Origin of the sequence: Faecalimicrobium dakarense (assembly GCF_000499525.1) — a bacterium.
GTDB lineage: Bacteria > Bacillota > Clostridia > Peptostreptococcales > Peptostreptococcaceae > Faecalimicrobium > Faecalimicrobium dakarense.
On record NZ_HG529262.1, the window covers coordinates 1 to 43,794 of the forward strand.

The 43,794-nt window shown below is 28.5% G+C and carries 37 protein-coding genes; 33 read left to right on the forward strand and 4 right to left on the reverse strand.

The window, feature by feature from the left end; all coding sequences use genetic code 11:
• The first annotated feature begins 67 nt into the window (after positions 1–67).
• From BN899_RS03875 to BN899_RS03890, 4 genes are all read left to right on the forward strand, one after another.
• Positions 68–1,072 (forward strand): BMP family lipoprotein, encoded by a 1,005-nt coding sequence (locus BN899_RS03875; RefSeq protein WP_042273121.1) that lies wholly within the window; start codon positions 68–70, stop codon positions 1,070–1,072.
• A 236-nt stretch (positions 1,073–1,308) separates the two neighbouring features.
• A complete protein-coding gene (gene codB, locus BN899_RS03880; protein ID WP_042273123.1) occupies positions 1,309–2,565 on the forward strand; it encodes a cytosine permease in 1,257 nt (418 codons plus the stop codon).
• A 28-nt stretch (positions 2,566–2,593) separates the two neighbouring features.
• Positions 2,594–3,856, forward strand: coding sequence for a cytosine deaminase (gene codA / locus BN899_RS03885; RefSeq protein WP_042273125.1), 1,263 nt, complete (start codon positions 2,594–2,596; stop codon positions 3,854–3,856).
• A 166-nt stretch (positions 3,857–4,022) separates the two neighbouring features.
• Positions 4,023–4,901 carry an alpha/beta hydrolase gene (locus tag BN899_RS03890; RefSeq protein ID WP_052356572.1) on the forward strand — a complete coding sequence of 293 codons (879 nt, stop codon included), beginning with the start codon at positions 4,023–4,025 and terminating at the stop codon, positions 4,899–4,901.
• 33 nt (positions 4,902–4,934) lie between these two features.
• Here the strand turns inward: BN899_RS03890 and BN899_RS03895 are convergent, their stop codons facing one another.
• Positions 4,935–6,506: an oligosaccharide flippase family protein gene (locus tag BN899_RS03895; RefSeq protein ID WP_042273127.1), complete on the reverse strand. Its 1,572-nt coding sequence runs from the start codon at positions 6,504–6,506 to the stop codon at positions 4,935–4,937.
• Positions 6,507–6,744: 238 nt separating this feature from the next.
• Here BN899_RS03895 and uvsE point away from each other — a divergent pair, with 238 nt between their 5' ends.
• The 10 genes from uvsE to BN899_RS03945 all read left to right on the forward strand — a co-directional run bounded on the left by uvsE (position 6,745) and on the right by BN899_RS03945 (position 19,724).
• Complete coding sequence (gene uvsE, locus BN899_RS03900) at positions 6,745–7,704, forward strand: UV DNA damage repair endonuclease UvsE (RefSeq protein WP_042273128.1); 960 nt, start codon at positions 6,745–6,747, stop codon at positions 7,702–7,704.
• A gap of 168 nt (positions 7,705–7,872) precedes the next feature.
• On the forward strand, positions 7,873–9,183 hold the full coding sequence (locus tag BN899_RS03905; RefSeq protein WP_042273130.1) for an ABC transporter substrate-binding protein: 1,311 nt from the start codon (positions 7,873–7,875) through the stop codon (positions 9,181–9,183).
• A gap of 87 nt (positions 9,184–9,270) precedes the next feature.
• Entirely contained in the window at positions 9,271–10,161 is an 891-nt protein-coding gene (locus BN899_RS03910) for a carbohydrate ABC transporter permease (protein WP_042273132.1), read from the forward strand.
• Entirely contained in the window at positions 10,161–10,877 is a 717-nt protein-coding gene (locus BN899_RS03915; protein ID WP_330362437.1) for a carbohydrate ABC transporter permease, read from the forward strand. The genes BN899_RS03910 and BN899_RS03915 overlap by 1 nt, the downstream gene beginning before the upstream one ends.
• A gap of 342 nt (positions 10,878–11,219) precedes the next feature.
• Positions 11,220–12,224, forward strand: a complete 1,005-nt coding sequence (locus tag BN899_RS03920; protein ID WP_330362438.1) for a LacI family DNA-binding transcriptional regulator — start codon at positions 11,220–11,222, stop codon at positions 12,222–12,224.
• A gap of 113 nt (positions 12,225–12,337) precedes the next feature.
• Complete coding sequence (gene pgmB / locus BN899_RS03925; RefSeq protein ID WP_042273133.1) at positions 12,338–12,934, forward strand: beta-phosphoglucomutase; 597 nt, start codon at positions 12,338–12,340, stop codon at positions 12,932–12,934.
• A 99-nt stretch (positions 12,935–13,033) separates the two neighbouring features.
• Positions 13,034–15,313: a glycoside hydrolase family 65 protein gene (locus tag BN899_RS03930; RefSeq protein ID WP_042273134.1), complete on the forward strand. Its 2,280-nt coding sequence runs from the start codon at positions 13,034–13,036 to the stop codon at positions 15,311–15,313.
• 274 nt (positions 15,314–15,587) lie between these two features.
• Positions 15,588–17,237 carry a PTS transporter subunit IIBC gene (locus BN899_RS03935; protein ID WP_042273137.1) on the forward strand — a complete coding sequence of 550 codons (1,650 nt, stop codon included), beginning with the start codon at positions 15,588–15,590 and terminating at the stop codon, positions 17,235–17,237.
• Between the two features lie 2 nt (positions 17,238–17,239).
• Positions 17,240–18,028, forward strand: coding sequence for an endonuclease/exonuclease/phosphatase family protein (locus BN899_RS03940; RefSeq protein ID WP_042273139.1), 789 nt, complete (start codon positions 17,240–17,242; stop codon positions 18,026–18,028).
• A gap of 31 nt (positions 18,029–18,059) precedes the next feature.
• Complete coding sequence (locus BN899_RS03945; protein ID WP_042273141.1) at positions 18,060–19,724, forward strand: glycoside hydrolase family 13 protein; 1,665 nt, start codon at positions 18,060–18,062, stop codon at positions 19,722–19,724.
• Between the two features lie 58 nt (positions 19,725–19,782).
• Here the strand turns inward: BN899_RS03945 and BN899_RS03950 are convergent, their stop codons facing one another.
• The gene (locus BN899_RS03950) at positions 19,783–20,118 is read right to left on the reverse strand and encodes a ferritin (RefSeq protein ID WP_330362439.1); all 336 of its coding nucleotides are present in this window, start codon (positions 20,116–20,118) and stop codon (positions 19,783–19,785) included.
• Positions 20,072–20,296: a ferritin gene (locus BN899_RS20350; RefSeq protein WP_330362440.1), complete on the reverse strand. Its 225-nt coding sequence runs from the start codon at positions 20,294–20,296 to the stop codon at positions 20,072–20,074. Before BN899_RS20350 ends, BN899_RS03950 begins: the two co-directional genes overlap by 47 nt.
• Before the next feature lie 308 nt (positions 20,297–20,604).
• Between BN899_RS20350 and BN899_RS03955 the strand changes: the two genes are divergently transcribed.
• Positions 20,605–21,573, forward strand: coding sequence for a Gfo/Idh/MocA family protein (locus BN899_RS03955; protein ID WP_042273144.1), 969 nt, complete (start codon positions 20,605–20,607; stop codon positions 21,571–21,573).
• A 475-nt stretch (positions 21,574–22,048) separates the two neighbouring features.
• Here the strand turns inward: BN899_RS03955 and BN899_RS03960 are convergent, their stop codons facing one another.
• Positions 22,049–22,468 carry a deoxycytidylate deaminase gene (locus BN899_RS03960; RefSeq protein WP_042273146.1) on the reverse strand — a complete coding sequence of 140 codons (420 nt, stop codon included), beginning with the start codon at positions 22,466–22,468 and terminating at the stop codon, positions 22,049–22,051.
• Positions 22,469–22,653: 185 nt separating this feature from the next.
• Between BN899_RS03960 and BN899_RS03965 the strand changes: the two genes are divergently transcribed.
• From BN899_RS03965 to BN899_RS04055, 18 genes are all read left to right on the forward strand, one after another.
• Positions 22,654–23,316, forward strand: a complete 663-nt coding sequence (locus BN899_RS03965) for a B3/B4 domain-containing protein (protein ID WP_042273148.1) — start codon at positions 22,654–22,656, stop codon at positions 23,314–23,316.
• A 152-nt stretch (positions 23,317–23,468) separates the two neighbouring features.
• Positions 23,469–25,223: a sensor domain-containing diguanylate cyclase/phosphohydrolase gene (locus tag BN899_RS03970; protein ID WP_042273149.1), complete on the forward strand. Its 1,755-nt coding sequence runs from the start codon at positions 23,469–23,471 to the stop codon at positions 25,221–25,223.
• A gap of 143 nt (positions 25,224–25,366) precedes the next feature.
• Positions 25,367–26,323 (forward strand): BMP family ABC transporter substrate-binding protein, encoded by a 957-nt coding sequence (locus tag BN899_RS03975; RefSeq protein ID WP_042273152.1) that lies wholly within the window; start codon positions 25,367–25,369, stop codon positions 26,321–26,323.
• Positions 26,324–26,429: 106 nt separating this feature from the next.
• Complete coding sequence (locus tag BN899_RS03980; RefSeq protein WP_042273154.1) at positions 26,430–26,630, forward strand: hypothetical protein; 201 nt, start codon at positions 26,430–26,432, stop codon at positions 26,628–26,630.
• Positions 26,631–27,307: 677 nt separating this feature from the next.
• Positions 27,308–28,648: a C40 family peptidase gene (locus BN899_RS03990; protein WP_052356575.1), complete on the forward strand. Its 1,341-nt coding sequence runs from the start codon at positions 27,308–27,310 to the stop codon at positions 28,646–28,648.
• Positions 28,649–28,822: 174 nt separating this feature from the next.
• Positions 28,823–30,247 carry a DEAD/DEAH box helicase gene (locus tag BN899_RS03995; RefSeq protein WP_042273158.1) on the forward strand — a complete coding sequence of 475 codons (1,425 nt, stop codon included), beginning with the start codon at positions 28,823–28,825 and terminating at the stop codon, positions 30,245–30,247.
• A gap of 61 nt (positions 30,248–30,308) precedes the next feature.
• Positions 30,309–31,166 carry a RelA/SpoT domain-containing protein gene (locus tag BN899_RS04000; protein WP_042273160.1) on the forward strand — a complete coding sequence of 286 codons (858 nt, stop codon included), beginning with the start codon at positions 30,309–30,311 and terminating at the stop codon, positions 31,164–31,166.
• 213 nt (positions 31,167–31,379) lie between these two features.
• Positions 31,380–32,774, forward strand: a complete 1,395-nt coding sequence (locus tag BN899_RS04005; RefSeq protein WP_042273163.1) for a sigma-54 interaction domain-containing protein — start codon at positions 31,380–31,382, stop codon at positions 32,772–32,774.
• 28 nt (positions 32,775–32,802) lie between these two features.
• Positions 32,803–33,693, forward strand: a complete 891-nt coding sequence (locus BN899_RS04010) for a hypothetical protein (RefSeq protein WP_042273165.1) — start codon at positions 32,803–32,805, stop codon at positions 33,691–33,693.
• A gap of 262 nt (positions 33,694–33,955) precedes the next feature.
• Positions 33,956–35,023, forward strand: a complete 1,068-nt coding sequence (gene ord, locus BN899_RS04015) for a 2,4-diaminopentanoate dehydrogenase (RefSeq protein ID WP_042273167.1) — start codon at positions 33,956–33,958, stop codon at positions 35,021–35,023.
• The gene (gene ortA, locus BN899_RS04020; protein WP_042273168.1) at positions 35,013–35,321 is read left to right on the forward strand and encodes a 2-amino-4-oxopentanoate thiolase subunit OrtA; all 309 of its coding nucleotides are present in this window, start codon (positions 35,013–35,015) and stop codon (positions 35,319–35,321) included. The genes ord and ortA overlap by 11 nt, the downstream gene beginning before the upstream one ends.
• Positions 35,314–36,732, forward strand: coding sequence for a 2-amino-4-oxopentanoate thiolase subunit OrtB (gene ortB / locus BN899_RS04025; protein ID WP_042273170.1), 1,419 nt, complete (start codon positions 35,314–35,316; stop codon positions 36,730–36,732). The genes ortA and ortB overlap by 8 nt, the downstream gene beginning before the upstream one ends.
• Before the next feature lie 10 nt (positions 36,733–36,742).
• Positions 36,743–37,117, forward strand: a complete 375-nt coding sequence (locus BN899_RS04030; protein ID WP_042273172.1) for an ornithine aminomutase subunit alpha — start codon at positions 36,743–36,745, stop codon at positions 37,115–37,117.
• Positions 37,111–39,339, forward strand: a complete 2,229-nt coding sequence (oraE, locus tag BN899_RS04035) for a D-ornithine 4,5-aminomutase subunit OraE (RefSeq protein ID WP_042273174.1) — start codon at positions 37,111–37,113, stop codon at positions 39,337–39,339. Before BN899_RS04030 ends, oraE begins: the two co-directional genes overlap by 7 nt.
• A gap of 3 nt (positions 39,340–39,342) precedes the next feature.
• Entirely contained in the window at positions 39,343–40,734 is a 1,392-nt protein-coding gene (locus BN899_RS04040; RefSeq protein WP_042273175.1) for a GlmL-related ornithine degradation protein, read from the forward strand.
• Positions 40,719–41,813 carry an ornithine racemase Orr gene (gene orr, locus BN899_RS04045; RefSeq protein ID WP_042273177.1) on the forward strand — a complete coding sequence of 365 codons (1,095 nt, stop codon included), beginning with the start codon at positions 40,719–40,721 and terminating at the stop codon, positions 41,811–41,813. The genes BN899_RS04040 and orr overlap by 16 nt, the downstream gene beginning before the upstream one ends.
• Before the next feature lie 228 nt (positions 41,814–42,041).
• Entirely contained in the window at positions 42,042–43,250 is a 1,209-nt protein-coding gene (locus tag BN899_RS04050; RefSeq protein ID WP_042273179.1) for a hypothetical protein, read from the forward strand.
• 200 nt (positions 43,251–43,450) lie between these two features.
• A partial coding sequence (locus tag BN899_RS04055; RefSeq protein ID WP_042273181.1) for a hypothetical protein occupies positions 43,451–43,794 on the forward strand: 344 nt, incomplete at its 3' end.

Here is a 43,794-nt window from a genome sequence, read left to right on the forward strand (position 1 = left end):
ATTATATTATAAACTATATTTTGCGAATATTAAATAATGATAACTAAAATATATAGGAGGCATTTTAATGAAATTTAAAAAGATATTATGTTTAATTATGGTAGCGATGGTATCATCATTGGCATTAGTAGGATGTACAGGGAATAAGAGCAATGATGCTAAGAATAATGATAAGGTAAAAGTAACTATGATAACAGGTGTTGGGGGGATAAATGATAGATCATTTAATCAATCTTCTTGGGAAGGGCTTCAAAAAGCTAAGAAAGATTTAGGTGTAGAGGTAGGTTACATAGAATCTAATCAAGACTCTGAATATACTGCAAATATAGAAACTGCAGTAGACGATGGAAATGATTTAATAATAGGAGTTGGATTTAAGTTAAAAGACGCTATTTTAGCAGCTGCTAAAAATTATCCAGAACAAAAGTTTGCAATAGTTGATGCTGATTATGGAGATAAAACTCCAGATAATGTAACTTGTATAACATTTAGTGAAGAACAAGCAGGATATGTAGTTGGACTAGTAGCGGGTAAAATGACAAAAACTAATAAAGTTGGATTTATAGGTGGAATAGAAGGCGTAGTTATAAAAAGATTTGAATCAGGATATAAGGCTGGAGTTAAAGAAGCTAATCCAAATGCAAAAGTTATAGATCAATATGCAAATACATTTACAGACTCAGCTAAAGGTAAATCAATAGCACAACAAATGTATTCAAATGGTGCGGATATAATATTCTCTGCAGCAGGAGATGTTGGTTTAGGTGCGATAGAAGTAGCTAAAGAACAAGGTAAATTTGCTATAGGAGTTGATAGAGACCAAAATGAGGTTGCGCCTAATACAGTAATAACTTCAGCTATGAAAAAAGTAAATGAAGGTGTTTATAATACTGTAAAAGATTTAAAAGATGGTAAATTTGATGGTGGTAAAGTTAAAGTGTATGGATTAGAAAATGATGCTGTAGGACTAGCACCAACTACAGATAAAAATGTCCCAAAAGAAGTAATAGATTATGTAAACGAACAAGTTAAAAAAATTGTAAGTGGAGAAGTAGTAGTTCCAAAACAATAAAAATATATTTACACAATTCGACAAATATGATATTATGATTTTAATAAAATAAAAGTACCTTTAATCCAGTTCAGAGAAGCTGGCAAGGTTTTCGGAAGAAAATAAACGAAGTTTATTAAAATCATAGGATAATTTATATCTAAATTTATTTTAATAAACTATTTATATGAAAACCTCTTGCTAAGCAAGAGGTTTTTTCTTTTACAGGTACTTGTAATAAGAGGAGATACATCATTATGAGTAAAAAACATCAGGATCACGATTATTCACTAGAAGCAATACCTAGTAATTCAAAAAAAGGATTTATACCAATGTTAGTTGTTATGCTAGGATTTACATTTTTCTCAGCAAGTATGTTAGCAGGTGGAAATTTAGGAACTAGTCTTAGAATGGATCAATTTGTAACAGCTGTAATTATAGGAAATGCAATATTATGTGTATATACAGGACTTTTAGCTTATATGGCAGGAGATACAGGACTTTCAACACACTTACTTGCAAGATATTCATTTGGTGAGAAAGGTTCATATTTAGTATCATTTTTAGTATCAGCAACTCAAGTTGGATGGTTTGGAGTAGGAGTTGCAATGTTTGCTATACCAGTATCGAAGGTTACAGGTATAGATGTAGGAATACTGGTTTTAGTATCAGGTATATTAATGACAGCAACCGCATTCTTTGGAATGAAATCTCTTACAATATTGAGTATGATAGCAGTTCCATCCATAGCAATTCTTGGAAGTATATCAGCAGGAAAAGCGATAGGAGATGTTGGAGGATTTACTGGATTACTAGCTATAGAACCAACAGGAGCTATGACGATGAGTGCAGCACTTGCTTCAGTTGTAGGAACTTTTATAAGTGGTGGTACTTTAACAGCAGATTTCACAAGATTTTCAAAAAGTAAAAAAGTAGCAGTATCAACAACAGTAATAGCATTTTTAATAGGTAACTCATTAATGTTAGCTTTTGGTGCAATAGGTGCTATGGTAACAGGACAAGCAGATATTGCTGAAGTAATGTTTATGCAAGGCCTTATAATACCAGCTATAATAATATTAGGTTTAAATATATGGACAACTAATGATAATGCGCTTTATGGTTCTGGACTTGGATTTTCGAACATAACTAAGCAGCCTAAAAATAGAATGGTTATAATAAATGGAATAGTAGGTACACTACTTGCAATGTTTTTATACAACAACTTTATGGGATGGCTAAACTTATTAAATTCATTTATACCAGCAACAGGTGCAGTAATAATAGCAGATTACTTTATACTAAATAAACGTGAGTATGTAGATTTTAAAATTGCAAAATTTAAAAATATTAATATAAATGCAATAGTAGCATGGGTAGCAGGAGTTATAGGTGCTTATGTAATACCTGGAATAACACCTTTAAATTCAGTACTTACTGCAATAGTAATTTATGTTGCTTTAAGTAAAATAAATAATAAATCAAATAATATAGAAATAAAAAAAGCTGCATAATAGTTTAGAGTATCTTGGGAGGATAAATATGTTAATTAAAAATGCAAAATTAAGAAACAATAATGACTTAGTAGACATATTAATAGAAAATGGAGTAATAACTAAAATAGAAGCAAATATAGAGAAATTTAATGAAGAAGTTATAGATGCAAAAGGGTTTTTAGTTATACCACCATTTATAGAACCGCATGTTCACTTAGATACAACATTAACTGCTGGAGAACCAAGATGGAATGAAAGTGGAACTTTATTTGAAGGAATAGAATGTTGGTCAGAAAGAAAAGAATTTTTAACAATAGAAGATGTAAAAACTAGAGCAAGAAAAGCTATAACATGGCAAGTTGCTAATGGGATACAATTTATAAGAACTCATGTTGATACAACAGATCCAAACCTAACTGCTATAAAAGCTATGGTAGAGCTAAGAGAAGAGTTAAAGGATTATGTAACATTACAAATAGTTGCATTTCCACAAGAAGGTATACTTTCATTTCCTAATGGATTAGAATTATTAGAAGAAGCTTTAAAGCTTGGTGCAGATGTAATAGGGGCAATACCTCACTTTGAATTTACTAGAGAATATGGTGTAGAGTCTATAGATAAAATGTTTGAACTAGCTAAAAAATATAATGTTTTAATAGATGTACATTGTGATGAAATAGATGATGAGCAATCAAGATTCGTAGAAGTTCTTGCAACTAGAGCATATGAAAATAATATGGGTGAAAAAGTAACAGCGAGTCATACAACAGCTATGCATTCATATAATGGAGCTTATGCATATAAATTATTTAGACTTTTAAAAATGAGTAAAATTAATTTTATAGCAAATCCGCTTGTAAATATACACCTTCAAGGTAGATTTGATACTTATCCGAAAAGAAGAGGCATAACAAGGGTTAAAGAGATGGTAGAATCAAATATAAATGTATGTTTTGGTCATGATGATATAATGGACCCATGGAATCCACTTGGAACAGGAAATATGTTGCAAGTTCTTCATATGGGACTTCATGTATGTCAAATGATGGGTTATGGACAAATAAACGAATCAATAGATTTAATAACTAATAACAGTGCAAAAACACTTCATATACAAGATAAGTACGGAATAGAAGTAGGAAAACCAGGTAACTTAATAATACTACCTGCTGAAAATGGTTTTGATGCTATAAGAAGGCAAGTACCAGTATATTATTCAATAAGAGAAGGAAAAGTAATAGCACATACTAGTTTAAGTGAAACTACAGTAACATTTGATAAAAAAGAAATTATAGATTTCAAAAAATAATGCATTAAAGAGATACTCAATTTGAGTATCTCTTTAATGCATTAAAAAATATAAATATATATAATTATATGCTTATATTTTTTATAGATGAAATATTTCATTAGGTGAAAAAACTTTCTATATATGATAAAATATAATAGTATAGAAATGAGTGTGGAGGTATAGTATGGGTGATGACGTAGAATCAAGAGAAAAAAAGTTATACGAAACATTTAGTATAACAATGGAACTAGAAAGACCGATACTACATGATGAAGTAGAAGAAGAAAATAAAACTAGAGAAAAAAACAATAAAAAAATATTAAACCATAAAAATATAAAAAATGTAATGAGATGGATTTTAGCAGGTTTAGTAATTGCTATAGTAGGATTTTTTATATGGGCAAACAACTCATATAAACCGCAGGCAATGGCACATTCGGCATTAATAAGTGATGAAAATGTAATAGTAAATAAGGATAAGTTTATAACATTTACACCTGCAAATACTAACCCGACAAAAGGATTTATATTTTATCCAGGGGCTAGAGTTAATCCAGAATCATATGCACCAATATGCAAAGATATAGCTCAAAAGGGCTATAAGGTTTTTATAGTTGAGCCAACTCTTAATTTAGCGATACTTTCTCCTAACAAAGCGAAGGACGTAATCGAAGAAAATAGTGATATAAGCACTTGGGTAGTAGGAGGACACTCTTTAGGAGGAACTATTGCAGCTAAATTTGCTAGCAATAATAGAACTTTAGTAGATGGAGTAGTTCTTTTAGCATCATATCCTATGAATGATGACTTAAAATCTTTAAGTATGGATGTAATTTCAATATGGGGAAGCAAAGATGGTGTTGTAAACTTTAAGTCTCTTATAGAGTCTAAGGAAAAATTACCATCAGATGCCACATTTGTTGAAATTGAAGGTGGAAATCATGCCCAATTTGGAGATTATGGTAAACAAAAAGGAGACAATGAAGCTATAATAAATCAAGAAAAACAAATAGATATTACTTCTAAAAGCATAATAAAGTTTTTAGATAAAATAGAACAATAAAAAACTATGGATTATAATAATCCATAGTTTTTTCTAGAATCTTTTATATATTCCTAAATCGCCAATTTTATCAGATTTTATATCATTTTTGAAAGCATCTATAAACCACATAATATCACTTTTTAATATGGTTTTAGATAATATAAGGAATATAAAATAAAATATTATAACAACTCCTATTTGCATAAATACTAAAGAATCGAATCCAAGTAAATTAAATAAAAATTTTGTGCAAAAGCTTGATAATGTTATACAAAACGTTGGTTTTATTATCCAGTCTAATAAAAGAAAATCAAGTTTAGTTACCTTTAGAAGCCTATTTACACTAAGTAAAGAGTTTAAAAGAGTTCCAGTAAATAAAACTATAATAAAGCCATCAATACCCTTTTTAGGAATTAAAAATAAAATTAAAAATATTCTTATACCCATATCAATAAAGTTATACTTTAAAGTGCTCATTTGTTGGTCTAGAGCATTTAAACTACCATCAACAATTCTATCTAAATACATAAATGGTATAAGTGGAGCTAAAATTCTTATCATATATCCAACTTCATTATTATTATAAATTGCCATTCCTAATTCGTCAGAATAAATTATAAACAATCCAGATGCAAATACAGCAATAAGCAATGTGAATTTAAAAACACGAGATATTATGTAATTTACCCTTATTCTTTGATTAAGAGCATTAGCTTCTGCAATTTCAGGGATTATAAGTGTTGAAAATGAAGCTAAAAATATAGATGGAAAGTTAAGTAATGGCATGACCATTCCTTTTATAAGTCCAAATATAGATAAAGATGCTGATGTTGAAGAACCATATAATCTAAGGGCATTTGGAATTAATATATCTTCTACTGTTCTAAGGCCTGTTTGTATATATGCACTTGAAGCGATGGGGAGTGCTATTTTAGATATTTCAATTAAAGTGCAACTATCACCTCTTGAAGCTATAGTTTTATTTATATTTTTCTTTTCAAATATATACATTATATAAGAAAAAAGCGTTGAAATTATCACAGAAAGAGAATTAGCTGCAGTTACTAAAATACAAGTATAATTCAATCCTTTTGGCAGAGCAATACTTATAAAAGAGCAGATTATAATCATTAAAGTTGAAATTTCTATAATATCTGATGTTACACTTTTTATAACTTTTCTCATTCCATAGAAATATCCATGAAAACATGCGCCGACACCAAAAAAAGGTAATGAAATAGATAATATTTTAAGAGGAATTATAGCCCTTTCATCTCCTATCCAAGAAGTAGCAATAAGTTCAGCATTATAAAATACTAAAAAAGTTGCTAAAGAACTAAAAAATAGAGAATAAACAATTGCCTTTTTCATTATACTCTTGATTTTTTTTACATTTTTTCTACCCAGTTCTTCAGCTATAAGTCGGGTAGTAGTTACCCTAATTCCAGATATAGCTAAAGTTGCGGCCATCATATATATACTCATTAAAAGCTGATAAAGTCCCATTCCTTCGGTTCCAATTTTATTAGATAAATATACCCTAAACCCCATATTTATAAAGCCTACGGCCATAGTAGTTGAGGTTAAGATTAATGCATTAAGTATTAAATTTTTTCTTTTCATAATGTTTATCTCCTTATATTTTTAAACTTAAGCAAAGTAATTCGCCAATTGGTGGTTTAAAGTAAATTTTTATTTTAAAGTATAAACTTATAAACAAGCACTATATTCATATATATGTAAATTTATATTTAAATATTATATATATGAGAAATTATAATTTATTAAATAAAAATAGATAATACTAAATACAATATGAATGAAAAAATAAATTAACATTTAAATTTTAAGGAGAAATATTATGAGAGTAAGACTTGGATATGTAGCAATAGCTTTAAAATTAGGTAAAGTAACTTCCTCAAGTACACTGACTTATTCAAGATATAATAAATTAAAAACAGAAGATGAAAGAATTAATAAACTTAAAGAAGTAACCTATTCAAATATCAATGCTCTTGAAAAAATACTTAGATATAACATAAAAAATAATATACACTTTTATAGAATAACATCTAATTTAATACCACTGTCAACCCATCCAGAAGTTATGTGGGATTATAAAAAATATTTTGAAAAAGATTTTGAGTATATAGGAAAAATAATTAAAGAAAGTAATATGAGAGTTGACTTTCATCCAGATCAATTTAATGTAATAAATAGCGATAAGGATAATGTAGTAAAAAATACAATAAGAAACTTAAATGAAAAAGTAGATATATTTGAAGAACTAAATTATAAAGAAGGCAAAATGGTTATTCATATTGGCGGAGGCTTAGGAGGTAAGGAAAAAGCGATACAAAGATTTATCTGTAATGTTGAAGCGTTTCCAAATAGAATAAAAGAGAGACTTATATTAGAAAATGATGATAAGATATTTACAGCAAAGGATGTTTTAGATATTTGTAAAACTGTAAGTCTACCAATGGTATTAGATGTTCATCATCATAATTGTAATAATGATGGAGAATATATAGGTGATCTACTTGTAGAAATATTTAATACATGGAAAAATGAAAAGTTAGTTCCAAAAATTCATTTTTCAAGCCCAAGAGAATTTGAAAATGATAGAAAACATTCTGATTATATAAATGTAAATGATTTTTCAAGTTTTTTAGATGTAGCTAAGGAGAATGTAAATAAAGATTTTGATATAATGATAGAAGCAAAGCAAAAAGATTTAACTGTAGAAAGGTTAGTAAATGATTTAAAAATGTTAAGAAAAGATATTAAGTTTATAGATGAAACTACATTAGAACTTTAAAAATGATACACTATATGAATGGTATATACCAAATAGTGTATCATTAATTTGTGAAAATAAAAATAAATAAAAAAGGAAAAACGATTGCACAAGAAAAAATGAAGTGCTATAATGAAAACATAAGGCGATGCAAACGATTGCTTAAAATTTAATTAGGGGGACGATAATATGGGATTAAAAAAAATTCTAAGTCTTTTAACAGTAACAGTATTAGTTGGAGCTAGTGTTGTTGGATGTAGCTCAAGTGGAGGAAATACAGCTAAGGAGGGAGATAAAGTAGTTGTAGATATATTCCAATTTAAGGTAGAAGCAAAAGATGCACTAGAAAAAGCAGCTGAGGTTTATGAAGAAAAAAATCCTAATGTAGACATAAATATAGAAACTGTAGGTGGTGGAAATGACTACGGTGCAGCCCTTAGATCAAAGTTCCAATCAGGCCAAGAGCCAGCTATATTTAATATAGGTGGGCCTCAAGATGTTGAAGATTGGAGCTCGAAAGTAGAGAATTTAAAAGACCAACCTTGGGTTAAAGAAGCTTTTGAGGGTACATTAGGAGCAGTAACTAATGATGATGGAATATTCGGTATGCCATTTAATCAAGAAGGATATGGATTTATATATAATAAAGAAGTATTTAAAAAAGCAGGAATTGATCCAGCTACTTTAACTACTTTTGAAGCTCTAGAAAATGCAGCTAAAACTTTAGATTCTAAAAAAGATGAATTAGGTATTGAAGCAGTATTTGCAGTACCAGGAAAAGAAAAATGGGTAACAGGACTACATTTAATGAACGTTGCTTTATCTAATGAATTTAAAGATGGAACAGATGCATATAAGGCAAAAGAATTAGAATTTAAATATAATAAAGAACTAAAAGATTTATTTGATTTACAGACTACATATGCATTTAAGCCAGATGGAAAATTACCATCTATAAATAGTGTTGACTATGCTATGCAAGTAGAGCAAAAATATTCAACTGGAAAAGTTGCAATGGTTCAAATGGGGAACTGGGCATATGGAGGAATAGAAGGAGTTAATGCTGATGTAGCTAAAAATTCAGGAATACTTCCAATGCCACTTAAAGGCGTAGTAGAAGATTCTATACCAGTAGGAGTTCCAATGTATTGGTCTATAAACAAAGATAAAGATGATGCTCAAAAAGATGCAGCTAAAGATTTCTTAAATTGGTTATATACTTCAGATGAAGGTAAAAAGATGATAATAAATGATTTTAACTTTATACCAGCATTTAAAGGATATGAATCTGATGAACTACAACCAAAAGATCCATTATCAGCAGATGTATTAAAATACTCTAATGAAGGTGAAACTATGCCTTGGGTATTTATGGGATATCCAAGTGGATGGGGAGAAAATGTAGTTGGAGCTGATTTACAAAAATATTTAGATGGAAGCATGACTTGGGAAGATTTAGTTAAGAATGCAAAAACTACTTGGGCAGAAGAAAGAAAATAATATTAAATAATATGATATAAGTTATAGGAAAGTATAGGTATACTTTCCTATAATTTTAAACTTATAAAATTAAGGGGAGTGAGATATATGAGTGGCAAAGTTAAAAAAATTGGTAAAAACAAAAATAACCTAGACTTTTGGGCATTTGTAGGACCTAGCTTATTTGCGTTTTTAGTTGTAATATTTATTCCGTTAATAGTTGGTATATATTATTCATTTACAGACTGGAATGGAATTTCTACAGATATAAATTTTGTAGGACTTGAAAATTATATAAAAGCATTTTCAGATGAAGGATTTAGAAATTCATTTTTCTTTACAGCTAAATTTACTGTAGCATCAGTAATTACTATAAATGCTATAGGATTTGCTTTAGCTCTTTTGGTAACAAGAGAATCGAAAATCAGTAATTTATTAAGAACAATATTTTTCATGCCTAACCTAATTGGTGGGTTGATTTTAGGATTTATATGGCAATTTATATTTGTTAATGTATTTAACTCTATAGGTCAAGCTTTAGGGCAAGAATGGATGATGGGTTGGCTGTCAAATTCAACAACAGGATTTTGGGGAATGGTAATTATAATGGCTTGGCAAATGTCAGGATATGTTATGGTCATATATGTGGCAGGACTTCAAAATGTTCCACCTGAATTAAATGAAGCAGCTAAAATAGATGGAGCAAATATTTGGCAAAGAATAAGACTTATAACTTTCCCAATGATAAGACCCGCATTTACAATAAGCTTATTTTTAACATTATCAAATTCGTTTAAATTATTCGATCAAAACTTAGCACTTACAAATGGTGGACCAGGAAATGCAACTCAAATGCTTGCTCTTAATGTTTATCAAACTGCATTTTCATATAATAAAATGAATTTAGCTCAAGCAAAAGCTGTAATATTCTTTGTATTAGTTGCAATAATCACACTTGTGCAAGTTTATTTAACTAAGAAAGACGAGGTGGAAGCATAATGAAAAATAAATTTAGTAAAATAGGATTAGATATAGTAGGCATAATATTAGCTTTAGTATGTTTATCTCCATTTTATATAATAATCGTAAACTCTTTTAAAACGAAAGGAGAACTATTTGAAAGTACGCTAGCACTTCCATCAAGTTTGATGCTTGATAACTATACTAAATCTTGGGAACAATTAGATTTTATAAAAGTCTTAGGTAACTCTTTGATTATAACAATAGTAAGTATAGTATTTATAATATTATTTGCATCTATGGCAGCATGGATGTTACAAAGAACAAATTCTAAATTAAGTAATATAATACTATTTTTATTTATATCATCAATGCTTGTAACTTTCCAATCAATAATGTTACCACTTATAAATATAATGGGGAAATTAAAACTTCTTAATGTTCCAGGGATAATATTTATGTATATTGGTTTTGGTTGTGCATCAGCAATATTTTTATACCATGGATTTGTGAAAGGCATACCAAAGGAACTAGATGAGGCAGCTTTAATAGATGGATGTACTAAGTGGCAAACATTTAGATATATAATATTCCCATTACTTAAGCCAATATCTATAACTGTTGCAATATTAAATACAGTTTGGATATGGAATGATTTCTTATTACCATCATTAGTTATAAATACTCCAGAGACAAGAACAATACCACTTTCAATGTTTTCTTCTTTGGGCAATATACAAAACAATGGGATTTAGCTTTAGCGGGATTAGTTCTTACTATAATACCAGTGCTATTATTCTACTTCTTTGCTCAAAAACATATTATAAAAAGTGTTACATCAGGAAGTATAAAATAGGCTTATAGTAAAACATTTGGATGAAAATATATAAGTTAGATATTTATGAAAAATTTATCTATGAATAGACGTTTTAAATAAATGGATAGAGATGCATTTAGCAAGTATGATATAATTATAACTATAAATATTTTTAATTTATATTAAACATATTTAAATATAAAAATTTATACAACTGATATTAAAGTATTAAGTTATATATAAAATAAAATAGAAAGAAGAATATAGAGGATAGTTGAGCATGATTAAAATTACTATAAAAGACGTAGCAAAGGAAGCTGGAGTAGCTACATCTACAGTATCGAGAGTGTTATCTGATAATCCTAGAATAAGTGATGAAACTAAAGAACGCGTTCATGAGGCAGTAAGGAAACTAAATTATAAGCCAAATCCTATTGCAAGAAGTTTAGCTAATAATAAGACTCGAATACTAGGAGTTGTATTACCAAGTGAAGCTGATGATTTACTTACAAATCCATTTTTCATAAATGCTATGAAAGGAATGAGTTTATATGCGCAAAGTAAAAACTACTATATCACTTATGCATTTAGCAAAAGTGATAAAACAGAAACTGAAAGTATAAAGGAAATAACAGCAGCTAATTTGGTGGAAGGAATTATTCTTTTAAGGGTAAATGAAGATGATGAAAGTATAAAATACCTAAAAAAAATAAATTTCCCATTTGTAGCGATAGGAAGACCTGAAAGTACTGAAGATGTTTTATGGGTAGACAATGATAACTTTCAAGCTATGTATAATGTAGTTAATAAACTTATAAAAAAAGGGCATAAAAAGATAGGATTTATAGGAGCTATGAAAAGCTTAAATATGTCTAGAGATAGACTAAAAGGATATAAAATGGCTCTTGAAGTTAATGGAGTAAATTATGATGAAAATTTGGTTATACATAAGCTTCAATTTAATGAAAATGAAGGTTATGATGCAGCTAATATATTAGTTAATGAAAGTAAAGTAAGTGCAATAGTAACAACAGATGATTTATTAGCATTTGGAGCAGGAAATATGCTTAAAGACAATAGCATAGATGATATAGCATTAGTAGGATTTAACAATAATCAGCTAGCTCAGTATCAAACTCCACCACTATCATCTGTACATATAAACGCAGATAAACTAGGATATTATGCAGCAAAATTACTAATAAAAAAATTAGAATCTAATATTAGTACTAATACTCACTATATTGTAAATACAGAGTTTATAGAAAGAGAATCATTTAAGTAAAAATGCAAAAGCATTATATAAATAACTTATTTAAATAGGTTATTTATATAAATGTAATTGCATTTTTTACTCGACTATGCAACCGCTTGTCCAAAAAAGGGGAGGAAGTAAATATGGTAGAAGCTTTTATATTTGATTTAGATGGAGTTATAACAGATACAGCTCATTTTCATTATCTAGCGTGGAAGGAGCTAGGAGATAAATTAGGAATAGATATAGATGAAAAGTTCAATGAAAGCCTAAAGGGAATAAGCAGAATGGAATCTTTAGAAAGAATATTAATTCATGGAAAAAAAGAGAATGATTTCGTCAAAGAAGAAAAACTAATAATGGCAGATAATAAGAATAATTATTATGTGTCTTTAATAGAAGATATAAGCCCAAAAGACGTGTTGCCTGGAATAAAAGAACTATTAGAAAATATAAAACTTAATAATATAAAAATAGGTCTAGCATCTGCAAGTAAAAATGCCATAAAGGTACTAAATAATTTGAAACTTATAGATTATTTTGATTTTATAGCTGATGCATCGAAATGTGAAAATAGTAAACCTGCTCCAGAAATATTCTTAATGGCGGCAAAAGGATTAAGTGTAAATCCTAAAAACTGTATAGGAATTGAAGATGCAAGTGCTGGTATAGAATCAATAAATGAAGCAGGAATGTATTCTGTTGGAGTGGGAGATTTTGAAATATTAAAAAAAAGCTAGATATATTGTAAAAAGCACCGATGAATTAATATTTGAAAAAATAGTTGAAAAATATAGTAAAGAGCTATAGTTTTAGAAATTTATAAAGGGGGGGATTTTATGAGACGTTTATTTGATAATATAGATGAATGGAAAATAATTCAAAATAATATAGAATTCGATGAAAATAGATTAGCGGAATCAATAATGAGTCTAGGTAACGGATATATGGGAATGAGAGGTAATTACGAAGAATATTACTCAAAAGATAGCCATAGAGGTTCATATATAGCTGGAGTATGGTTCCCTGATAAAACTCGCGTTGGCTGGTGGAAAAATGGATATCCTAACTATTTTGGTAAAGTTCCAAACAGCGTAAATTATATAGGAATAGATATATTTGTAGATGAAGAAGCTTTAGACTTAGGAAAAGCAAAAGTTAAAGGCTTTTATAGAGAATTAGATATGAAAAACGGAGTGTTAACTCGTAGATTTATTGCAGATGTTTATGGAAAAGAGATAGAAGTAAATGTGGTAAGGTTTTTAAGTATAGCTAAAAAAGAAATGGCAGTTATAAAATATGATGTAAAAGCACTAAACTTTGATGGAGAGATAACATTTAGACCGTATTTAGATTCAAATGTTAAAAATGAGGACTCAAATTATGATGAGGATTTCTGGGTTCATATATCATCAGACTCTAAAGAAAATTATGGAAATATAGTAGCTAAAACTAAAGAAAATTCATTTAAAACGGAAGTATTTACTATAGGTGCTGCTATGAATATTAGTGCTAATAAGGATAGCAAGTTATTAACATATATGAATAAAGAAGGCTATAGCGAAAATAGGTTAGTATTTGATATAAAAAGAGATGAAACAGTATCTATTGAAAAATATGTAGCTATAACTACTACAAGGGATTATAAAGAGAAGGAACTTTTAGATGAATGTAATAAAATATTATCTAAAGAGATAGATAAAGGCTATGAAGCATTAATTAAAGAACATAGTGACAAGTGGAACAAAAGGTGGGAAACTGCTGATATAAAAATAGATGGAGATAAATTAGCTCAGCAGGGTATAAGGTATAATTTATTTCAATTATTTTCAACATATTATGGAGAAGATGCAAGACTGAATATAGGGCCAAAAGGATTTACAGGAGAAAAGTATGGAGGAGCTACTTATTGGGATACAGAGGCATATTGTTTGCCAGTATATTTAGGAGTTGCAGATAAATCAGTATCAAGAAATCTTTTAGAGTATAGATATAATCAATTAGAACCAGCTAAGATTCAAGCAAGGAAATTGGGATTAGAGGGTGCTTTATATCCAATGGTTACATTCAACGGTGAAGAATGTCATAATGAGTGGGAAATAACTTTTGAAGAAATTCACCGTAATGGAAGTATGATATATGCAATATATAATTACACAAATTATACTGGTGATTATGAATATATAAAAGAAAAAGGTATAGACGTAATAGTTGAAGTTGCAAGATTCTGGGCAAGTAGAGTTCATTTATCATCTAGAAAGGGATTATATATGATTCATGGAGTTACAGGTCCAAATGAGTATGATAATAATGTAAACAATAACTGGTACACTAACTATATTGCAAAATGGTGTTTAGAATATGCAGTTAAAAATGTAAAGAAATTAGAGATAGAATGTATGGAATCTGTAAAAAGAAATGATGTTACAGATAAAGAAGTTGAAAAGTGGATAAACATAGCTAATAAAATGTATCTTCCTTATGATGAAGAATTAAATATAATTGTTCAACATGATGATTTTTTAGATAAAGAGTTTATAAAAGTATCAAATTTACCAAAAGAAAATCTACCTTTAAATCAAAATTGGTCATGGGATAAAGTTTTAAGATCTTGTTTTATAAAACAAGCAGATGTACTACAAGGAATGTATTATTTTTCAGATGAGTTTAGTTTAGAGGAAAAGAAAAGGAACTTTGATTTCTATGAGCAATATACAGTACATGAGTCATCATTATCTTCATGTATATATTCTATAATAGCATCTGAAATAGATAATTTAGATAAAGCTTATGAATTATACTCAAGAACTGCAAGGTTAGATTTAGATAATTACAATAACGATAGTGAAGATGGACTTCATATAACTTCTATGTCAGGGGCTTGGTTATCTATAGTACAAGGATTTGCAGGAATGAGAACATCTAAAGAAACTTTAAGCTTCAACCCTAAGCTTCCAGATAAGTGGAAAGGATACTCTTTTAACATTAATTATAGAGATAATAAGCTGAAGGTTTCTGTAAAGAAAGACTTAGTAAGTATAGAAAATTTAGTTGGTGACCCTATAGAGATAGTATTATATGGAAATAAATATACAATTAATGATAAATTAGAGGTTTAAAAATAAAGTTACTATAAAAACTGATTGGTGTATCCAATCGGTTTTTCATTTATTACAACTAATAGAAAAACAATCGTTTGCATAAGTTTGTATTAAAATCATATAAAAATAATTAAAAATTAAAATTAAAGTTGAAAAAACTTGAAAATGTTTTCACTGGATGCTATAATTAATATATAAAAGAATAAAAATTAAGAAAATTTCTTATATTTTTTTGAATTTTATGCGATACGATTGCATAAATTTATAATAAAAAGAAAGGGTGAGGGGAAATATGAGTAAAACAAAATTAGGATCATTTGATTTTTGGCAAAAATTTGGTAAAGCATTATTAGTAGTTATAGCTGTTATGCCAGCTGCAGGACTTATGGTTTCAATCGGAAAACTTATAGGAATGTCATCGGATATACAATTTATAACTACAATTGCTAGAGTAGTTGAAGACATAGGTTGGGGTATAATCGGAAACTTACATATTTTATTTGCAGTAGCAATAGGTGGATCTTGGGCAAAAGAGCGTTCAGGGGGAGCCTTTGCAGCCCTTATAGCATTTATATTAATAAATCGTATAACAGGATCAATATTTGGGGTAACTTCAGATATGTTAGCAGATCCTTTAGCAACAGTAACTTCATTAACAGGAGCAGAACTTTTAGTTAAAGATTACTTTACATCAATACTAGGAGCTCCAGCACTTAACATGGGTGTATTTGTAGGTATAATTTCTGGGTTTATGGGAGCGGTATTATATAATAAATTCTATAACTTTAGTAAATTGCCTCAAGCATTAGCATTCTTTAATGGAAAACGTTTTGTACCTTTTGTAGTTATAATTGGCTCAGCAATAGCGTCAATAATATTATCAATAATATGGCCATTTGTTCAAGGTGCTTTAAATGCTTTTGGTATGTGGATAGCTTCATCTAAAGATACAGCGCCAGTACTTGCTCCGTTTGTATATGGAACACTTGAAAGATTATTATTACCATTTGGACTTCACCATATGATAACAGTTCCAATGAATTATACAGAGTTAGGTGGAGTATATGAAATAATAACAGGTTCAGCAGCAGGAACTATGGTTGCAGGCCAAGATCCATTATGGCTTGCTTGGATAACTGATTTAATAAATTTAAAAGATGCAGGAAATATAGCCGGATATAATAGCTTATTAACAACTATTACGCCAGCTCGTTTTAAAGCAGGTCAAGTAATATTATCAACAGCATCACTTGCAGGTATATCTATTGCTATGTATAAGAATGTTGATAGTGATAAATTGAAAAAATATAAACCAATATTTTTATCAGCACTTCTTGCATGTTTCTTAACAGGTGTTACAGAGCCAATAGAATTTATGTTTATGTTTATATCACCAGTATTATATGTAGTATATGCAATACTTACAGGTCTTGCATTTGCTTTAGCAGATTTAATAAACTTAAGAGTACATTCATTTGGTTTTATAGAATTTTTAACTCGTACTCCAATGCTAATTAAAGCAGGATTAACTATGGATTTAGTGAACTTTGTATTATCTTGTGTAGCATTCTTTGCACTAAACTTTGTTACATTTAATTTCTTAATAAAGAAATTTGATATAGCAACACCAGGTCGTAAGGGTAATTATATAGAAGATGGAGAAGAACAATCATCTTCTAAAACTACAAACAATGGTGAAAAAGATATGTTATCAGAAAAAATAATAAATCTACTTGGAGGATCAGACAATATTGAAGATGTAGATGCTTGTATGACTCGTTTAAGGGTTACGGTTAAAGATACTTCTATAGTTGGTAATGAAAAGCAGTGGAAAGAAAATGGAGCATTAGGTCTTATAATTAAAGATAGAGGAGTTCAAGCGGTATATGGACCAAAAGCGGATGTATTAAAATCAAATATCCAAGATATATTGGGGGTATAAAATTGAAGATTTTAACTTTAAATTGCCATTCATGGCAAGAAGATAAACAATTAGAAAAAATAAAATATATAGCAAAAAATATAAATAAAAATAACTATGATGTTATAGCACTTCAAGAAGTAAGTCAGAAGATAACTTCAAAAGTAGTTTATGAAAATATAAAGGAAGATAACTTTGCCTTAGTATTACAGAAAGAACTTGAGAAGCTTGGAAATTTCAATTACAACTTTTTCTGGGATATGTGTCATATAGGATATGATATATATGAGGAGGGGCTTTGTCTTATGACGAAGCTTCCAATTCATAAAAAGGAAAGTTTTTTTATAACAAATAGTAATGACTATAACTTTTGGAAAACTAGAAAAATAGTTAAATTAAAAGTAAGCTATGAAGGCGAAGAAATAAGTTTTTATTCATGTCATTTGGGATGGTGGCATGATGAAGAAGAACCATTTATAAATCAGGCAGATAAATTACTTGAAAATATAAAAGAAGAAAATAGAACTTTTATTATGGGAGATTTTAATAATAATGCGAATATAAAAAATGAAGGATATGATTATCTATGCAAAAATCTTGTAGATACATATTCTTTAGCAATTAATAAAGATGATGGTGTAACTGTTGAAGGTAATATAGCAGGATGGGATTATAATAATGAAAAATTGAGGCTAGATTTAATACTTAGCAATAAAAAAGTAGAAGTATTAAGTTCTAATGTAATATTTAATAATATAAATAAAGACATAGTTTCAGACCATTATGGAGTAGAGGTTGAAGTAAAAATATAATAAGTTTATAGGTATACTGTGGAGGAAAATAATGAAAAAAATATGGTGGAAAGAAGCTGTTGCATATCAAATATATCCAAGAAGCTTTAATGATTCAAATAATGATGGAATAGGTGATATAAGAGGAATAATTGAAAAATTAGACTATTTAAAAGACTTAGGTATAGATGTTATATGGGTATCTCCATTTTATAAATCTCCAAATGATGATAATGGATATGATATAAGTAATTATCAAGATATAATGGAAGAGTTTGGAACAATGGAAGACTTTGATTATCTTTTAAAAGAAGTTCATAAAAGAAATATGAAGTTAATAATAGATTTAGTTATAAATCACACTAGTGATGAGCACCCGTGGTTTATAGAATCAAAATCATCTAGAGAAAGTGATAAAAGAGATTGGTACATCTGGAGAGATGGAAAAGATAATAAACAACCAAACAACTGGGAAAGTATATTTAAAGGTTCTGCATGGGAATACGATGAAAATACTAATCAATATTATCTTCATTTATTTACAAAGAAGCAACCAGACTTAAACTGGGAAAATGAAGATATGAGACGTAGCATATATGATATGATGAATTGGTGGCTAGATAAAGGTATAGATGGTTTTAGAGTAGATGCTATAAGTCATATAAATAAAGAACAAGGTTTAAAAGATATGCCAAATCCTGATAATTTAGAGTATGTACCATCGTTTGATAAGCATATGAATGTAGATGGTATACATAAATATCTTAAGGAATTAAAAGAAAATACTTTTGATAAATACGATATAATGACTGTTGGAGAAGCTAATGGAGTAAAAACAGAAGATGCTCATATGTGGGTAGGAGAAGAAGAAGGTAAGTTTAATATGGTATTCCAGTTTGAGCATATAGACCTTTGGAGTAATAAAGTAGGAGAAAAACTTGACTTAGTAAAGTTTAAGGAAGTTATAACTAGATGGCAAGATGGACTTTATAAAACTGGTTGGAATGCACTATTTATAGAAAATCATGATATAGCAAGATGTGTATCTTCCCTTGGTGATGACAAAAACTACTGGTATGAAAGCTCTACTTCATTAGGATTGATGTATTTTATGTTACAAGGAACTCCATTTATATATCAAGGTCAAGAGATTGGAATGACAAATGTAGCTTTTAACTCTATTGAAGACTATGATGATGTAAGAACTAAAAATCACTATTATATAGAACTTAATAATGGTAAAACTCATGAAGAACTTATAAAAGAAGTATGGGAAACTTCAAGAGATAACACTAGAACACCAATGCAATGGGATAATAGTACAAATGCCGGATTTAGTAAAGTAAATCCATGGATGAAAGTTAATCCTAATTATATAAATATTAATGTAGAAAATCAGTTAAATGATGAAAAATCAATATTATCTTTTTATAAAAATATGATAAAAATAAGAAAAAGTGACGAGTTATACGTATATGGTAAATACGATTTACTACTTAAAGAAGATGAAAATATTTATGCATATACAAGGACTCTTGAAAATAAGCAAATTATTGTTATATGTAATATAAGTGATAAACTTTTAGAGTGTGATTTAAAAAACTTTAAACTAAATCACAAAAACTTAATATTATCAAACTATAATGTGGATAATCATATTGAATGTTGTAATATAAATTTAAGACCATATGAATGTAGAATGTATAGAGTAAAATAAAAATACTAGATAATAATTATCTAGTATTTTTTTATAATAAATTTAAAATTTTATAACTTTATTGTTGATTTGTTGGAGGTGTAAATACTTTTGTTGCAAGATCATCATCCATCATATATAAAGCTGCTGGATTTTCTTTAGATCTTTTTACTCTTTTTAAAAGAGAACTAAAGTTATTTTCTTCTTCAACTTGTTCGTCTATAAACCATCTAAGAAGACTCATTGTAGAGTGTTCTCTTTCTTCAGAAGCTAAATCAGCAAGTTCATATATTCTACTTGTTACTAATTGTTCATGCTCATAGCCTTTTTCAAATGCATCAATTATATCTTCAAATTTAGTGTTAGGTTTAGGAATAGCTTCTAATTCTACAACGCCATTTTTTTTGGAATACATAATCATAAAGTTTCATAGCATGGAATAATTCTTCTTCAGCTTGAACTCTAAAGAAATTAGCGAAACCGCTTAAATCAATAGACTCAGCGTAAGCAGCCATTGCTAAATAAGTGTAAGATGAATAAAATTCAAAGTTAATTTGATCATTAATTTTTTTTAATAATACCTCGCTTAGCATATGTATATCTCCTTTATAAAATATTTTTATTAAATATTAGTTTGCCCAGAAATGTATTTTATATATTTCAATAAAATTCTTTCATTATGGAAACTTACACAAGTTAAATATATCACTCATGGTAAATTATGTAAATAAGGGTTAATTATTTGTAACTATTTAGAGAAATCGGAGAAATTAATCAAGAAAATAAATTTCATGAATTTAATGTTGACGAAAATAAACCATCATAATACTATAAAAATATAGTCGGTAAAAGTGAGATAGTACTTGAAAATTATAATATTTAGATAATTGGGAGGGAGCATATGAATAATTTAAATTGGGCAATAATAGGACCGGGAATAGCGGCAACAGATTTTGCAAAGGCTATAAACGAAGTTAATAAAAACATATATGCAGTTTGTGCAAGAAATATTGAAAAAGGGAAAGATTTTGCTAAGAAATACAATATTGAAAATGTATATGACGATGTAGATAAAATGTTAGATGATAAAAATATTGATGTTGTATATATATCAACACCTCACTGTAATCATTATGAATTTATAGTTAAAAGTTTAGAAAAAAATAAACATGTAATTTGTGAAAAAGCTATTACAGCAAATAGTAATCAACTAGAGAAAGTAGTTAATTTAGCAAAAGAGAAAAATTTAATACTTACTGAGGCAATGACAATTTATCATATGCCATTATATAAAAAATTACGTGATATAATAGATAGTGGTAAAATAGGTAAGTTAAAAATGATACAAGTATCTTTTGGAAGTTGTAAAGAATATGATGTTAATAATAGATTCTTTAGTAAAGAATTAGCAGGTGGAGCGCTATTAGATATAGGTACATATGCACTATCTTTTACAAGATTCTTTTTATCAAGTCAACCAAATGAAGTATTAACAACTGTTAAAGAATTTGAAACAGGAGTAGATGAACAATCAGGAATAATTCTAAAAAATGATAATGATGAAATGGCAGTTGTGTCTCTTACAATGAGATCTAAGATGCCTAAAAGAGGTATTGTAGCAGGAGAATTAGGATTTGTAACTGTTGATAATTTTCCAAGAGCTTGTAGTGCCTTAATAACTTATACAGATGGTTCTATTGAAAAAATAGAAGAAGGGGATACATCAAAAGCATTAGAGTATGAAGTAGAGAATATGAATAATTATATATTAAATAAATCAAAGAATAAAAATCTAGACTTATCTATTGATGTTATGAACTTAATGGATAATGTTAGAAATCAGTGGGGAATAAAATATCCATTTGAGTAATAAAAAGTGAATACCAAAGAAAAAGGTTAAATGGATAAAATACAAAAACCTCATGCTTAGAACATGAGGTTCTTATTAATTTAAGTAAATTTTACCATGGTTTAGCCCAATCACTATAATGATACTCATCTTTCCATACTAAGTCAGTAGTTATATAAAAATCACCATAGCTTTGAGTTGATTTATAATAAATATTTACCACTTCAAATTTAGAAGCTAAATCTTTATTAATTATTATAAAGTAGTCATCAACTTGAAATACTTCATCTTTTTCGGTAGGCTCATCCAGAGCTACATCAAATATAGGACCGTATCAAGCTATGCTTTTTAAGTATACTCTAATATTATTACTATCTACATTATAATCTTTTATCATATTATTAAGAGCAATTCTTGCCATTTCAGTTATATTTATAATCATAATAAGCCTCCACTTAAACAATATCAATTATATTATGACCAGATATTTTATTATTTATAGTTTTGTATATTCTACACTAGCTAAATCTAAAAGCTCCAATGCGTATTCATCAACTCTATAATCATTTCTATAATAAATATGTTTTATACCAGATTGAATAAGAGCTTTTGTACAGTTTAAGCAAGGAAAATGAGTCACATATATACTACAGTCTTTAACTTTTATACCTTCCTTAGCACAGTAATACAGTGCATTTTGCTCAGCATGTATAGTTCTTATACAATGACCATCTCTCATTTTATGTTCAGTATCGATACAGTGATCATCTCCTGAAATACTACCATTATATCCAGTACTAACTATTCTATTATCTGAGTTTACAATAACAGCTCCAACGAAAGCTCTATCACAAGTTCCTCTTTGTGCTATACTTTCAGCTATACCCATAAAATATTCTTCCCATGAACTTCTCATATAAATAAGCCTCCAAATTTCTATAGTATTATACATATTTATATTACTATAAATTATGTATAATAAAAAGTAGATAAGTAATATTTCAAACTATGTTAGTATATAAAATATAGGAATAAAGAAAATAGTATAACTATTAAGGATGATGTTAATAAATACATAAAGTTGAAGAAAGGATGATATATATGATAGAAATTAAAATCTCTGATAAATTAAAGGAGAAGTGCCCTAAAGTAGCAATAGGATGTATTGAGGCAAATGTTGATGTTTATGATGGTTGTGATAAACTATGGAAATTAATAGATAATAAGTGTAGTACTATTAAGGAAACTATTACACAAAGTGATATATTAAAAATAAAAAATATAGAAGCGTCTAGAAAAGCATATAAAAGTTTAGGGAAAGACCCAAGTAGATATAGACTTTCATCAGAATCATTAGTTAAAAGAGTAGTAAAAGATATGGGATTATATAAAGTAAATAATGTAGTAGATATAAATAACTTAATATCACTTAAAAGTTTTTGTTCAGTAGGGACATATGATTTAGATAAAGTAAGTGGTGTAATATGTTTTAATGTAGGTGGTAAGGAAGAACGTTATGATGGGATTGGTAGGGGATCAATTAATATAGAAAACTTGCCTGTATTTGAAGATGAAAAAGGTAAATTTGGAAGTACTACATCAGATTCAGTAAGAGCTATGATAACTAAAGACACTAAACATATACTTATGAATATAATTTCTTTTAATGAAGATGAAGAGCTAAATGATTATATAGATTATGGTATAGAACTATTAAAAAAATACTCTAATGCAACGATTTTAGACAGTAAGATAATAAAGTAAAAGGGTGAATTAATTCACCCTTTTATTATAAATATTCGTAAATTTATAAAATCAGTAAAAGACAAATAAAATATAGACTAAATTATAATTATTAATTAACATATATTGTATTGGGGTATGAAAATAAAAAGAAAGATTGAAGGGGGCAAGTAATGAGTATTAATAAAGCTATATTTGAATTTATTCCGTTCCCTGTGTGGATTAAAAATAGTTTAGGGGAGATAATTTACATAAATAAATCTTTTGAAATTAACTTTAATTTATCACTAGAAGACTTTTATAATAATACTTCAAATATTGATAAACTAGATTTAGCTACTTACATTAAAGGTATAAATAAGGAAGTTACAGATATAAAAAAAATAAACAACTCTTTATTTAAACATATAGTATTTTATGATAAATCAAAGGATGACAAATCTCGTAACTGGGTAGGATTTTTGATAGATATATCAAATGCATATAATGAGGAACTTGAAAACCAGAGAAATATATTAAGAACCATAATAGATAATGTACCTGAAATAGTATTTTATAAAGATAATAAAAGTATATATAGGGGAGTAAATCGACACTGTGTAAACTTTTATGAAAATCTAGGGATAGATAATGTAATTGGAAAAACAGACTTAGAATTACCTCTTGATAGAAACTTTGTAGAAACATGTACAAATCATGATCAGATAGTTATAGAAACTAAAGAACAACTAATTATAGATGAGGAAGTACCAACTGAAGATGGTGGTATAAAAATCGTAGAGACTATAAAAACTCCTGTAATTAACGATAATGGAGAGATGTGGGGAATAGTTGGAGTTGTTAGAGATGTAACAGAAAGGAAATTTATAGAGAAAAAGCTTAGATATTTAAGTTATACTGATGCTCTTACGGGTTTGTATAATAGAGCTTATTTTGATGAAAAGATAGAAGAACTAGTACAAAGTGGTAAATTTCCAATAGGTATAATGATTGGAGATGTAAATGGTCTTAAGATAATTAATGATACAATAGGTCATCTTGAAGGAGATGAGTTACTAAAAGCGATTTCAAGAAAATTAAAAGAGGTATTTGATGAAAAAGGATTTATTTTTAGATGGGGTGGAGATGAATTTGTTATATTAATACCATCCACGTCTAATGGAGAATGTGACAAATTAATGGAGAAAATGAATTCTATTTGCAGAAGTTATGAAGGCGATAAATTTAAACTTAGCATGTCTATGGGATTTTCAATATTAAATAATGAAAATGATAAAGTAGATAAAGTATTAGGAGATGCCGAAGATAAGCTTTACAGACAAAAAATATTAAATAGAAAAAGCTTTAGAAGTTCTATACTACATACACTAAAAGAAAGTCTTCAATCAAAAAATGTTGAAACTGAAGAACATACAGGAAGGGTAGCAAATTATGCTACTTTAATAGGGAAACATTTAAAACTTGATAGTGCAACTATAGATGAGTTATCTTTAGTAGGAAGATTACATGATATAGGGAAGATAGGTATACCAGAAAGACTATTACTCAAGCAAGGCAGGCTTACAGACAATGAATATGAAATTATGAAAACACATTCAGAAAAAGGATATAGATTAGCAATGCTACTACCTGAACTTAGTCATATAGCTAGAAGTATACTAACACATCACGAAAGATGGGATGGATTAGGTTATCCATTAGGTCTCTCAGGAGAGGATATACCTCTTGTAGCTAGGATAATAGCGGTTGCTGATTCATTTGATGTAATGACCACGAATAGAGTATATAGTGAGAAAAAAACTGTAAAAGAAGCTATAAATGAACTAAGAAAATGTTCAGGAAAGCAATTTGATAGCGATATTGTAGAAGAATTTTGCTATTTACTAGAAAGTAAATATATAAATAAGGATAACTTTTATAATAAATAAATATATTTAATAAAATATAAAATATTGAGAAATAATAAGTTAATATGCTTTAAAATTAAAAATACAAAAAACGACAAAAATAAATTTACTTTTTATATTATATTATAATATAATTGATAAAGACATTTAAATAGGAGGGTATTATGAAAAGACTGAAATTAGCATTAGTAGTTATGACTTTGTCTTTAAGTGTTTTAGGATTAGTGGGATGCTCTTCTAAAGAAAATAATACTAAAGATAAAAAACTAAAAATAACATTAGTTTTAGATAAAGGAGGAGTAAATGATGAATCCTTTAATCAATCAGCATGGGCAGGAGCACAAGAAGCTAAGAAAAAGTATGGAGTAGAGGTAAATTACATAGAGTCTAAGTCAGACAGTGAGTATAAAACAAATATTGAAACTGCTGTTGATCAAGGTACAGATTTAGTAATTGGAGTTGGATTTAAGTTAGCAGATGCAATAAAGGAAGCAGCTGGATATTATCCAAAACAAAACTTTGCAATAATAGATGGAAGTTATGATAAAATACCATCAAATGTAAGGTCAATACTTTTCAATGAACAAGAAGCTGGATATTTAGCAGGATTGGTTGCTGCTAAGGTAAGCAAATCTGATAAGTTTGGATTTATTGGAGGAATGGAAATTCCATCAGTAAGTAATTTTGCTGTTGGATATGAAAAAGCATTAAAAGAAGTAAAGCCAAATGCGCAGTTAATAACTCAATATGCAAACTCATTTACTGATTCAGCAAAAGGAAAAGCTATATCAAGTAAAATGTATGCAAGTGGAATAGATATTATATTTACCGCAGGTGGAGGAGTTAACTCAGGAGTTTATGAATCAGGAAAAGAGCTTAATAAATTAGCTGTTGCTGTAGATCTTCCTCAAAATCGTATAGCTCCAGATACAATACTTACATCTGCTCTTAAAAATGTTGGTACAGGTGTAGAACTTACAATTAAAGATTTAGTAGATAATAAATTTAAAGGTGGAGAAGTTGCTATGTTTGATATTTCTAATGGTGGAGTTGGATATGAAAAAACTGACTTAATACCTCAAGATGTAGTTAACTTCGTAGAATCAAAAATTAAAAAATAAGATATATAAATAAAAACCGTGTTATTTAATAATATGGTTTTTATTTATATATTTTGCTATCTTATAATAAATGATATAATTGAAATTGTAAAAGGAGGTAGATTAAATGTTAAAGAAAATGGCAGTATTAAAAGAAGTAGCATCTAAAATAGGTCGTAAAAAAGCCCAAGAGCTATTATCAATGGTAGAAGGAAGCGAACCATTTGTAGCAGAAGTTAAAATCAAGACAAGTGGCGTTGAAGCTAAAAAAGAAGAGATAACATTAAAAGAAAATCAAAAGATTATATTTGAATACATAGAAGACTAAAAAATAATTATTAAGATAAGTTATACTTAAGATGTTGATTGTTATTTTTTATATAATGAAAGTACCTTTTAATTAAGGTACTTTTATTATATAATTTTAATATTTAAAATAATTAGCAAGGATATATTTTTAGATAGAGGTAAAAAACAGGTATATTTATCTTAAAAGATGGGTGGGTATTTCAATTATTATAATTTTTTATATAATTTCATTAATATTTGGATTTAAAGACAGGATATTAATTAGCTTAGTACCTATTACATTATCAGTAACTTTATTTAGTATTTTAATTAGATTAGATGTAACTTCTAATTTCTTTAATAGCAAGAGTGGAGATATGGTAATAACTTTAATTGTTATAATTTCTATGATATCTTACTTTATAATTACTTATTTACAACAAAAATTTTTAGGCTCAACAAACTAAGTCTGCATGAGGATTATAGCCTAAATTAATAGCTTTATTTACATAAATTTCCAAATTATGATTACATAATTTTCCATTTAAAAACAAAATTAAAAAATAAATACAAAAATGGTAAAAAATTGTAACTTTTTTGTAACTTTTATACAATTTTTATTTACAACAAACTCCTATTATAGTAACCTATAAATAGGTAGATTTTGTCGATAGAGAAAATCTATGGTTATATTATTAATAAATGGGAGGAAGGTTGATGAATCAAAGAAGTATAACAAAAGCGATAGTATTAAGCTCAGCAGTGATGGCAATTGGTGTGACAAACTCATACGCGGCAGAAAAAGGAACAGTTAATGTCGACGTGTTAAATATAAGAAGTGGTGCAGGAACAAATCATTCAGTAATAACTAAAGCATATAAAGGAAATACAGTTGAAATACTAGATCAATCAAGTGGATGGTATAAAGTAAAATTATCAAATGGAACTGTTGGTTGGGCAAGTGGTCAATACATAACAAAGGGTTCAGGTAATTCAAGCGAATCATCAGAATCAGGGTATGGTACAGTAACAACATCGACATTAAATGTTAGAAGTGGAGCAGGAACAAGTAACTCTATAATAGGAAAAGTATACAAAGGTGATAGAGTAGAATTACTTGCAAGCCAAAACGGATGGTATAAAATAAGACTATCAAATGGGAGTACAGGCTGGGCAAGTGGAGACTACATAACAAAGGGCTCAGGTAACTCAGGTAATAATTCATCAGAATCAGGATATGGTACAGTAACAACATCGACATTAAATGTTAGAAGTGGAGCAGGAACAAGCTATTCTGTAATAGGAAAAGTAAACAAAGGTGATAGAGTAGAATTACTTGCGAGCAAAAGTGGATGGTATAAAATAAAACTATCAAACGGAAATACAGGCTGGGCAAGTGGAGACTATATAACAAAAGGGTCAGATAACTCAGGTAATAATTCAGGAGAATCATCAGTATCAGGATATGGTACAGTGACAACATCGACGTTAAATGTTAGAAGTGGAGCAGGAACAAGCTATTCTGTAATAGGAAAAGTAAACAAAGGTGATAGAGTAGAATTACTTGCAAGCAAAAATGGATGGTACAAAATAAAACTATCAAATGGAAGTACAGGCTGGGCAAGTGCAGACTATATAACAAAAGGTTCAGGATCAGGTGGAGGCACTACTAACCCATCAGAAAACAAAAGAGAATCTGTAGTTAATTTAGCTAAAGCTCAGATAGGAAAACCATATGTATGGGGAGCAGAAGGACCTGATTCATTTGACTGTTCAGGTTTAATGTATTATATATATAAAAATGCAGCAGGAAAGACTCTGCCAAGAACATCAGTGGAACAATCTAAGGTTGGGACTACTGTAAGTAAATCAAATTTAAAACCAGGAGATTTAATTTTCTCTAGCACTAATGGAACTGGTAATGTTAGCCATGTAGGAATCTATATTGGAAATGGTGAAATGATACATGCACCGAAGCCAGGATCAAATGTACAAAAAGCCAATATAAATTCATCATATTGGAGTGGTGTATATTTATGGTCTAAGAGTGTATTATAATTTGATTAAAAATAAATTATAATATAATATAATAAAGGCGTGAAATAATAATTTGATTATTACTTCACGCCTTTTTTTGTAGGTAAATACTAAAAAATAATATAAATGTGATAACTATATATTTTTTAGTTTATGATATAATAAATAGCTGATAAAAATTAAAAGGAGCAAAAGATGAACCATAAATTTATAGATTTTAAATTAAATAAAGAGATATTAAAAGCATTAAATAATTTAGGATATAAAAATCCATCTAAAGTTCAAGAAGAAGTAATTCCAAGATTGTTAAATCGTGAAGATATAGTGGTGAAATCAAAAACGGGAAGTGGTAAAACTGCAAGCTTTGCTATACCAATATGTGAGAAAATTGATATAAACAATATTAATGTACAAGCTCTTGTGGTAGTTCCAACTAGAGAGTTAGCGCTTCAAGTTAGTGAAGAGATATCTAATATTGGTAGACTTAAAAAGATTAGATGTAGCGCTATATTTGGAAAGCAACCTATAAAAGAACAAATTGCAAGTTTAAAACAAAGAGTTCATATTGTAGTAGCAACTCCTGGAAGAATAATAGACCATATTGAAAGAAAAACTATAAACTTAGATAATTTGAGTTATTTGATAATAGATGAAGCTGATAAAATGTTAAATAAAGGATTTATAGAACAAATAGATATAATATTTAAGAATTCACCAAACAAAAAAGTTATTGGTCTTTTTTCTGCAACTATAGATAAAGATATAAAGTATGTATGTGATAAATATATGAAAAATTCATCTATGGTAGATATAGAAGATGTGGAAATAATTAATAAAAAACAAATATATGAAGAAATAATAAAAGTTGAAGAAAATGATAAATATGAAATTTTAAAAAAACTTATATACTTAGAAAATCCAAAATCATTAATGATATTTTTAAATACGAGGGAAAGAGTAGTTAAGTTATATAGCCAAATGAAAAAAGATAAATTTTTAGTAAGAGAGCTTCACGGGGATATGTCTCAAGATAAGAGAATATATGTTATAAAAGATTTTAAAGAAGGAAAGTTTAATATATTAGTAAGTAGTGATGTTGCATCAAGAGGAATTCATATTGATGATATTTCCTTGGTAATAAACTATGATGTTCCAAAAGATAAGGAAAACTATGTTCACAGAATTGGACGAACAGGAAGAAAGGATAAGTTTGGAAAAGCTATAACTCTTGTATCTAATAAAGATGAAAAATATATAAATGAAATAATCGATTATATTGGATATGATATACAAGAAAAAGAATATATAGAAGAAAATGAAGTTAAAAAAGGTAAAATAAAATTTGAAGAGTATCAAAGGGAATTATTAAAAAATAAGAAAGTAAGAAAGCCAGATACGAAAATTCATAGTGAGATAACTACTCTATATCTAAATGCAGGGAAAAAGAAAAAGATCAGAGTAATGGATATAGTAGGAGCTATAAGTAATTTAGATGGCATAGTAGGTGATGATATAGGGGTCATAAAAGTCGAAGATTTATGTTCTTATGTGGATATATTAAATCATAAAGGTGAAGGTATATTAAAGAAATATAAAGAAATAAGCATAAAGAAAAAATAGTAAAAATAAAAAGAGACAATCAAGGAAAATAGTAAAATTAAAAGTCAACTGGAGGTATGCAATGCTTAATAAAAAGGACTTTTTAAAAAGATATAACATAAGTGAAGACTTTTTAGTTAAAAATGATATAGATTGGGAAATATTAGAACAAATATATGATGACTACAATAAATATAGGAAAAGTTATGAAACACAGGCTGAATTAATCGCTAATATTTTAAGAGGTCATAATAAAGTACACTCTGTTAAAACAAGAGTAAAAGATGGTGATCATTTAATTGAAAAGATTATAAGAAAAACTCAAGATAGAAGAAGTAAATATGGGAATGACTTTAAATTTAGCTTAGATAATTATAAGGAAGAAATTACAGATTTACTAGGTATAAGAGTAATCCATATATTTAAAGAGGATTGGGAAGAAATACATGATTTTATAAGTATAATGTGGAATGTAAATGAAATAGTAGCAAATATAAGAGAAGGGGACAATACTAAGAAATTTGAAGAACTAGGAATACATGTATGTTCTAGGCTATCTGGATATAGATCAGTTCACTACTTAGTAGAATCTTATCCTACTACTAATAAAATTATTGCAGAAATACAAGTTAGAACAATATTTGAAGAGGGATATGGGGAAATAGATCATCAGCTAAGATATTCATTACAAGAAATACCAGAGATACTTGAACAAAATTTAATGTTGCTTAATAGAATAGCCGGGAGTTCTGATGAAATGGCATCTCTTATAAATATGTTAAGTAAAAGTTTTAAAGATATAGAACATGAGTGTAGTAAAAAGTTAAATGAAAAGGATAAAGAAATTTTAAAATTAAAAGGTGAAATATCTGAAATTAAGTCTATATCAGATGAGGAAAAGCGTAAATTAATAACTCAGATAGAACATATAATTAAATAGTTATAAATATAAAAATACTTATGTCTAATAAAATTAGCTATAAGTATTTTTATATTTATAAGAACTTATAATTTATTTTAAAATATAATCGATTTTATATAAATTAAAGGGAGAAAGACTTCTTATGTAATATATAAACAAAGTAGAGAAATATTAGAAGTATGCAAGTTATGTGCACCTAAATAGGTAAATAGTATTTTGGAGGGAAAGTAAATGAAAGAGGAGATATACTGTGAAGTTATTGAAAAAATAATAGAGAGTATAGATGAGGGAGTACATTTTATTGATAAGAATTGCAAAACTATTATCTATAATGATTCTATGGCAAAGTTAGAGCAAATGGATAAAGAAGAGGTACTTAAAAAGCCATTTACTGATGTAGCAAGAACTATGGAGATAAAAAATAGCACATTACTAAAAGTTTTGAAAAGTGAAATACCTATAAAAAACAACGTACAAATATATCTAAATAAAGATGGGAAGGAAATTACAACTATAAATACAACTATCCCAATAGTAGTAGAAGATGAATTAGTAGGAGCACTTGAAATATCTAAGGACATGACACAAATTCAGACTCTGTCAGAACAAATTTTAAAACTTGAAGAAACTAGGGAGAATAATATAGATAAGAATAAAAAATCATTTTATAAATTTGATGATGTTATTGGAGAAAGTGAATGCATAAAAAAATCAATTAAAATATCTAAGAAAGCATCTAAAAGTGATGCTACAGTTTTAATATATGGAGAAACAGGAACAGGAAAAGAACTTATAAGTCAATCTATCCATTATGATAGCAAAAGATCAAAATATCCATTTATAGCACAAAATTGTGCAGCATTACCAGAGAGTTTACTAGAAGGAATATTATTTGGAACAGTAAAAGGGGGATTTACTGGAGCAATAGATAGACCAGGATTATTTGAGCAGGCGAACAATGGAACACTTTTATTAGATGAAATAAATTCTATGCCATTTCAACTTCAAGCAAAACTACTTAGAGTTTTGCAAGAAGGATATGTAAGACGAGTAGGAGGCACAAAAGATATACCTGTTGATGTTAGAGTTATTGCCACTACCAATGAAAGTCCGCAGGATATATTAAATGAAGGTAAACTTAGAAAAGATTTATATTATAGATTAAATGTTATATATGTACAAATACCTCCATTAAGAGAAAGAGGAGAAGATATAATACTACTAGCTAATAAATTTATAGAAAAGTATAATAATAAACTAGGAAAGAGTGTAAATGATATAACAGATAGAGGCAAGAAAATCCTTAGAAATCATTATTGGCAAGGTAATGTACGTGAACTTGAAAATACAATTTATTCAAGTATGAGCATGATGGATGATGAAGATGTTTTGAGTGACGATATTATAAATATAAATGAATATAAAACTAATACAGCTGAAAATATGTATGTAATAGATGTAGAAGCTAGACCATTAGATTGGATAGTGGCAGATATAGAAGAAAGATATATTAATGAAGCACTAGATAAATGTAATGATAATGTTACAAAAGCAGCAGCTATACTTGGCCTTTGTAGGCAGAATTTACAATATAAGATGAGAAAATATAATATAAAAAGAAAGTAAATTAAATATTCATAGTTTAGGGGGATAGATGGATAATATTAAATATAAAAAATATAGAAAGATTTTAAATATACTAGAAATTATATTATTATTTATTGGAATTGTGGTAAGAGGATTTCTGATATATAACTTAAGTATATGGTATATAGGTAGTATAAAAGTAGATTCAATTTTACTTTATTATTTTATTACTGTAATTTTGCTAGAGTTTGTTTTTTGGTTAGGAAGTAGTAGTAATGAAGAAGATAAAGAGGATAAAAAGACTTATAATAATATACAAGGATGTCTTGCAGTGATAATATACACTTTATTACTTGATTTCTATCATTATAATATATGGACATCAATTTTAATTTTCATGTTTATTTTACTTGGTATTAAGTATGAGAATATAATTAATAAGCATTTAAATAAAATTAGTAATAATAAAGTAACTAATGCTATATTAATAATTGTCATTTTCGCTGTATTTTTTGCTGGATTCTTTAAAGATAGTTTATATCCAAATAATACAGTGTATAAAGTGTATAATAAGGATAGATATGAAGAGTATTTTAAAGAATTAACATCAATTCAAAATATTTACTTTAGTGCTAAAAAGGGTATGACAATAGATGAAATAAAAAAATTAACGCCTTTAAAACTTGAAAAAGATTATGAATTACAAAATTTTTACACTATCAAAGATGGTGATGAAAGTTTACAAATTGAAATTGATGAAGAAAATAATAAACTATCTTGGGTAAGTTATGGAAGTAAAGACTTAAAGCTAGTAAGATTTACATACAACGGTGGTAATACAGAAGATCTTACAATTTATAAAACTTCAAAATCAGGTGAGGGAATATCTTATGAAGAATTTGGTATAACACCATATAATCTAGAACAACAAATGTATTTACTATTAGATTATAAATAATTAGTTTAAAAGATTATAAAGAGCAAAAAAATTTGCAGTAAATGCAAAATTTAATGCTCTTTTTTTATTTGTTTTTATTTATATTATAAATTTTATATAAAAAATTTACAACTAATTAATTGTTAAATATTTAATTAAAAGTTAATATCTGCAAAGTATTAATTTTTAGAAGATTAAAAATAAAAAGTATAATTTATGGCACAATGTTTGCTTTATTAAATAGTAGATATTTTTATTATTTTAAAATAAGGGGGAATTTGCAATGAGAAATGTTAGAGTTGGAATTTGGGGATTTGGAGCAATGGGAAGTGGAATGGCAAAAATGCTTTTAAAGAAAACAGGAATAGAAATAGTTGCTGTATGTGATAGAAATGAAAAGAGATTAGGCAAAAGTATATATGAAGTATTAGATATAGAAAGAGGAGAAAGACCAGAAGTTACAATAAATTCAAATCCAGATGAAGTATTTAGTGAAGAATGTGCAGATGTTGTATTAATAGCTACAGACTCTTTTACAAAAGGTGCATTTGACAAGATAAAGTTAGTATTAGAAAAGAAAATAAATGTTATATCTACTGCTGAAGAAATGGCATTTCCTAAAGCTCAAGAACCAGAATTAGCTAAAAAGCTAGATAAAATAGCTAAAGAAAATGGAGTTTCAGTTCTTGGGACAGGAATAAATCCAGGATTTGTACTTGATTTATTAATTCTTGCGCTTACAGGAACTTGTGAAGAAGTAGACTACATAAAGGCAGCTAGAGTTAATGATTTATCTCCATTTGGAAAGGCTGTAATGATAGAACAAGGTGTTGGTGTAACTAAAGAGGTATTTGATAACGGCGTTGAAAATGAATCAATAGCAGGGCATGTAGGATTCCCTGAATCTATAAATATGATAACTGAAGGTATAGGATGGAACTTAGAAAAAGTAGAGCAAACGAGAGAACCAATAATGAGTAGTGTGTATAGAAAATCTGAGTATGCAGAAGTAGAAGCTGGAAATGTAGCAGGATGTAGACAATGCGGATATGGATACGTTAATGGAGAAATGAAAATAGAAATGGAACACCCACAACAAATTTTACCTCATTTAGAAGGTCAATCAACTGGAGATTATGTAAGCATAAAAGGTACACCAAATATAGACTTACAAATAACACCAGAAATACCAGGAGGAATAGGAACTATTGCTATGTGTGTAAACTCTATACCTCATGTAATAAATGCAAAGCCAGGTTTAAAAACAATGCTAGATATTCCAGTTCCAAGAGCTATGATGGGAGATGTACGTGAATTAGTACAATTAGGAGAGTGCGAGTATGGATGCTAAACGTGGAGACTGGGTCATAATTCACAATATAGTTTTAAATCCTTGTCAAAGAGCACCGCAAGTTCCAGAGGATACAAAATCTCATCCTCTTGAAATGTGGGTTAAAGGATTTATAGATAATGATGCAAATATAGGTGATTTGGTAAAAGTAGAGACTATTACAGGAAGATTAGTTGAAGGAAATTTATTACAAGTTAATCCTTATTATACTCATGACTATGGAAAGTGTATACCAGAGTTACTTCAGATAGGAATTTCTGCAAGAGAAATATTATTTGGAGGTGACTTAAATGATTAAAGACAATAGCTACAAAGCGGTTATGAATAGAAAAAATGAAATTATGAAAAATGCAATAGGAATAGATTATGCTTTATTTGAAAATGAGGGAATATCTTTTGATTATGAAAAAATGATGAGAGAAACAGGATATTCTTTAGAAGAAATAGAAAAAATTCAATCAAATTATGCAGTAGGAAATACACCTATAATAGAACTTAAAAATATAAGTGATTTAGCTAGAAAAATATCACCAGAAGGTAAGGGAGCAAGAATATTTATAAAAGATGAAGCAGCTAATGCATCTGGAAGCTTTAAGGCAAGAAGAGCAGCAACTGCTGTATATCATGCTAAAAGAAAAGGATATAAAGGTGTAATAGCAGCAACTAGTGGAAATTATGGAGCTGCAGTAGCATCTCAAGCAGCTATGCAAGGTCTTAAATGTATAATAGTTCAAGAATGTTATGACAGTAAAGGAATTGGTCAACCAGAAATAATAGAAAAGGCAAGAAAGTGTGAAGCTTATGGAGCGGAAGTTGTTCAGTTAACAGTAGGTCCAGAATTATTTTATACATTTTTACTTATGTTAGAAGAAACAGGATACTTTAATGCATCACTTTATTCTCCATTTGGAATAGCAGGAGTAGAAACGCTAGGATATGAAATAGCTATGCAATTTAGAGAAAGAATAGGAAAAGATCCAGATGTAGTAGTATGTACCAATGCAGGTGGAGGAAACTTAACTGGAACCGCAAGAGGTCTTATAAAAGCTGGAGCAACTGATACAAAAGTAGTAGGAGCTAGTGTTAATTTAAAAGGACTTCATATGGCTAGTGATAATCAGTTTAACAAAAAATCTTTTACAACAGGTCATACTGGATTTGGAATCCCATTTTCCACTTGGCCAGATAGATCTGATGTGCCAAGATCTGCTGCAAGGCCACTTAGATATATGGATAGATATGTAACTGTAAATCAAGGTGAAGTATTTTATATGACAGAACTTTTGGCACAACTTGAAGGATTAGAGAGAGGGCCAGCTGGTAATACATCTTTAACTGCTGCATTTTGTTTAGCTCAAGAACTAGATGAAGATCAAGTTATAGTAGTTCAAGAAACAGAATATACAGGAGCTGGAAAACACATAAATCCACAGCTTACATTTGCTCGTGAAAATGGAGTAGAAATAAAGTTTGGAAATCCACAAGAAGAAATCTGTGGTCAAAACTTAATACTACCATATCATCCAAATTTAATAAAAATTAATGAAATAAATATTGATAAAATAAGAAAATCTTATATAAAAAATGCGATAGAAAATAATCATATAGAACAATTAAGTAAACAAGACATAGAGTTTTTAGCTAAAGATAGTAAATCTAGTAAAGAATTTGTAACAGAAGTTTCTAAAGAAATACTATGTACAATTTAGGGGGATAGATATGAAAAAGAGATTAGATGATTATAAAGAAAGAAGAGCTCATTTAGCTAATTTAAGTGATGAAGAGTTACATGCAAGATTTTGGAAATTAGCAGAGGAAATAGTTGATCCAATGCTAGAATTAGGTAGAAAAAATACATCTCCATCAATAGAAAGATCAGTACTTTTAAGAATGGGATTTTCATCACTTGAAGCTAAGGAAATAGTTAATGTAGTACTAGAAAAAGGGCTTATAAGTAAGGGAGCAGGTCATGTTGTTTATAGATTAGCAAAGGTTAAAAATATAAGTGTAAGAGATGCAGGAGTTAAATTAGCAAATGGAGAGTGTTTAGATGAAGTAGATAATCTATTTGGTAAGGAGGAAGCACCATGTTAAAAGAAAATAAAAAATTAGATATAGAGTATATATTAAAGGATTTAGAAAATTATAGGCCAAAGAGAAAAGGTTGGACTTGGAGAGAAAATGAAAAAGATTTAGAAATGGGACCTTTCAAATATCAAGATTGCTCAACTCCTCTAGTCGATAGTGTAGCTCTTCCATCAGCTAAATACTTTAATAATATAGATCCTCAGCCTAAATGTGTAATAACTACTGAAATAGCTTCAGGTAGATTTGAAGATGATATAAGAAGAATGAGAATGGCAGCTCATCACGGAGCGGACCACATAATGGTTATAAGAACTGCTGGTCAATCTCACTTTGATGGCCTTATAGAAGGTACACCTCAGGGTATAGGTGGAGTTCCAATAACTAGAAAACAAGTTAGAGCACAAAGAAAAGCTCTTGATTTTATAGAAGAAGAAGTTGGAAGACCAATAAATTACCATTCCTATGTAAGTGGAGTTGCAGGGCCTGAAGTTGCTGTGATGTTTGCAGAAGAAGGAATAAATGGAGCTCATCAAGACCCGCAATATAATGTACTTTATAGAAATATAAATATGATAAGATCATTTGTTGATGCTTGTGAAGCTAAAAATATAATGGCATTTTCTAACATGGCTCAAATAGATGGTGCTCATAATGCTAATGCAACTGCAAGAGAAGCTTGGAAGGTTATGCCAGAGCTTATGGTACAACATGCACTAAACTCAATATTCTCATATAAAGTTGGAATTAAAAAAGATAATATTTGCCTTTCAACAGTTCCTCCAACAGCTCCACCAGCTCCATGTTTAACATTAGACCTTCCTTATGCAGTGGCACTTAGAGAATTATTTAGTGAATATAAAATGAGAGCTCAAATGAACACTAAATATATGGATTCTTCAACTAGAGAGGCTACGGTAACTCATGTACTTAATTTATTAACATCAGTTTTAACAAGAGCGGATATACAGTCAACTATAACTCCTGATGAAGGAAGAAATGTACCTTGGCACATGTACAATATAGAAGCATGTGATACTGCTAAGCAAGCATTAGTTGGTATGGATGGCTTAATGGATATGATAGAACTAAAAGAAACTGGTGCATTAAGAGATATGTCTAGAGAGTTAAAAGAAAGAGCTGTTTTATATATGGAAGAAATACTAGAAGTTGGTGGATATTTTGAAGCTGTTGAAAAAGGATTCTTTGTTGATTCAGGAAATTATCCAGAAAGAAATGGTGATGGAATATCTAGAAAGATAAAAGAGGGAGTAGGTGCAGGAACAGTTTATGAAAGAGATGAAGATTATCTAGCACCAGTAACTGCCCACTTTGGATACAACAACGTAGATCAATATGATGAAACTTGTTCATTAAATCCTTCTAAGTTAATAGATGGATGTACGTTTGAAAATCCAGATAAAATAATATATATAGATGAGTTAGATGAAGTTGATAATGTAAATGTAAGACTTAAAGAAACTGAAGAATTCAGAAATTCTACTAAAATAAAACCAGAAATGGAATGGTGTGCAGATGGTACAGTAATGATTACTATGATGCTACCAACAGATAAGAGAACCGCTGAATTTGCAGCAATAGAATTTGCTAAGAATATGAATTTAGAAGAAGTTGAAGTTATAAGTAGAGAAGTAATGCACTCAGATGAAGGAACTAGAGTTGAACTAAAAGGTAAAGTTGGATTTAGTATAGATATAAATGATTTAGTAATACCAGAAGAACAAAAGATAATGACTGATGATGAAATAAGAGCAGATATAGAAGCAATACCTATGAAAATAGTTTGTGCAACAGTTGGAGAAGACGAACACTCTGTTGGGCTTAGAGAAATAATAGATATTAAGCATGGTGGTATAGAAAAATATGGTATAGAATGTCATTACCTTGGAACTTCAGTTCCAGTTGAAAAATTAGTAAATGCAGCAATTGAACTAAATGCTGATGCAATATTAGCTTCAACAATAATAAGCCATGATGATATACATTATAAAAATATGAAAAAAATGCATGAATATTGTATAGAAAAAGGTATAAGAGATAAAGTTATAATAGCTTGTGGAGGGACACAAGTAACGCCTGAGATTGCAGTTGAACAAGGTATGGATGCTGGATTTGGTAGAAATGATAGAGGAGTAAATGTTGCAACATTCTTAGTTGAAAAAAGAAGAGAAAATTTTAAAAAACAATTAGCTGAAAGCGAAAATAACTAGGATATGAAAATAGATGTATTAGTTGCTGAGATAGGCTCTACAACAACAGTTGTAAATGCCATCGAAGGTATAAACTCTGATAATCCTAAATTTATTGGTCAAGGTCAAGCTCCAACAACTGTATTTGAAGGCGGAGATGTTAGAAATGGTCTAGAAGGAGCAATTTCTAATTTAGCTAAAACTTTAGGCGCAGAAAGTATAGAATATGATGACATGTTTGCAACGTCTAGTGCAGCAGGTGGACTTAAGATGACTGTTCACGGATTAGTATATGACATGACGGCTAAAGCTGCAAAAGAGGCAGCATTAGGTGCAGGTGCAGTTATACATAAAGTAACTGCAGGTAAACTAAGAAGAACTGATATAAAAGAAATTAAGGAAATTAAGCCCAATATCATATTAATAGCAGGTGGAGTAGATTATGGGGAACGTGATACTGCTATATATAATGCAGAGCTTATTGCAGGTTTAAACCTTGGAGTTCCTGTGATATATGCAGGAAACATTGAAAATAAAGAAGAGATAAAATTAATATTTGAAGATACAAATTATAAATTGTATATAGTTGATAATGTTTATCCTAAGATAGATTTATTAAACATAGAACCAACTAGAGATGTTATTCAAAAAGTATTTGAAGAACATATAACTAATGCACCAGGAATGCAACATATAAAAGAAATGGTAAATGAACATATAACACCAACACCAGGTGCAGTTATGGAATCTGCAAAACTTTTAAAAAACTATCTAGGAGACTTAATGGTTATAGATGTTGGAGGAGCTACAACTGATATACACTCTGTTACAGAAGGAAGTGAAGGAGTAAGTAGAATATTAGTAAATCCAGAACCTATTGCTAAAAGAAGTGTTGAAGGTGATTTGGGTGTTTACGTTAATATGAGAAATATTGTCAATTTAATTGGCAAAGAAGAATTGCAAAAAGAGCTGATAGATTTAAATATAGATGAAATAATGAATGACTATTTACCAATACCAAAAACACAACAGCAAATAAAATTTGTTGAAAGACTTACAAAAGAAGCAGTACTTAGAGCAACTAAAAGGCATGCAGGAATTATTAGAAATGTATATGGAACAAGCGGTAAAAGTAAAATAGCTGAAGGTAAGGATTTAACAGAAGTTAAATATATTGTAGGAACGGGTGGAGCTCTTACAAGGTTACCACAAAGAATTGAGATTATGAAATATATTAGCGAATACAATAGAAATAAAGATGTGCTATTTCCAAAGTCAAAAGCAAAAATACTAGTAGATAATGATTATATTATGGCATCTCTTGGAGTACTGTCTAAAAAATATGAGATAGCATCTCTAAAACTTATGCTAAAGAGCTTAGATTTAGAGGAGGATAAATTATGTATCCAAGGTTAGAAATTAATGTAGATAAGCTAAAAAAAAATGTAGCTGTTGTATCAGATATTTGTAAAAGTCATAATATGGATATGGCCATGGTTACAAAATCATATTGTGCTATACCGGAAGTTGTAGAAGAAATAACTAAAGAAAATGTTGATTATATAGCAGATTCTAGAGTTGAAAATTTAAAAAGTTTATCTCATATAAATTTACCTAAAATATTACTTAGAATACCAATGATTAGTGAAATCAGTGATGTTATAAAATACTCAGATATTAGTTTTAACTCAGAAATTAAAACTATATATAAACTAAATGAAGAAGCAAAAAAGCATGATATAATTCATAAAGTTGTTGTAATGGTTGACTTGGGAGATTTAAGAGAAGGATATTTTAAAGAAGAAGAATTATTAAGTGTGGTAGAAGAAATATTAAAATTAGAAAATATAAAGCTATATGGTATAGCCACTAACTTAACATGCTACGGTGCAATAATACCATCTAATGATAACCTTGGGAGATTAGCAAACTTAGCTAAAAAAATAGAAAATAAATATAATATAGTATTAGATTTTGTATCTGGCGGAAATTCAAGTTCAATTTATTTAGTACAGTCATTTGAAATGCCTTATGGAATAACAAATTTGAGGCCCGGAGAAGCTATAGCACTTGGACGTGAAACGGCATATGGTAAGATATTAGAAGGAGCCTATCAAGATGTATTTAAGTTAGTATGCGAGATAGTTGAAAATAAAGAAAAGCCATCTCTTCCAATCGGTGAAATTGGTGTAGATGCCTTTGGAAATAAGCCAGAGTATGAAGATAAAGGTATACTAAAAAGGGCAATAGTGGCTATTGGAAGACAGGATATAGACATAACATCCATTAATCCAATAGATAAAGATATAGAAATATTGGGGGCAAGTTCAGACCATATGATACTTAATGTGAGCGGATGCAGTAAAAAGTATGATATTGGTGATACGGTTGATTTTAATGTTGAATATGGGGGATTAGTAAGTGCAGCAACTAGCAAGTATGTGCATAAAAAAATAGTATATGGTGAGTATAAAAAAGTAGAATTAGCGCATTAAGCAAAAAGGTTACCAAAAGATTTTTTGGTAACCTTTTTATATACAAAATATTACAATATAAAATATAAGTTATAATGTGGTATATTAATATATATAAAATAATTAAAGGCGTTTATAATATGGAAATAATGATTGTGTATGTTTTGATGGTAGTAACGATAGTTTTGGTGATTTTTAATAAGTTTATATAAATAAGAGTGCAAAAGGATATGAAAATTAGGGGGAATGATGAATTATATTTTATCAATTTTGGGGCATTGGATATTTTTAGTAGTAGGTCTTATATATATTTATACTAAAAGAGAAGAAGATGAAAATAATTTAGGATGGAAAGTAATAGGCTTTTATTTGCTAGGGTCATTTAGTTTAAATTTTAATACACAAAGTGTTTCTATTATATTACCAGCAGGATTTTGTTTTTATTATTTTATAATGAGAAATAAACCTAGATTAAATAAGGTAACTAAAAAGAGAGCAGCTATATTTGGAGTTATAATGCTTTATGTAGGAGTACTTAATGGGATAATTTATGAAAAAATAGAGTATAGAAACCATTTTATAATAACTAATAATAATAGTATTGATTATATAAAAAATGATTGGAATACTATAAAAAATAGTTTAAATATAGATTATTCTGAGATGAAAGATTTTAATTTAGGATATAAAAAAGATGGTAGTATAGAAAATCTATATTATAGTGTATTAGGTAATGATAAACAATATCATATAACTTTTTATCCTGAAGGTGGAGAATATGATATATATGTTGAAAAAATAAGAAATGAAAATGAAATGAATATGTCTATTGGCTTTGACGATGATAGATTTAATCTAAGCACTGATCAATTTATGGATATAATAGAAAATACAAAATTTGAAAAATATGAAGAAGCTGATAGTTATACTATTAAATATAGCAATCATATTTATACAGATACTTTAGAGGATAAAAAAGTATATGAAATAAATTATGATGACTATTCTATAAAAGAACTTGTTTCAAAAAATAATATATACAGATATAGTCCTATAGTATATGTACCTATGAAAAAAGTAAGTGAAGGATCTTCTGATAGTATAAGTATAGATCAGTATTTAGTATACTATAATTATAGTGAAGAAGAACACAATGATATAGTTATGTATGAAAACAAAGAGATTATAATAGAAGATATAGAAAATGGTATTAAAAAAGTAATTACAGACCCTTATGATGCAGAGACTATAGTAAAAAGTATGAAAGATAGCAGTTGGGCTGAAGTTAAAGATATAAATGTAAGTCTTGAGCCAAATTTATTTATAAAAGATAATGATGGTAATGTAATTGGATTATGTGAAAATGAAAGCTTTGCAAGACGAGATTTAGATGGTATTAGTGTATGGTATATTGTTCCATCTAACTTGTATAATGATATAAAGTTATTTCTATATTAATGTATATAAAATCTGCTTAAAATGAACTGAACCCCTTAAAGTAGGAACAGGAAAAAGAAACCTGTATAGTAATACTTTAAGGGGTAATTTTTATGTTAATTTCATTTAAAGACAATATTAAGGTTGCAGAAAGATTTTGGAAAGAATAGACGAGTAATATATTAAAAAGAAAATAATTTAATTAGGAGGAAAATATTAATATGAAAAATAGTGATACTTTTAGATTTGAAAATAAAAATGATGATTTTCCGTTTTACAATAATCAACCACCTACCTTTAAGCCTTTAATAGGATTAGGTATTATAATTATAATAATAGGAAGCTTTTTTTATGAGGATAGGATTGCACATTTAATACCAACTTTTATAGCACCTTTTTTTAACATAATTTTTCCATTAGCGCTTTTTATTCCAGTAGTAAAATCAAGCTGGACGAAAATTTTTAGAAAAATATATTTAAAAGATTTATTATTAGTAGTTGCTGTACTTATAGTAAATCAGATTATTAGTATTATATTAGCATTATTATTAGTAAAATTTGCTGG

Excerpts from the sequence above, each read along its gene's own strand:
- BN899_RS03875 (WP_042273121.1), top strand. The coding sequence starts at position 68 with ATGAAATTTAAAAAGATATTATGTTTAATTATGGTAGCGATGGTATCA.
- codB (WP_042273123.1), top strand. The coding sequence starts at position 1,309 with ATGAGTAAAAAACATCAGGATCACGATTATTCACTAGAAGCAATACCT.
- codA (WP_042273125.1), top strand. The coding sequence starts at position 2,594 with ATGTTAATTAAAAATGCAAAATTAAGAAACAATAATGACTTAGTAGAC.
- BN899_RS03890 (WP_052356572.1), top strand. The coding sequence starts at position 4,023 with ATGGGTGATGACGTAGAATCAAGAGAAAAAAAGTTATACGAAACATTT.
- BN899_RS03895 (WP_042273127.1), bottom strand. The coding sequence starts at position 6,506 with ATGAAAAGAAAAAATTTAATACTTAATGCATTAATCTTAACCTCAACT.
- uvsE (WP_042273128.1), top strand. The coding sequence starts at position 6,745 with ATGAGAGTAAGACTTGGATATGTAGCAATAGCTTTAAAATTAGGTAAA.
- BN899_RS03905 (WP_042273130.1), top strand. The coding sequence starts at position 7,873 with ATGGGATTAAAAAAAATTCTAAGTCTTTTAACAGTAACAGTATTAGTT.
- BN899_RS03910 (WP_042273132.1), top strand. The coding sequence starts at position 9,271 with ATGAGTGGCAAAGTTAAAAAAATTGGTAAAAACAAAAATAACCTAGAC.
- BN899_RS03915 (WP_330362437.1), top strand. The coding sequence starts at position 10,161 with ATGAAAAATAAATTTAGTAAAATAGGATTAGATATAGTAGGCATAATA.
- BN899_RS03920 (WP_330362438.1), top strand. The coding sequence starts at position 11,220 with ATGATTAAAATTACTATAAAAGACGTAGCAAAGGAAGCTGGAGTAGCT.
- pgmB (WP_042273133.1), top strand. The coding sequence starts at position 12,338 with ATGGTAGAAGCTTTTATATTTGATTTAGATGGAGTTATAACAGATACA.
- BN899_RS03930 (WP_042273134.1), top strand. The coding sequence starts at position 13,034 with ATGAGACGTTTATTTGATAATATAGATGAATGGAAAATAATTCAAAAT.
- BN899_RS03935 (WP_042273137.1), top strand. The coding sequence starts at position 15,588 with ATGAGTAAAACAAAATTAGGATCATTTGATTTTTGGCAAAAATTTGGT.
- BN899_RS03945 (WP_042273141.1), top strand. The coding sequence starts at position 18,060 with ATGAAAAAAATATGGTGGAAAGAAGCTGTTGCATATCAAATATATCCA.
- BN899_RS03950 (WP_330362439.1), bottom strand. The coding sequence starts at position 20,118 with ATGTATTCCAAAAAAAATGGCGTTGTAGAATTAGAAGCTATTCCTAAA.
- BN899_RS20350 (WP_330362440.1), bottom strand. The coding sequence starts at position 20,296 with ATGCTAAGCGAGGTATTATTAAAAAAAATTAATGATCAAATTAACTTT.
- BN899_RS03955 (WP_042273144.1), top strand. The coding sequence starts at position 20,605 with ATGAATAATTTAAATTGGGCAATAATAGGACCGGGAATAGCGGCAACA.
- BN899_RS03960 (WP_042273146.1), bottom strand. The coding sequence starts at position 22,468 with ATGAGAAGTTCATGGGAAGAATATTTTATGGGTATAGCTGAAAGTATA.
- BN899_RS03965 (WP_042273148.1), top strand. The coding sequence starts at position 22,654 with ATGATAGAAATTAAAATCTCTGATAAATTAAAGGAGAAGTGCCCTAAA.
- BN899_RS03970 (WP_042273149.1), top strand. The coding sequence starts at position 23,469 with ATGAGTATTAATAAAGCTATATTTGAATTTATTCCGTTCCCTGTGTGG.
- BN899_RS03975 (WP_042273152.1), top strand. The coding sequence starts at position 25,367 with ATGAAAAGACTGAAATTAGCATTAGTAGTTATGACTTTGTCTTTAAGT.
- BN899_RS03980 (WP_042273154.1), top strand. The coding sequence starts at position 26,430 with ATGTTAAAGAAAATGGCAGTATTAAAAGAAGTAGCATCTAAAATAGGT.
- BN899_RS03990 (WP_052356575.1), top strand. The coding sequence starts at position 27,308 with ATGAATCAAAGAAGTATAACAAAAGCGATAGTATTAAGCTCAGCAGTG.
- BN899_RS03995 (WP_042273158.1), top strand. The coding sequence starts at position 28,823 with ATGAACCATAAATTTATAGATTTTAAATTAAATAAAGAGATATTAAAA.
- BN899_RS04000 (WP_042273160.1), top strand. The coding sequence starts at position 30,309 with ATGCTTAATAAAAAGGACTTTTTAAAAAGATATAACATAAGTGAAGAC.
- BN899_RS04005 (WP_042273163.1), top strand. The coding sequence starts at position 31,380 with ATGAAAGAGGAGATATACTGTGAAGTTATTGAAAAAATAATAGAGAGT.
- BN899_RS04010 (WP_042273165.1), top strand. The coding sequence starts at position 32,803 with ATGGATAATATTAAATATAAAAAATATAGAAAGATTTTAAATATACTA.
- ord (WP_042273167.1), top strand. The coding sequence starts at position 33,956 with ATGAGAAATGTTAGAGTTGGAATTTGGGGATTTGGAGCAATGGGAAGT.
- ortA (WP_042273168.1), top strand. The coding sequence starts at position 35,013 with ATGGATGCTAAACGTGGAGACTGGGTCATAATTCACAATATAGTTTTA.
- ortB (WP_042273170.1), top strand. The coding sequence starts at position 35,314 with ATGATTAAAGACAATAGCTACAAAGCGGTTATGAATAGAAAAAATGAA.
- BN899_RS04030 (WP_042273172.1), top strand. The coding sequence starts at position 36,743 with ATGAAAAAGAGATTAGATGATTATAAAGAAAGAAGAGCTCATTTAGCT.
- oraE (WP_042273174.1), top strand. The coding sequence starts at position 37,111 with ATGTTAAAAGAAAATAAAAAATTAGATATAGAGTATATATTAAAGGAT.
- BN899_RS04040 (WP_042273175.1), top strand. The coding sequence starts at position 39,343 with ATGAAAATAGATGTATTAGTTGCTGAGATAGGCTCTACAACAACAGTT.
- orr (WP_042273177.1), top strand. The coding sequence starts at position 40,719 with ATGTATCCAAGGTTAGAAATTAATGTAGATAAGCTAAAAAAAAATGTA.
- BN899_RS04050 (WP_042273179.1), top strand. The coding sequence starts at position 42,042 with ATGAATTATATTTTATCAATTTTGGGGCATTGGATATTTTTAGTAGTA.